Raw genomic sequence first — 50,433 nt, forward strand, 5'->3', positions numbered from 1 at the left:
CAGGTTGCCAAAATCGTCCCCGCCGAGCGGCACGCCGTAGATGGCGATCTTCATAAAGTTGGCGAGCAGGCCGATGCCCGAAAGCGCGGTAAAGACCAGCCCCATATAGAGGTTGAAGCCCGCCAGCGCGCAGAGGCTCCAGCCCAGCACCATGCTGCCCCAGGCGAGATAGTAGTGCTCCGGCCGAAAGCCTGACCAGAGCAGAAACTCCCCCAGCTTGAACACCACGAAGCCGTGCAGCAGCACGAAGGTGAGGTTGCCGAGCAGCAGGCTGCCGATGATCCGCCAGCGCAGGCTGCGGCGCAGCTTTGGCAGCACCGTTTTGAGCACGGCGGCGCTCAGGGCCAGCACCAGCGTCAGGCTCACCACCAGATAGGTGAGGTTGAAGCCCTGCTCCGGCAGGGTTTGCAGGATCTGGCTGAAGTCGCCGCTCTCGGGGCGATCTTTGAGCAGCAGACCGATGCGCAGCTGATAACGGCTGGCCAGCGCATCGTCCGGGGCGCGCAGGGTGCTGTTGAGATCCAGAGTACAGCGGTTATTGCGGCACACCTGACGCTTATCCACCGCTTGACTGAGCTGGTCGATCCGCTCCCCCTTGTCGTTGAGCAGCTCCACCCGCACCTTGTCCCCCGCTTGCAGCGGCCCTCGCAACTGCCATTGGCTCCGCACCACCAGATAGAGGCCGCGGCTGTCGCTTTTATAGAGCAGGGCGTGGCGGGTGAGGGTGGCCAGTGGATTGTCGGCGGGGCCCAGCACCAGCGGCTGGGCGCGGCCCAGCCAGCTGCCGGGATTGATCAGCGGCAACAACAGGGTCAGCAGCAGCAATCCGCCCAGCAGGGCAAGCAGCAGAGAGGGCAGACTCAGGACGCGGGGGCAGCCTGAGGAGGGGCGATTCATATAAGCTCATCCTTTGAGCGAGTGAGGGAGAGATCGTTCATCCGCATAGAGTTTGACCCGATGGTGCGGGCCTTGTTTCAGCTTGTCAATTTAATGACCACTTAATGAATATTTGGTTACAGCTCAACCTTGCAAATTGTGATCCCGATCGAGGGGTTGTTCGGAATATGTGATGAAAGCGTCATCATGGGGTTTTGCCACTGGCTTGGGAGGGATCTGCTGTTTAGTCTCTCGATAGCGACTGGAGGTACATGTATGAATCCCAAAGTGATGGCACGTCAGGCCAGATTGCTGCGCATGCTGGAGAGCAAGGAAGAGATCCGGATCGGACGCGAGCGCGACTGTCCGCTGCCGCTGGCCCAACTGGTCAAGCTGAAGGATAGCCATCCGGCTGTGGTCAAGGTCTATCGCCACGGTCTCACCGCCGAGGTGTTTCACCTCAAGGTGGAGGGGCATCACTGGTGCCTCAAGCGGCGCCGTCAGGATTCACTGGTGGCCAACCTCGATGGCAAGACCGCCTTTCTGACCGAGCTGGAGCGGCGGCGCGAAATCGAGGCGCTGCGCGAGCTGCATCCTACTGTCCTCTCCCACGTGGTCTGCACCAGCTTTGGCTCGGCGCGCGCCGGTGTGCTGGTTTCCCCCTGGTTGCGGGGCGTGCCGGTCCATCAGCTCAACGAGCGCAATCTGGCCCAGATACTGGAGGTGCAGGGGGAGCTGGCCCGCTGGGGCTGGTTTGACTGGGACCCGAGCCCGGGCAACCTGCTCGATGACGGCGAGCAGATCTGCGTGTTCGACTTTGGCTATATGTGGACCTTCGATCCCCGCTTTGAATACAACTCCAATGGTCTGGTCGACCCGCAGTTCCATGTGCCGGAGCGACTGGAGACCCGTACCCTCTCCGGACTCTGGCTCGATGAGGCCGATCCTCTGCCGCAATTTCGCTACTGGCGTGAACTCTGCCTGAAATGGGTGAAACGGGAGATCCATCACCTGATCCGTGAAGGGGCCAGCGCGCCCGTGCTGGCCCGCCTGCACGCCCTGCAAGGGGAGTGGAGCGCCGCGCTGGCGAGCGACGACGCGCTGGTCGCCAACTGGTGGCGGGACATGTATCGCAGCCACCGGCTCGATGTGGCCGATGATCTGAGCGGCCAGAGCTGCTGCCCGCTCACCCTGCGTCGCCTCGACTGGTTGATGCAGGCGGTGACGGATCACTATCCGCTGCTGGTGGACAATCTCTCGCCTCAGGAGACGGAGCTCGGCCAGACCGGGCTGCTGGCCCGCTTGCAGCAGCTGCGCCGCGAAGCCGTCGCCTGTCAGTTGCCAGCCACCAGCCTTGCCTGAGCCAACACATCTGCGAAATACAAATGAACAGGGCGCCTTGCAGGCGCCCTGTTGCATGGCCGGAATTGCCTCGGGTGAGGATCAGTCCAGCAGCTCCTGATGGAGGCGGTTGACGATATTGCCCGCCTCGCTCTCCTTGACCAGAAAGCAGAGGTTGTGGGCGCTGGCGCCGTAGCAGATCATCCGGATGTTGTGCTCGCGCAGGGCGTCAAAGACCTGACTGCCCACCCCGTTCACTTCGCTCATCCGGTTGCCGATGAGCGCCACCAGTGCCAGACCGGTTTCCACCTCCACTTTGCAGAGCTGGCCCAGCTCGGTCAGTACCTTGTCGCTCAGGATCGGTTCGCCGTTGCTCTGGCTGCCGGTGTGATCCAGGGTCAGCGACACGCTCACTTCCGAGGTAGTGATGAGATCGACCGAGATGCGGTGACGGGCCAGAATGCCGAACACTTCGGCCAGGAAGCCGTAGGCGTGGAACATGTTGAGGCTGTGCAGGGTCACCAGCACCTGCTGGCGGCGCAGGGCGACGGCGCGAAACAGCGGGCTTGAATCTGTGCTGGCGCGGATCCAGGTACCACCGGCGGCGGGGTCCTTGGCGGAGCCGACAAACACCGGAATATTCTGGCGCACCGCCGGTTGCAATGTGGCGGGGTGCAGCACCTTGGCGCCGAAAGTGGCCATCTCGGCTGCTTCGACAAAGCTGATTTCGGGAATGGGGCGGGCGCGGGTGACGAGGCGCGGATCTGTAGTGTAGATGCCGGGCACATCGGTCCAGATCTCGATACTGGCGGCATCGAGCGCTTCGGCGAGCAGGGCTGCGCTGTAGTCAGAGCCGCCGCGCCCCAGCGTGGTGGTGCGGCCATCGCCATCGGCACCGATAAAGCCCTGGGTGATGATAAGGCTGTCGCCAAGCTGCGGGCCCAGCGTCTGCTGGCAGAGAGTGCGGGTGGTGGCCAGATCGACGGTGGCCTTGCCAAAGCGGCTGTCGGTGCGCATCAGCTGGCGCACATCCTGCCAGTGGGCCTTGACGCCGCGCTGGCGCAGCAGCTCGGTAAAGAGGCGGGTAGACATCAGCTCGCCGCAGGCGATGAGGCGATCGGCCAGCTCCGCATCGGTATGCTGGTGGGCTTGCTGGGCCATGAGGCGGATCTCGTCCAGCTGGCCATGAATGAGGGCGCTCACATCAACAGGGTTGCCGAGATCGGCCAGAATGGCCTGCTGGATCCCGGCCAGTTTGGCCAGCTGCTCGTCGCGGCCCGCCTCGTCCAGCTCCCCTTGTGCCAGAGCGACCAGCAGGTTGGTGACACCGGCACTGGCGCTCAGTACCACCACCCGGGTGGCGGGATTGGCCAGCACGATGTCGGCGCAGTGATTCATGGCCGGGAAGTTGGCGACACTGGTTCCGCCAAACTTGGCGACATTGATCGGGCTCATTGCTTACTCCTGTCTTATTTTAAGATTCCGGTTCCATCGGGCAAAAAAGAGAGGAGGAGGCTGAAAATGGCAGGAATGAACGAAGCTATCCCGGCCAGAAGCACTCCACCTGCAGAGCCCATCCCGTACCGCCCCTTACAGGGCGCGGTGGGGGATGATCACTACCGATGACAACCCGGGGGATTCAGCCCCCGCAGCCGACGTTGAGGTTACCAGTCTCCTCACTCGTCTCGGCGCTGCTCCCCCTGACCCAAGTTCACCGGACGCTGGCGTCCTCCCTTGGGCTGCCTGGGCAGCGCTCCTCTTCTGGCTCCACCAGGGCGGTGGAGTGCATTTAGAAATAACCTGCGTTGGATTGCACTGTCAATCGAGTTTGTGAAAAAGTTCAAATTGTCGGCTAACTCAACACAGAATCAATGACTTAGGCAATGGTCTTTGACAAAACCTTGGAACGGCGCTGCCAGTTGTAGAGACGCTGGCGCGCCACCGGCAGATCTTCCACTTCCAGCGGATCGAAGCCCCGCTCCCGGAACCAGTGGATGGAGCGGGTGGTGAGCACGAACAGGCGGCGAATGCCGAGCCGCTTGGCCCGCTCGGCCACCTTGGCCACCAGCTGATCCCCCCGGTTGGAGTTGCGATAGTCGGGGTGGATGGCGACGCAGGCCATCTCCGCCATCGCCTCTTCCATAAAGCAGTAGAGGGCCGCGCAGCCGATGATGAGACCATCGCGCTCGATGATGGTGAACTTGTCGATCTCCATCTCCAGCTGCTCGCGGGAGCGGCGCACCAGAATCCCTTCCTCCTCCAGCGGGCGAATAAGATCCAGAATGCCACCGATATCTTCGATGGTGGCGGCGCGGGCCTGCTCGGCACTTTCCCGCACTATCTGGGTGCCGAGGCCGTCGCGACTGAACAGCTCCTGCAGCATGGCGCCATCATCCTGATAGCTTACCAGATGGGAGCGGGGCACCCCGCCACGGCAGGAGGCGATCGCTGCGCGCAGATAGCGGGCAGTGCCGGACATCTCTTCGCCCGCCTGCTCCAGCTCCACCAGCAGCTCTTCGGCCTGCTCGGGGAAGAGCTCGGAGATGGCCTCGCCGTGTCTGTCCATCACCCCCTGGGTGCTGCTGAAGCAGATAAGCTTGTCCGCTTTGAGATCGACCGCCACCCGGCGGGCCACCTCTTCCGAACTCAGGTTGAAGCTCTCGCCGGTGACCGAGCAGCCGATGGGGGAGATGAGCACCAGACTCTTCTGATCAAGCTGGCGGGTGATCCCCTCCACGTCGATGCGGCGCACCCGGCCGCTATGGCAAAAGTCGATGCCATCATCCACCCCCAGCGGCTGGGCGGTGACGAAGTTGCCGCTCACCACGCTGATCCGCGCCCCCTGCATCGGGGTGTTGGCGAGCCCCATGGAGAGTTGGGCGGTGATGTCATATTGCAGGCCACCACACACCTGCTTGATGATGGTGAAACTCTCGTCATCGGTGACCCGGATCCGCTTGTGATACTGGGCCTCGATACCGGCGCGGGCCAGCGCTTCATCGTTTTGCGGACGTGAACCAAACACCAGCACCAGGCGTATGCCCAGTGTCTGCAGCAGGGCGATATCGCTGACGATATTGGCGAAGTTGGGGTGGCAGATGGCTTCTCCCCCCATCATCAGCACAAAGGTGGCACCCCGATGCACATTGACATAGGGGGTGGATTGCCGGAAGGCATTGACCAGACTGGGTTCGCGTTCACGCACTTGATATTTCTTCCATAAAAAAACAGCGATTGGCTCAATATATGAAAATTAATTCACAAATCAAGACTAAATATTGATTTTGGCCGTTTCTGGTCTACGAGGGGCGGCTTGGCCGTGCGGATCGGGAAAGGGTGACGGACGGTGCAGATGGCCGTTGGGGCGAGCGGGGAGGGGCCCGCCGGTTGATCCGGCGCGATAAACTGCTATCTTCGATGCTCCTTTTCGTCAGCTGTGTGATTTCACAGGGTTTTATACAAGGACAGAATTCATGGAACAGATTATTTCACCGGCAGATGCCCTGCCGGGACGACGCGAAGCGATGGTGATTGGTCAGCAGCATGCGGTGAACGGCAACCCGACCCAGGGTCCCTGGCCCGAGAACATGGAGATCGCCTGGTTTGGCATGGGTTGCTTCTGGGGCGTGGAGCGCCTGTTCTGGCAGCAGCCGGGCGTCTACTCCACCGCGGCAGGTTATCAGGGCGGCGTGACCCAGAATCCCACCTACAAAGAGGTGTGCAGCGGGCTGACTGGTCATGCCGAGACGGTGCAGGTGGTGTTTGATCCGGCGGTGATCAGCTACGGCGACCTGCTCAGACTGTTCTGGGAGCAGCACGATCCGGCGCAGGGGATGCGTCAGGGCGGGGACATTGGCACCCAGTATCGCTCGGTGATCTTCTATGGCGACGAGAGCCAGCAGATCATTGCCCAGCAGAGCATGGCGGCCTATCAGCAGGCGATGGCGGCAAGCGGCGACAGCCGTGCCATCACCACCCGCATTTTGCCGCTGGCGCCCTTCTACTACGCCGAGGATTACCATCAGCAATATCTGGAGAAAAACCCGGATGGTTACTGCGGATTGGGTGGCATTGGAGTCTGTTTGCCGCCCAGCCTGAACCGCTGAACAGGTTTGTAGTCGATTTCTTAATAAAAGTGAAAATAAATGGTCGGAGGAGGGAACTTATTGCGACCAGTCGGGACTAACTAGGTAGCGTCCAGGGATCGGATGCAAAGTCCAGACACATTTCTTGCCTTGATAACCGCCTGATGAATGAACGCACTGGCGGGTTGAAAATGATAGCAAGCAGGGCTGCCCACCAAGGCGGCCCTTTTCCTTATCTGCTGTTTTGCAATCTTGCGTTGGGCGGGAGAGCCGGACGGCAGATCAGCCGATGGCGCTATCGAACAGGTTCTTGATGAGATCGATAAACTCGATGAGGAAGGTTTTCTGTTCCGGGGTCGGGGCGCGCAGCCAGACGGCAGAGAGCACCTCTTCCAGGTCGGCGACCACGGCGTCGGCCTCCTGCATGATGGCGAAACGCACCTTGGGATCGAGCTGGGGGTTTTGCTCGCAAATGGCCATCAGGTTGCTGGCAACACGGCCACTGACCAGATCTTCGATGGTCTCTTCACCATCGTTCTGCTGTTGGGATTCAAACAATCCCAAACTCTCCACCAGATACTCGATCAGCGAGATATAGCCTTCACTTTCTACCACCATGGTTGCTGCCTCAATACAGTAACAATACGAAAATTAAGCGTATTTTAGTGGCTTGCCCTAGCTTGGCAAGCAGCAGTGCAGGCGATGGCGAGTAAAACTGACTCCGCCCCGCTCCACGCACTCCAGCCCGGTCAACGTAAAGCCATGTCGTAAAAATAGCTCATAACTGAAGGCGCTGGCCTCGGTGGTGATGAGTGTCAGACCGAGCCCTCGGGCCCCCGCGAGCGCCGTGGTGAGCAGCAGATTGCCTAGTCCCTGGCGCTGATGGTCGGCGCTCACATAGAGCAGGCTGAGGTGGCCATCGGGGCTCAGGGTGACAAACCCGAGGGGCACATTTGCCAGCTCCGCTACCCAGCCGTGGTGTTCACGCAGCTGGCTGACAAAGCCCGGATGTTGTGAACCGAGGGCCCACTGCTCCACCTGCTCGGCGCTGTAGTGCTCGGGGCCGCAGCGTCGCACCGCCTGCTCAAACAGGCTCACGAGGGCGGGGATATGTGCCTCGCTAAGGGGGACAATGCAAAGTGCTGGACTAAGTGCTGGGGTCATAAGGTTGGGTCGTCAGTGGGGGAGAGGGGGCGCGGCGCCTGTGGCCGTTTGGCTTTAGGCAGACCCGCGACAACCCGCTCATAGGAGTGGTGCACCCAGCCCTGCCACAGATCATCCGGCAAGGTGCTGTTCAGGGTCACTGTGTTCCAGTGTTGCTTGTTCATATGCCAGCCCGGTTTGACCTCGGGGTGGATCTCGCGCAGCAGCAACGCCAGCTCGGGCTCGCACTTGAGGTTGATGGTGAGCGGCTCGGCCTGCCAATCCACCAGCGCGAACATCTTGCCCGCGATGCGGTAGACCAGGATCTCCGGGCCAAACGGGGTATCTTCGGTGGCGCCCGGCAGGGTCAGCAGAAAGTGGCGCAAACGGGTCAAATCCATGAAAAGTTCTCGCGCAAGGGGTGATCCGGGTCATGTCAGGCGCATATCTATCGGCGGGTCTGTTCTGTTAATATGCGCGCAGCCGAGTATACCCCCCATCACCAAGGGAGCCTATTGGATGTTGTATCACAAGACTTTCGAACTGGGTCCCGATCGGGATTGGGTGGTGTTTGTCCACGGCGCCGGTGGCAGCTCCTCCATCTGGTTCAAGCAGCTGCGCGCCTATCGCGAGCACTTCAACGTGCTGTTGCTGGACTTGCGTGGCCACGGCCAGTCCCACCAGCTGCAACAGGTGGTCAAGGGCCACTACAGCTTTCGGGAAGTGACCGAAGATATCGTTCGGCTGCTCGATCATCTCGATATCCGCCGCGCCCACTTTGTCGGCATCTCCCTTGGCACCATCCTTATTCGCCATCTGGCCGAGCTCTGCCCGGAGCGGGTGAAAAGCATGGTACTGGGGGGCGCTATCCTGAGGCTCGATATCCGCTCGCGGGTGCTGGTGCAGCTGGGCCGACTCGGCCAGCACTTCCTGCCCTATATGTGGCTCTACCGGCTGTTTGCCTTCATCATCATGCCGCGCCAGCACCATCAGGAGTCGCGCAACCTCTTTGTGCGCGAGGCCCGCAAGCTGTGCCAGAAAGAGTTCAAGCGCTGGTTCCGCCTCGCCACCGAGGTCAACCCGCTGATGCGTTATTTTCGCGAACGCTCCCTGCCCATTCCCACTCTCTATGTGATGGGGGAGGAGGATCATATGTTTCTGGCACCGGTACGCGAACAGGTGGCCCGCGATGCCAGCTCCTCGCTGGCGGTCATTGAACAGTGCGGCCATGTCTGCAATGTGGAGCAGCCGGAGCAGTTTAATCGCCGTACCCTGGCGTTTATTCAATCTTTGACCGGTGGGCAACAAAATAAATAAGTTCTGATTGAAAACTCCGCCACTTTTTCGGTTACCCTAAAATTCCATTTTTTAAAATGGGATTTCTGTCGTCAACGATTTTACGGCTTGGTGGATTTTTTGTTCATTTGAAATGGCAAACTCAATTCCATCTGATGTAACTTGGAAACCAACGTATTCGTTCCCATTATAATCACAGTCAATTTTTCTTTCTATTAGGTTAGCCTGTTCAAGCTTAATTAAACCAATATTCAAAGATAATTGCTTTGAGGAGGAGTTCTGATTCAGTATCTTTTGCATATATTCATTTTCTATCTGAAATTTAGTCATTGGTGAATCACCACTAGCTGTTGATAGTAAAAGGGAGAAGAGAAATAAGTTATCATCATTTGGTACATATCCTCTGTGTTCATGTCGTTCAGATTTTATAAAATCGTTGGTCTTTGTATTGAAAAAACCAAGTTTTTTCATCTGCGTTTGAAATGAGAAACATGCAGCATTGACTACGGAAACAAGATCATCGAGACGCTCATTGTTATATGTCTGAGTGTTTAAGTTGAGAATGTCGGTTGGAATATGTAAATCTTTTATGTTTCTAGGCTTCAAGATAAAACATCTTTCTTGGCCAATAGCACCAATAAACAACCCTAACTCAAACAGTATGTTATCTCTAATTGTTAGTTTACTTTCACCACGGATTCTTGTTAAATCGTCAGGGCTGAAAATAAATAATGCAAAATCAACATTGTTAGCTGTATTTGTGAGTGATGCTAGAGTGCTTCCACCAGGTTCAAATACGTTTGACCATACAGTCCCTTCTGCACATCTATCCAAGTTTTGATTACATGCACTGGCAAGATCATGGTTTTCTGAGGATGACGCGATGAAAATTCTCGGTAACTTATTCATGAATAGGCCTTGTCATTTTGTCTTATAAGTTAAAAGTTGCTTTGCAAAGAGCCTGATAGTTTATGTAGCTATTTTTCCATGCAAGAAGAGTTTGGCTTTATTTTAATTGCATTTATTTAAAATGTAATTTACATGGGCGTAAGGTTGTTGAATTTGTAATTATAGATATGGTCATTGCACATCTTTTTTTAAACCAAGTAACCAAGGTATTATGGTCAGAGTAAACAGTGCGATCAGGGTGGCGAGAACCCGGTGGACTATCGGCCCATACCAGAAAGGTAGGTTGGGCTGAGCTTGCGAAGCCCAACGTTTACCGAGACGTAAGGATAAAGAATTGGTCTATTCACCATGTCTTTAAAATAAGGTGATGCAATTCGCTTCGCTTATTGACACCCTACGATCGGGATGGCTACCGCACGGGGTTACAGCTCCCCGAGTACTGCTTTTAACCAGATTGAAAATGGGTAAATCATGGGCTTACCTCGGCTGCTTTTGGGGCTGTGAGGGCCAGATGAGCAAGGTATCAAACACCTACCAATAAAAGTGAGTAAAAAGTTAGTTATCGCTCGGATTTTGAAGGGTTTTTTGACAAGGATCAGACTTGAGCCAAGTTGGCTGCGGGTTGAGTGGGTGAGGGTGTTTGATAAATAAACAGATAAGACATCCTCGACGACTGGCGCCAAGTGACAGAAGTGGCTGGGCAATATCACGGTTATGCCCTGTTATAAGGGCGATTTGTTTTTAGGTCATCGATCAGACCGGCCACCTTTGTCGAGGGTGTTCAGTAGCCGGTCATCTCCAGATAGCCGACCCCCTTGGCATCCCCCGAGACAGAGACAGCTCCCTCCCAGTAGTCAAAGCGACCGGTCATGGCCTGATTGGGCTGACGGGCTTTGATGGTGAGGCTCATTCCGGCGGCCTTTAGCTGCCACTCGACGGGGTAATCCTGCCCCTTGGGGCCGCGCCAGGTGTTGCCCGGCGTAAGGCGAATCGCGTCGGGGGCGAGCACCCGGCTGCTGCCGTCGCGTTCAATCAAGATACCGTAACGGTTTTCTGGCTGGTTTTCGGGATTAGCGCGGCCCGATTTGGTGCGCAGGCGAAACAGCATCAGTTCGCGGCCATCGGCCAGTTGCAGCGAAAACCAGTCCCAGCCCGATTGCCACTCGGCCAATACTGAGCTGCTCCACTCGTGATCAAACCACCCTTGTCCAGTCACGGTGCGGGTCTCGCCATCGCGAGTCAGGGTGCCGCGAAGAGTGAGGCGCGGGTAGGAGTAGTAAAAGGAGGCGTTGCCCGGGCTCTTCTCGCTATAACCGGCCTTGCCTTGCAGCACCAGCGGCTTGGCGGCAGTGACGGTGAGGTTCAGCTCGCCAATCTTGCTCTGCACCTTGAGGGTGGCGGGGAAGAGCGCCGCCCCTTGCGAGGCAAGCCGCCACTCCCTGAGCCAATATTGACCGCCGCTGGCCCCCGCCAGCCCCGGCCCCTGCCGACTGGCCCGTTCATCTTGCTGGTGGCTGCCACGGTCGAGATCCGTGATGGCAAACTGGGCCAGCCAGAGCTGGGGGGTGAGCCAGGGGTTGCTGGTGCGGAGTTCTTGCTCGATACCCTGCCTAAACAGGGTCCACTGCATGCCATATTCGCGCCCCTGTTCATCCTTGAGGTTGCCGGTGAGATACCACCACTCGGAGCGGTAATCGGGGTGGGCCGCGTGATCCTCCGGCAGCTGGATGGTTTGTCCCGGCTGCACCTTTTTAAAACTGTCGTTGCCGCCGCCGAGCAGGGCGCCCAGATCGCTGGCAGCTATAGCCCCGCTATAGAGCGTCCAGAGCATACCCAGCGCCAGCGGCCACCCTTTGATCTGTTTCATACCACTCTCCTTGCCGCATACCAGGATGCCAATGCGCCACATACCGGTGCCAGCAACAGGGCGGTGACCGCATGAAGGGGGGCGGCCTCGAAGGCGAGGCGCCAACCAAAGGCGCGGGGATTGACCACCTCGATCAGCACCCAGGCGAGGCCATACCCCACCGGCAGGGCCAGCAGGGCGGTGAGCAGCCCCAATCCCGCCCCTTGCCACACCAGCAGCTGGCGGCAGTGGCGGGGGCTCAAGCCCAGACTCTGCAAGGTCTGCAACTCGCCACGGCGCGCCAGTCCCAGCACCATAAAGGCCGAGCCAATACCGACAAAGGCGATGCCGAGGATCAGCAGTTTCAATAGCTCGGTCACCACAAAGGTCTGGTCAAACACCTTGAGCGCCGCGCTGTGAATGGCGGGGGCGGAGAGCAGATTGAGCTGCTCGCCATAGCGCTCGCGCAGGCGGTCGGCCAGCTGCTCGGGGTCGTTGCTAAAGAGGGCGAGGGATTGCACCGCCCCCCCTTCGAAGGCGTGCAGAATTTGCCCCTTGTCGCTGCCGTAATCCTGATAGACACCGGTGACGGTGAACTGCCTTGGCCCCTGCTCGCCGCTGATCGCCAACGTCTGGCCCACCTTGACCCCGAGGCGCACCGTCAGCGGTTCGCTCGCCAGCACTTCGTCGGGACGGGTCGGCCAGCGTCCGGCCAGCAGCGGATAGGCCGCTTTAAGCTGGGGGATAAAGTCCATTTGCGCCCACTCGATGGGCTGCCCCTGCCAGCGGGCGCGGTACACCGAGCGGCGTGAGGCGGCCCTCACCAGCGGGTTGGCGAGCAGGGGCTCGAGGGTGGTGTCGCTCAAGGTGCCCTTGTTGCCCGCCACCCCCTTGGGGGCGGTGACATAGAGATCGGCGGCCAGACGCTGGCCGAGCCAGATCTCCACGCTGGAGCGAAAACTCGACACCATGACCCCGATGCCGATGGCCGCCGCGATGGCGAGCTGCAACGCCATTACCGCGATAGCGGTGCGATCGAGGTGATAGAGGGTCTCGGCCACCCCGAGCCGAGCGGTGAGGGGGCCGCCCGCGCGGCGTCGCAGCCAGCCAAGCAGGCCGCGCAGGGCATCGGGTAGCCAGAGCGACATGGCCAGCAGCCAGCCGCCGGCGATAAACAGGGCGCCGGTCAGACCCGTTTGCGGCAACCACAGGCACAGAGCGCACAGCAGCAAGATGGCGATGGCCAGCACGCGCCGTCGCCACGGGTGAGCGGGGGGGCGGCTGCTTTCCGCTCGCAGTTCGAGGGGGGATTGGCGCAGCAGCTGCCACCAGCCGGGCAGGTTGGCGGCCAGCGTACCGAACAGCCCGATCAACAGTGCCTTGAGCAGGCTCACAGGGGAAAGGCGCAACAGATCGATGGGGTTGGGCCCATAGAGATCGGCCAGCGCCTGGGTCAGTTGCCCCATCAGGGCGAGCGCCAACAGGCTGCCGAGCAGCACCCCGAGCAGGGTGCCGATGGTGGCAAGAATAAGCAGCTCCAGGATGAGCCAACGCAGCACCCGGCTCGGCCCCATCCCCAGAATGATCAACTGGGCCAGCTGGGGGCGACGTACGCTCTGCACAAATCGCTGGGCGTTGAACACCAGAAACAATCCCACCGCCATGGCGAGCAATGACAGCGCCGTCAGGTTGAGGGCCAGTGCATCGCCAAGCTGGCTGGCATCGAGCGCCGGGCTGATGGGTTCAAGCCACAAGGGCTGGTTCGGGTAACGGGTTTGCAGGGAGGCCTGCAGAGTGCGAGCCTCGGCGTCGCTTAGCTTGAAGACGATGCGATCGAGCCGACCCGCTTTGCCCAGCAGCGGTTGGGCGAGGCCGATGTCGGTTATCAGCAGTCGCTCCATGGGCACTGCGCCCGGTTCAAACGTGCCTGCCAGCGTCAGGGTCAGGGCGCTGGCGCTGGCGCCATCGCTGCCGCCCAGCACAAAGCGTCGGCTCTGGCCCGCTTGCCAGCCAAGGCGCTCTGCCTCGGGGGTAGCCAGCCAGATGCTGTCGGCGCGGTTGAGGGAAAAGGCGGGTTCGCTCGCGGGTCGGGCGCCAAACAACTGGCGCAGGGGGCCGGGGTTGAAGAGATCCATCCCAAGCAGTTGAAAGCTGCGCCCCTCTTCATCCTTGAGCCAGCCATGGAGCTGGGGCATGGCATCGAGGGCGGGCTGGCTGGTCACCAGTTGCACATAAAGCTGCTCATCCAGCCCGCCAGCGGGGGCCAGCCGGTAGTTGGCTTCCCCTGCCAGCTGGCTGCGGGCGGCGACAAAATTGGTGCGGGCACTGTGATTGAGCAGCTCGATGGCCACCACCAGCGACACTCCCAATACCAGCCCGGCCAGACTCATCAGCAGCAACCAGGGGTGGCTGCGATAGAGGCGCAGCAGCGCTTTAAGTGGCAGCATCAGCGTGACTCCGGCAGGCGCAGTCGCTGTTTAGTCATGACGGGGCCCTTTTAGTTCGATAAGTTGGCCCCCTTCGAGGCGAAGCACCCTGTCGGCCAGCGCAGCATAGGCGGGGTTGTGGCTCACCAGCAGCAAGCCTGCGCCGGTGTCCCGCACCGCCGCCACCATCAACGCCATCACCTGTTCGGCATTGTGCTCATCGAGGCTGCCGGTGGGTTCGTCGGCGAGCAGCCACTGGGGCTGATGGATAAGGGCGCGGGCCAGCGCCACCCGCTGTCGCTGACCGCCGGAGAGCTGCTCCGGCCAGGCATGGCGCTTGTGGCTCATATCGAGCCGCTGCAGCAACTGGTCAATCCTTGTCTCATCCGGTGGTAGAGCGTTGATGGCGAGCGGCAGGGCCAGATTCTCGGCCACGTTCAGGGTCGGCAGCAGGTTGAAATCCTGATAGACGATGCCGAAATGGCGGCCCCGCAGGCGCGCCCGCTCGTCGGGGGATCGGGTGTCGATCCGGGTCTCCCCCAGCCAGATCTCCCCTTCATCCGGTGCAATCAGCCCGGCGATCAGATTGAGCAGGGTGGACTTGCCACAGCCGCTTTGGCCCAGCAGCAGGGTGATCTCGCCAGCGGGGAGGGCGAGATCGAGATGGTGGAACAGCGGCAGTCGTTCACTGCCGTTATCGAAGCTCTTGCAGAGGTTGCGCAGGGTCAGCATGGGATAACCGTTTGATGGTCAATGGCTTTCATCATGCTTGGTACGCTAGCACGGCCAGCATTGATCAACACCCCTTACGGTTGATCAAGAGTGCCAGTTAGTGATCAAGGCGGCAAAAGAGCAGTGGATCCTCGCTGGATCCCGCTTGCCCGAGGTGGTTAGAATAGGGGCTTCCATGGGTCACAGGATGAGCAAGGATGTTACACAAGCAAGTCAGTTTTATCATCGATAGCAAGGGCAACAAGCAGGCTGCCGTCGTCCCCATCGAGATCTACAACGAGCTGATGACCCTGCAAAAGGCACTCTCCGACAACCGGCCGGGGGAGCGCGAGCTCTACCACTTCAACGGCAAGGGGGCCGAGGCCCACGGTTATCCGGTGGGCAAGCGGCAAAATCCGGGCTTTATGGTGCTGGCCGGTTCCACCGCCAATGGCGAGGATGCCGCCTCCCTGCGTGAAGCGGTGATCGAGCTGCGTCACGAACTGCTGGAGAAGGGGGTCATAGTGCCCCGCAGTCAGGGTGGCTTTGTCTTTACCGCCGATCAGCTGTTCAACAGTCCGAGTCTGGCCGCCAGTCTGGTGGCGGGCAATAACCGCAGCGGTCTGGATGCCTGGCAAAACAGCGCAGGCTATACCCTCAAGCAGTCGGGTTTCGGCAAGAAATAATCCCGCGTTTCGACAGCAAACCAATTAAGCGTTAATTGACCTGGATGAATTTTTCTTTTCATCCAGGTGCTAGCATCATTGCCAGACGGTTCTAAAAGGAAGAGACCATGTCTGCGCTCACCCCTGTTATTTTGCTGCTGTCCCTGTTTATCCCTCCCGCCCATGCCAGTAGTGGCCCTGTTCTGTTGACATCCTCCGCCATCGGACTTTTTTGTGTCGGATTGTTTGTGTTGGCCTACGCCCTGGTGATGGCTGAAGAGTATCTGCAACTGCGCAAGTCCAAACCCGTGCTGGTGGCCGCCGGGGTGATCTGGATCCTGATCGGTATCGCCTATGCACAGCAGGGGATGAGCCCTGTCGCCGAGCAGGCCTTCCGCCATACCCTGCTGGAATATGCCGAGCTGATGCTGTTCCTGCTGGTGGCGATGACCTATATCAACGCCATGGAGGATCGGCGGCTGTTCGATGCCCTGCGTGCCTGGCTGGTGCGATCCGGCTTTCACTTGCGCACCCTGTTCTGGTTGACCGGCGGGCTTGCCTTCTGTATTTCGCCGGTGGCAGACAACCTGACCACAGCGCTCTTGATGTGTGCTGTGGTGTTGAAGGTGGCCAACGGTGATCGGCGTTTTGTCAATCTTGCCTGCATCAACATAGTGATCGCCGCCAACGCCGGAGGGGCGTTCAGTCCCTTTGGCGATATCACCACCCTGATGGTGTGGCAGGCGGGCAAGGTGCAATTTGGCCAGTTCTTCACTCTGCTTATTCCCTCTCTGCTCAATTTTCTGGTCCCGGCCATCCTGATGAGCCTGATGGTGCCGCGCCATGTGCCGGAGGCTGATAACGAAGTGGTCGATCTCAAGCGGGGGGCCCGTCGCATCGTCGCGCTGTTCTTGCTGACAATCATCACGGCGGTGCTATGCCACAGTTTCCTCCACCTGCCACCCGTGCTGGGCATGATGCTGGGGCTCGGTTATCTGCAGTTTTTCGGCTTCTATTTGCGCAAGTCGCTGCCGCGATCCCTTGCCCGCAAGCGTGCGCTCTATGAACGCAATGGCGATGAGGTGCGGTTGCGCAGTCTGGGTTCTGTGGTGCCATTTGACGTGTTCAACAAGGTAGCCAAGGCGGAGTGGGATACCCTGCTCTTTTTCTACGGGGTGGTGATGTGTGTCGGTGGGCTGGGCTTTATGGGGTATCTGGAGCTGGTCTCACACTGGTTGTATGACGCTGGGGATCCCACCATGGCCAACATCTTCATTGGGGTCTTGTCCTCCGTCATCGACAACATTCCCGTGATGTTTGCCGTGCTCTCGATGAACCCGGATATGGCGCTGGGGCAGTGGCTGCTGGTGACCCTGACCGCCGGAGTGGGCGGCAGCCTGCTCTCCATCGGCTCTGCGGCCGGGGTGGCCCTGATGGGACAGGCCCACGGCATGTATACCTTCTTTGGCCACCTGAAGTGGCTGCCTGCCATCTTGCTCGGTTATCTGGTGAGCATAGGGGCGCACCTCTGGCTCAACAGTGCCCAGTTCTGAACGTCCGGGCGCCAGTACGAAAGAGGCTTCCGTTGACGGAAGCCTCTTTCGTTTTCCTGACAGGAGGGAGGGGGATCAATCGCCTCGCTTGCCGGTCAGCAGCCAGTAACTCAGGGTTGAACCCACGCCGCAGCAGGCGATGGCGATGGCCATGGGCAGCGGCGAGTGGGGCGGATTGAGGTTGACCAGAATACCGACCAGGGCGCCGATACCAAAGCGCAGGGTGCCTGCCAGTGCCGATGCGGTGCCCGCAGATTGGGGGAAGTGGCCCATCAGGCCGGTCATGGCGTTGGCGCCCACCAGACTGATATGGCCGACAAACAGCACCACCGGAATGACGATGCCCCACAGGCCGCCGGTCTGGCTCCAGGCGTTGTAGACCAGCAGAGCGCCCGCGCAGGGCAGCACCAGCAGACCGTATTGCAGCATCCGCTCGGCGCCCACCCCTTTCACCAGTCGGCTGTTGACGAAGGTGACCACCATCATCAGCAGAATATTGAGGCCAAACAGCCAGCCGTAGTGCTCGGTCGGCACCTTGAAGTACTCGATATAGACGTAAGGGGAGCCGCTTAAGAAAGCGAACATGCCGGAGCTGGAGAGGGAGCCGCACAGCACATAACCCATGGCGCCGCGATGGGAGAGCACCCCCCAGTAGTTCTTGAGGATCTGGCCCAGATTAAGCGGCTGACGGTGCTCCGGTTTCAGGGTCTCCTGAATTTTCCACTGCATCACCAGACAGATCAGCAGGCTGATCCCCACCAGCAGCCAGAAGATCACCCGCCAGTCGGCGTGGGCGCTGATATAGCCGCCCACCACAGGGGCCACCAGCGGCGCCAGGGTCATCACCAGAATGACGAACGACATGGCGCGAGAAAACGCATCCTTCTCGAACAGATCGCGCAGCAGGGCATTGACCACCACAGAGCCCGCCGCGCCGCCCGCCGCCTGCAACATCCGATAGGCCAGCAATTCAGGCAGGGAGTCCGCCATGGCACAGCCCACCGAGGCGATGGCAAACATCACCAGCCCCGCCAGGATCACCGGCTTGCGGCCATAGCTGTCGGCCAGCGGGCCGTAGAAGAGCTGGCCGATGGCAAAGCCGCCCAAAAAGGCGCTGATGGTGAGCTGGGCGCCGTCGATGCTGGTGGCCAGATCCCGGGCGATGGCCGGAATAGCGGGCAGATACATATCCACCGCCAGCGGGGTCAGACCCGCCAGAGCACCCAGCAGGATAAACAGGAAACGGGGGGAGAGGGCGGCAGCCTGAGCTGTTGGCGATTGGGGCATAGGGTGTCCAGTTGATGCGAAACGTCGGGTTGAAAAGCGCGAAAAAAGCAGTCTATCAGTTTTGTCGCGGCGATGGATCCGGTATGGCGAGCCAGAGTCCGGGCTCGGCGGCAAAGCGCGGGGCAAACCAGTGCTGGCGCACCGCAGTGGGCATTTCGCTTGCGGCAATGGGGCGGCGACTGAGGCGGCAGGCTCCCCGAGAGAGCGCCAGCGCCGCATCCCCCTTGTACCAGCCGTCCGTGACCGGCAGTGCCGTGGTCTCCCGCAGCAATTTTACCCCCCACTGGGTCACCAGCGCCGGGCACGTTGTTTCTGCCAGCCTTGCTGCCTGCACCATGGCGGGCGGACGGGGCAGGGTGAAGGTCGCGCCGAGCAGCAGCAATCCGGCCACCGCGGCCACCCACTCAGCACGGCGCGGCAGCCAACCCGCCAGCAGCACGAGACCGAGCAGGGTGATGGGGGCCAGATGGCGGGGATTGTCGGGGTTCTGGCCAAACAGGGTCCAGAGCAGCAGGGCGAGCCAGTAGAGTGTCCAGAGTGGGGAGAGGGCGGCAGGGTGGTTTTTTGCTCTTTGCCAAAGCGGCAGTACCAGCAAAGCCGCCATCAACAGCGGCCAGAGCGGGGTGAGCTGATCGTTGAAGGTGCTCGCCCAGCTCAGCAGCCGATCGCCATGGGCCGCCGCCGTGTTGCCCCACAGGGTAAAGTGGCCGTCGGTAAAGCGGCGCCCCTCGCTGAAGTAGGCCCAGCCATCGGCCTGCCAGACAAACAGCAGGCTGATAAGCCCCACCAGCAATATGGGGAGCACAAACCTGACGCGCGTGCCCTGCTGCGCCAGCCCGAGCCACAGGGGCAGCAGCGCCAACACGAAGTAGGAGGGGCGCAGTGCCAGCATAAGGCCTAGCAGCAGACCCGCCAGCGCAATTCTGCGCTGCTGCAAGGCCAGTAGCGTCCCGAGCCAGGCGGCGAGCGCCGGCCCATCCGAAAGGCCGGAGAGGGCGAGCGTCGGGGTGAGCGGCAGTGCCAGCACCAGCAGCCAGACTGTGGCGAGCAGGCTTGGCCGTTGCCACAATCTGACCGCCAGCAAGGCGGCGAGCGGCGCCAGCAAACTGCTACCGAGCAGACTTGCCCACTGCACCGCGCGGGCCGGATCGTCCACCGCCAGATTGATCAGCCGTGCCAGCCAGATAAAGGCGGGGTAGCCCGGAAAGTGGGGGGAGAACTCCAGCACGCTAAAGTGCGTCACCCCGTGGGCGAAATTGAGGGCATCATCGGAATCGAGGGCCACCGGGAAGGCCAGCAGCCAGCCGAGCCAGGCCAGTTGCAGCAGAATAAGCAGCCAAATGGTGGTGGAGCAGGGGGAAGGCCAACGCCGATACGTTGCCTTCCCCCTCATCTCCAGCCCTTCTCCCGCAAGGGGAGAAGGGGGCAAACCGGCGTCCGGGTGCATCTATCGGTAGGCCGTGCGTAGGGTGGGTAGAGCGCAGCGAAACCCACCGTTTGTCACAGCGAGATGGCGCAATGATTGGCAGGTTGCCATCAAAGCGGTGCCAGCACGGCCATCAGCGTTTTTTCTGCATCGCTAAAGGCGGCGGCATCGGCGGGCTTGGCGCCCACCCCGAATACCCCCGGGTTGCCGATGGCATCCAGCACCTTGGCCAGCGCCTGTTCGGCCGCCTTGCGATCCCCTTCACTGAGGGAGGGGAGGATCAAATCGAGGAAGCGCTTGCTCTTGACCACCAGCACCTTGGCGGTCTGGTAGTCGCCAAGATTCTGGCTGGCCCCTTCGAGGCGGCGCTCGATCTCCGCCTTGTAGGCGCGGTTGAGCAGGGCGGCGGTGGCTGCGGCATCTTGGGCCTTGATGGCGGCGGCCAGCGGCCCTTGCAGCTCCACCTTGTGGTGCTGCTCCAGATAGGTCAGTTCGTCGGCAATCTCGCTCAAGGTGGCGCTGGCATCCTTGCCGCCAGTGGCGGCGCCCAGCAGTGCCTCGCGGGCGTCGATCAGTGGCTCCTTGCCGGCGGCGGCGTAGGAGTAAGCTTGTGCCTGCCCGCTCAGGGTCAGCAGCAGGGTGAGGGCGAGTAAACCCGGGCGAATGGTCATCCTGTTCTCCTTACTTAATGCCAAGAGGTTGGCACTCAGGCCACGCTCTGGGTTTCAATCACGGTGTTTTCGTTGCGATGGTTAAAGATGGCGTGGCGTCTGTCTACCTGTTCGACACCGACAAGCCTCACGCCACGCTCTGGGTTTCGATCACGGTGTTTTCATTGCGATGGTTAAAGATGGCGTGGCGTCGGTCCACCCCGTCGATCACCATGTCGGCAGCCATCATCCCCATCTCCATGGCGGTGTCAGTGAAGATGTAGCGGAATGTCCCCTGACGGCCGGTCATGATGAGGTTGGTGATGGGCATCAGCGCCTTGATGGCTTCGTTGCGGCGTGTCTGATAGCCGAGATCCATCAGCGGATAGGCGTATTCACTGCGCGCTTCGAAGGTCTCATCGCCAAGCTTGGCGGTATCGACGCCGAGGCTCGCCAGATCGGCGGTGACCCGACCGCGCAGATCAGAGAGCGGCGCCTGCCAGGTGGCATCCCCCGGATTGCAGGGGATCTCCAGCATCACCGAGGTCTGGCCTTGGGGAGCCATAAAGGGGCTGCGGCGGCGCGGCTCCTGCAAGCGGGTGGCCAGAATATGGGGGTCGGAGAGGTACTGCCAGGTGTTGTCCGACAGGTTCTCCTGCTTGAGCGGCATATTGACGAAGCGAAGCGACCGGTAGTGCAGATCGCACGGCAAGCCAAGATGCTGGCAGGTGAGTGGCAGCGGCAGGGTGGAGATCACCTGATCGAAGGCGGCACTCTGATCAACGTCATCTTGTTTCCAATAAACCCGTTCAATGTGGCCATCGGCCTGCTCAAGGCGGGTGATGGTGGCGCCGGTTTTGAGCTCAACGCCCTCTGCCACCAGTCGCTCCCCCAGAGTAGTGAAAATTTGGCCGAAGCCATATTTCGGGTAGCGGTATTTGCGGGCATAGGTGCGCACCGAAATGCTGCCATTACGTCTTGGCAGCAGGCGGCGCGCCACATCTTTGAGATCGATCAGACTGATGCGCTGACCGGCCCAGTCGGCGGAGAGCTTGTCCGGGTTGATGCCCCACAGCTTGCTGGTGTAGCCCTCGAAAAACTGGCGGTAGAGGGTGCGACCAAAGTGGCTCTGGATCCACTCGGCAAAGCTCGCCTTGGCAAAATCATCCGGCTTCTTGGCAAAGGGCAACAGCAGCAAGTCTTTCACCGCACCGGCCATCAGGGCGAGCGGCGCCGTCTTGAGCAAGTTGGGCAGGTTCAATGGGTAGTCATAGGTGCGCCCACCAAAGCGGATCACGCTCTTGCGCTCGGCGTGGAGCAGGTCGTCCCCCATCAGCTCGTCGATAAAGGCGAGCAGCTCGGGGTTCTTGGTGATAAAGCGGTGGCCGCCGTAGTCGAAGCGATACTCCCCATCGCGTCCCTTGAAGGTCTGGGTGGCGCACATGCCGCCGACCACCGGCTCCTGCTCGAACAGGGTGACGGCAAAACCGGCGCGGCGCAGGCGCCAGGCCGCCATCAAACCGGCGGGGCCAGCGCCCAGCACTGCAATGCTTTTCTTGTTGTTATCGCTCATGACCTATTCCGAAACTGCTTGATAGATAAGGGAACCGCGCCAAGGCGCGGCTCCCGAATGATGTTGTTACCCCGTGCCCTTGTTGCTACAGGGCGTGCGGGCTCAGCCCTTGCTGGATGCGGCGCTCACCTGCGGGCGATAGCTGCGCTGCCAGAGGGTAACGAAGATCGCCAGATAGAGGGCCCAGGTCAGCAGCTGCAAGCCAGCGGGTGAGGCATTGTAGCCAAACAGGGCGCGCAGGAAGGTACCAAATATCCCCTGATCGTCGAGAATGTGGCTGATGTCGAACACCGGCGTGGTCCAGAAGGTGATGATCTCTGCCGCTTGCAACATGTTGACGGCGGACGACAGCAGACCTGCGGCGATGATGATGATAAGCAGGCCGGTCCAGCGGAAGAAAGGAGCCAGCGCCACCTTGCGGGTGGAGCGCAGTAGTCCCCACACCAGCGCGATGGAGACCAGCAACCCCGCCAGCGCGCCCATCAGGCCGGATTGCAGATCGACCCCTTGCCCGGAGTAGAGCAGGGCGGAGAAGAAGAGCACGGTTTCAAACCCTTCGCGCATCACCGCCAGAAAGGCGAGCAGCACCAGACCAAACAGGTTGCCGCCATCGATGGCCGCATCGATACGCGCCGTCATGGCCCCCACCTGGGATTTGGCCTGCTTTTGCATCCAGATCGCCATATAGGTGAGCACCAGAGTGGCGAAGATGAGGATCCCCGCCATCAAGAGGTGGTTGTAGCGCTCGCTCTCGAACTGGCTCACCACCACCTGGAACAGGAAGGCGACCACAAGGGAGGCGATAAGGCCAAGCCCCACCCCCAGATAGATGAATTTGTTGTAGCGGCTCGCCCCCAGCTTGGCGAGGTAGGAGAGGCAGATGCCGACCAGCAGGAAGGCTTCCAGCCCCTCGCGCAGGGTAATGAGAAAACTTGCAAACATCAGGATTGAGGCTCCGTAGCGGGCGTGACGGGGAGAGGCTGCAGGGTAAGTTGCAACCGATTTAGCTGCACTATGGGTGGCTCCGGCAAGCTCGGCTCGGCGGCGCGCACCGCATCATTGACCCACTTGGGGTAGGTGCGGAAATTGAGTTTGATATCGGCCTTGAATGGCCCTTGGGCATCTGCGGGTAGTGGCCAGGCTTCATCGCGCCAGCCATCGGCCGGAATGCGGGTATCTTCCAAGAGCTTGGCGTAACGCCAGAACTTGAGCCCCACCGGCTTGCCCTCGGCATCGCCGAATACTTTTCTGAACAGTCGCGCATCTTCTGGGACTGCGCCATCCACCGGCTGGCCGCTGGCAAGCACCACCTTGCCACTTGTGTCGGTGATGGTCAGCTCCAGCCAGAGTTCACGGAAATCGGCCACCCCGGTGGGCAGGGCATGGCCTGCGCCGGTATTGGCGACCCGCACCACCAGTTGCTGGTTCTTATCTGCAGCCTGTTCGATACGGGCGGAGAGGGTAGCGCTGGAGCGCAAGAGCGCCAGACTCTCCTGCTCAAGGTTGGGATTTCGCAGCCCCACCAGCTGGTGCTGGGCGCCGGTAAAGTTGTGGCGATAGAGCCGCGCCTTCATGGTGCCGTTTTCGGTGGACTGGCCCGCCACCGGCGCGCCGCCATTGCCCGGCTCCGGGTTCATATGGCAGTCGATGCAGGTGCGCCGTTTGGCGGGATCCTCGGCCTTGGCGAAGCTGGACTTTTCCCACTCGTCCCAGGTGTTGACGATATTGGCGCCGGTGCCCGGGGCAAACTCGTTGTGGCACGACTTGCACAGGGCCGCGTCGCGGTAGAAATCCTTCTGATAGGAGGCTTTGTGGGCCGCCGGACGGGCGTTGATCTGCCGCTCGGCCAGCCAGTGCTGGAGGCTGCCGCCCGCGGCATCCTCGAACACATAGCTCTCGCGGTCTTTCAAATTCACGGTAAAGGCGCTGTTGCCGCCCGCATCTTCCACTTTTGTGATGCGATGGCAGAGCACGCAGCCGGTCCCTTCCTCCACCACAGGTTCACCCGCTTTGTGGGCGGCAATCAGCGAGGCGCCACCCTGCTCGAACATGTGGGAGCCCTTGGGCAGATCCAGCTGGCCTGTCATCACCTGCTGGGGCATATGGCAGCCCTGGCACCACTGACCGAATGCTTCCCCTTCGGTTTCGCGGGCCAGCGCCTGCACCACCTTGTAGTAGGGGTGGGAGTTGCCCATCAGTCGGTGGTTGCTCTCGCTCCAATCCTTGAACGCCTGTTGGTGGCAGTTCTGGCAGGAAGCGGAGTTGAGCCACGCCTGCGGGTGAGTGGTCGGCGCCTTGGCGGGATCCGTGCGCGGGGCATCGAGTCGCAGCCAGTTGGCGAGATAGGGGAGGTTGCCATCGGCGGTGACGAAGGCGTGTAAGTCCTCCATCATCGCTTTCACTTCCGGTTGGGGCCTCGCGGGGTCAACTGCCTCGGCGCCATCGCGGGTGTCATGGCCCATGCCGCCCTGGGTCTGCTGGGTCATGCGCAGGTATTCGCCGACAAAATCCCCCGCCACCATGTTGGTGAGGTTGGCGTGGCCGTTGATGGCGTTGTCGCCGCTCTTCTGGCGATGGGCCGCCATCAGATAGCGGTTGGTGAAGTTGAACCCGTCCAGATGGCAGGAGTTGCAGCTCATCCAGTTGTCCCCCGCCATGGGGAAGCGTGAGTTGGCGCCGTTGTTGCCGAGCGTGTTACCAAGGTTGAACAGCCGCTCGCCACGCTGAAGCGGCTCGGGGCGCGGATCCGTCTCTACCAGCTTGGCTAAGTGGGGTACATCCACGGTGACCCGGGCAAACGGGCCGCTGCCGCCACTATTGAGGCGGGTGAGATCCTGCCCCATGGCGTTGTGCACCAGAATATGGTCGCCATCGATCAGCAGATCTCGCGGATTCTGGCCCGGCAGGTGACGCAAGAGCTGGGTCGCCTTGGCACCCCCCTGAAACTTCTTGCGGCGGTGACGGTTGTTGTTGGACTTGCCGCTGCGGGAGAGGTCAAACACCAGCAGATCTTCCGAGCCAGCCAGGGTCAGATAGACCCGCTTGCCGTCGGCGGCGAAGCGCGCCGCGAACGGGTTGGAGACGATCTGGCTGCGGTTGCCGACGCTGGGCAGATTGATCTGCAAAAAGAGCTGCTTTCTTTCATCAACCCGCTCTTTCTCCTCATCGAGATCGATGATGGAGACGGCCGGAAAGACGGTGCTTTGAAACTGGAAGGGGTGGCTGAAGCTCCACAGAACATGAGGCAGCCAGGCCTCGCTGCCATCGGGGGAGAGGGCGATGCCGTCGAGCAGGCGCGGCAATCCCTGGGAGTCGCTCGTCGTGTCGCTATAGGTCTCGGCCAGGGTGATGAGTTTGGGCTTGGGAAGCGAAGATCCCTTGGCGCCGTGGCCAAGCTTGGCTAGACCATAGATGGCGAGCTGGCCGGTCATGGCGTGGGTGAGCAGCAGGCGATCGTCGTCGGTCAGGGCCAGTCCACGGGGAGTCTCGGCGGTTTCTGCATCCAGCTGTAGGTTGCCGGCGGTGTCGTAGGCCTGCAGGCGAGCGGATTCGAACAGCGTGACCCAGAACCACTGCCGTTTGGCATCGAAGATGACCCCGTAGGGTCTATGGCCGGTGGGGATCGCCTTTTTCAGATCGAGATCATCATCCAGCAGCAACAGGCGATCGCCGCTGTAGTCGGTGACCAGCAGAGTGCCATCATCGGCGCGGGCCAGCTGGCGCAGATCGCCCCCCAGCGGCACCTCTTTTAGGCGTTTTCCGCTATCGCGCTCAAGCAGGGTGACCGAGCCAGCGCTCAGATTGGCGGTGACGAGGCGCGGGCTTTGCCCCTCCTCATAGGCGATCATCCCGGCGCCCATCTGCTGGGCAGTGGCAAAGTGGCTGGTCAGCAGCAGGAGGAGGGCCAGCAGGGGTGACAAATATGCAGAGAACGATGACTTCAACATGGGATCAGGAGCGCCATTTCAAGATGGTCCAGCGCCAGGCGTGGCGCAGCACCAGAGGAGTTAACGCCAATGCGCTCAGCCAGTGGGCCCAGCTGGCGAGGTTGCCCGTGGCATCGCCCGGAGTGCCGTGCAGCACTAGCAGCAGGCCGCTGGCCAGACAGATCAGCAGCAGGGCTTCAATAATCCGCCCCGTGGTGCGTAAAAAGGGTTTGTTGCTGCGGTTCAACAAGCTGCGGTGGGAGAGCCAGAAGGCGCCAAACAGCAGCGGGAACAGGGTGAGCGAGAGCATCACATGGAAAAACAGATTCCAGCGTGCCAGCGACCAGAGCGGGGTCAGCGGCTCCCACAACAGCAGACCGGAGAAGAACATCAGATAGAGGGTGCCCTCGGCGGCCTGATGGTGGTAGGCCAGCCACTGCCAGAATTGTCGGGGTGAGAGAGAAAGGCTTGTCATAAAGGCTCCAGCACCCGGGCGGGGCAGCCCGGGGGGAGCAAGTTTATAACGCAGTAAGAGTAATGAAAAGTGTTATCAATTGTATTGCTGGTGAATCAAGGCTGAACAAGCACAGTGATCAAACTCGACTATTTATGCTCTGCCATCCGCTCGGTCACCGCATAGATGAGCGCGGCCAGCGAGAAGGCGAGAAACACCACCACGGACCACTTCATATCGACTTCGTTGATGATGCCATCTTCGAGAAATGCCTTGAGCACCTCCACTCCGGCGATAGTCACCAGCGAGTTGATGACGATGAGCTTGAGGGAGGCAAAGTTGATCTTGCTAAGCCAGTTGCTGCTCAGGGAGGCGCGCTGCTCTTCCGTCTGGATAAATTGCACATAGCCACAGATAGCAACCAGGATCAGCATCTGGGCCACCAGTATAAAGTCCACCAGAGTCAGCACGCCGGTAATGAGATCCAGATAGGGGATCTCGAAAATGTTTACAGAAAGCTGATAGAGCTGCATGGCAAACTTCACCATCAGCAATACCACGCAGATGAGAATGCCAATGTAGAAGGGGAACATCATCAATCTGCTGCCATTGAGCATGAAATTGAATCGACGCATGAGAACTCCGATGTTGGGAACAGGGGTAAATAGAGTGAGTATGGCGCGAGCAGCCCGCAGCGTTGCAAGGCCGTGGGGACTGATTATGCCGGGTCGCCCCCTGCTTGCGCCTATAAAAAAATAAAAAGCCATCATAAAAAATAAAACCGCATCCCGCTGTCTTATTTGTGATTTTTCCCCGCCGTAACATGCCGCTTCTCGATACTGGGGGGCGACTGCCTCCCTCCTATTTATCAGGCTCGGCCCACTCTTGTGGCCGCTTGCCAGGAGTGTTGCGATGCGTATTGGTCTGCTGTTGAGTATGGGGATGCTGGTTGCAAGCGGGGTTCAGACACAAGAGCTGGGAGCCATTCCCGGGGAATCTGGTTTTTCCGGTAGTGTGCTGGCGGGGGCCAGCGTTGGCGAGACCAAGTCCAATTTTGCCACGGGGAGTGCAGGTAGCGAGCGTATTGACGCTTTGGGTGCTGCGGCGCAGCAGCGTCACCTTGATCCGGTGATCAACGGGGATCTGCGTTACACCTTTGCCTCCACCGGTAGCCAGTTGTTCCTGGGCAACCTCATTCAGGATGCCATTCGTGGCGACGGTACCCAGCAGTTCGGGCTGCGCCAGCAACTGGGGGACAAGGGGATCGTGGCCGGTTCGCTGGTGTTCAATGCCACCCCGGTCAAGGTCTGGCGCGATCCCTTTGCTGTGGGTGTGGAACGCGAGCAGAGTGACGAGCGATCCCACGGCGCCCGTCTGGCGTGGGACAACATCTGGGGCAGTGCGCTCAGTGGCAGCATCACCAGCCGCGACGTCAAGGTGGATGGGGAGTCCAGCGGCGAGCAATATGGTCGCGCTGTGATGGGGATGCTGGATCGCAATGGCCGGGTCAACTCCGCCGAGGTCTCCTACCAGTTCCGGCTAACAGACGATCAGTTCCTCGAGCCAGCATTGCGCTATGAGAAGGCTGATCTGGTGGGCAGTGCCGAGTCTTATGTGAGCAAGGGGTTGCAGCTCACGTACGCCAAAACCTCGCCCCGCTGGTCATTTGTCAGCAACCTCTATCTGGGCAAGCAGGACTATGACGAGGCCAACCCGCTGTTTGGCCAGCGTGCCGACAGTCGCGACATGGCCATCGATGCCACCCTCTTCTGGCACCAGCTGTTTGGCATTGCGCCGCTCTCTGCGCTCCTGAGCGCCAGCTACGCCACGGCAAACTCCGGGATCGACTTTTACGATATTCGCGCCACCAGCATCACCACGGGCCTGCTCTACCGTTTCTGATCCCGGCATCCGGCAGCGAGATGAGGTGCACACAAAGGGGCTGGTCAATCCAGCTCTTTGTTTATGGGATGGCGCTCAATAGACAATTCAAGCTGTATGCAGGTTGGTCATCACATGCAGACAAGAGACGTTTTGACAGTGTAGCGTTCATCTGGGGTAGAGAGGAGGTCATGACATACAGGTTGATTTGGGAAAAAACGGCAAGAAAATCTCAAGTGTAATGCTATTTGTGTTGAGGGAAATTTAGCCTAATAGCTGAATAAGTGGACTATGTGCCTGTATAAGATAAAAACAAATGTGAGTTCAGATTTGACGAACGTCAAGGATTCATACAAAGACTCATCCTTTCTTGTAGTCTCCCAATGATTCAATCAGTTAGTATCTGTCAGATATGAAATGATAGGGTTATACCGTGAGTACAATTTCCCTTCGCAAGGCCCTCGGGGTTTTGGCTAAATCTTCTTCCTTCTCGGTCAAGACGACAACACAACGTCAGAGAGATCTGTTTGATGACCTCAAGGATTATCTCTACGTTACACCCGAAATCGAGGATGATTTTGAGAAGTGCCTCCGTTCATTGCAGCCTGGTGAGTGTGTGTTTTTATGCGGCAGCAGTGGTGATGGCAAATCTGAAATATTGTCACGTAGCTATGACCAATATAAAAACAGATATACCTTCCATCTGGATGCAACCCATAGCTTTTCGCCTCATCAATCAGCAATAGATGCGCTAAACGAACTCTTTGATCGTGCGGGTGACGGGGCTCAACCCCTGGTGGTTGGTATCAATATCGGTATGCTGGCCAACTTTGCCAAAGAAGGGGCTGAGCGGCACAGTGTGTTGCGTGGCGTGATCGAGCGTTTTTTGGATAGTGGCGAGAGAATGCAAGGGGCATATCAGTTTCTGGATTTCGAGTCCTACCCAAAATTCCGTTTTAATGATGACGCTGGCAGCTATTCAAGCTTTATGCGTCAACTGCTCAAGCGGTTAACTCAGCCAACCGATGACAATCTGTTTCATGCTATTGCCCTTGCAGATGAGCAACGCCAACGCGACATGCGCCTCATCGCCAATTTCAGGCTGTTGGCCAATGAGCACGTGCAAGAGATTATCATTACCACGCTGTTCAAAACCCGTTTGATCAAGGATCAATTCATTACGACTCGCGCCTTGCTGGATCTGTTGCATCAGCTTCTGGCCGGGGAGCATTACCTCTTTGACAACCTGTTTCTGGCTAAAGACAGTGAGCTAAGCCTGCGTCTTGCTGACTTTGATCCTGCCTTGATTCATACCCAAGCGGTAGACCAGTTTGTGCTGCGTTATGAGCTGAATCTACCGGATGAGGCGCTGGATGCCTTTATGGTCGAGCTGGCAAAACTGGGGCTCATATTCAACGAGCCTCGTGATAAAGCGGGTCAAGCCGCATCCCTTCTGCGGCTTTTTTATCTGCTTAAGGACTGCGAGCTTGGCAATAACTACCATCACCAATTCAAAGTCGATTTTGAAGAGCAGGTACTTGAACACTATGCCACTGTCTGGCTGCAGCATAGTCAGTATCTTGGGGAGGGTGGAAGCCAGCTGGCCTTGCGCAATTTCTATGTGAAAGCGCTGATCCCGGCCATTTTTGTTTATGCCAACCGCAATGCCCCTGAGTTGTCAAAGCGAGAGCTTTCTCTTGGTCAATTTGGCCAGTGTCATGTCGCGGCACCTGTCGATCTGAAAGCTGATTACAGCGCAATTCAGCGTCAGCATGTCGAGAAACACGATCATTTCAGCGCCTATCTGAAGATTGATGATCAGCCCTTGGCACCGATGGCAATCAACCTCAATCTGTTTGAGCTGATCTGCAAGCTCAACCATGGCTATCGGCCAAATAAGTACGACAAGAATGCCATCGTGTTGCTTGATGAGATGGTTGAGCAAATCCGCGCTGTCGCTAAAAAGAGCCCTGTTCTTCACTATTACGAAGGTGATCAGCATTACCGTCTTGGTTTGGATGAAGGCATGATCACTGTAGAAGGAACCAGATAGTCATGTCTCTGTATCCAATTCCTGCCGGATTAGCTCCGGTTGATAAAAACAAGCTCACCAACTACTGGCCCATTCGCAACAAAGGCAATGAGTTTGACTGGGATACCGTGACAGGTGTCGTGCTGGGGCTGTCCTTGCGCAAGCAGGTGACTGCCTATGAATTCGAGCAGTTTAAGGAGGAGTGCAAAGCCCGGTTTGCAGGCAAGCTCGACGATCCTGATTTTTGGCAGGTGCTTGAGCGAGCCTATTTTTCAAATGATGCACTCTTTCATATTTCACCGCTGTTCCTGTTGTTTAAGGCCAAAGGTAAGAAGAGTGGACAAGCCGATCTCAGCGCACCAGATACGCGGTTGTGCAAATTGTTTGCAGGTCTGTTGGGGAATTTCTTCCTGGAAGATGCGCTCGATGACAAGCTCAACTTTGTCGAGCAAGAACTGCTGTCCGTTTTGCAAGGCAGGCTGCAAAGCGGCAACCTGGTAAAAAATGAGGATGAGCAACCTTATCTACCTTTTTTGAATGCCGTATTTCGTGAAGATATTCGCTTTTTGGCTGCGCATCCCCAGTATCTGCTGCAAGCCTTGCCTGGCACACTCAAGCTGTATGCCTTTGCTTACTGTGCTCAGCTGGCACTGAATGTGACCGATTGGCAACATGAGCCCCAAAGCAAGCCTCTCTACTTTATTCTCGATTCGGAAAAGGCCAGCTCTGAACGTACATCGGTAAAGCGTTCTGGCTACAAGCTGCTGGCGGCTGCCAGCGAGCGGGTTTTCCCGCTGCTTTCCGCCCTTGACGTGCTGCAGTTGCCAGGGGATGCCAAGAAAAGACCGCTCTGGCAGGTTTATCGCGATGCCACGGCATATGCTGACCAGACTCAGTTGCTGGAAGATTTGAACAACTATCTACAGGCCTTTAGAGAGAAGCGCGGGTTACGGCCTGAGCGTCCTCTCACAAACAGCGTGGCAGAAGCCTTCGAGCAGCTCAAAGAGTTTGCACTTGAGCAATTCCGTGATGCCAATACCTCCCGTGGCGGCGTGAACAAGAAATATGTCAAAGAGCTGGAAGAGAAGCTGCTCAGTGATTTTATTCAGGCCCGGGGGGCCGCTGGCCGCACCCTGGTACTGAATCAGGATCAGCTGTTGCTGTTGACCAATCTCACCATCGGCAAGGCCGACAAGCTGCGCCTGCACGATCTGCGCAAAGGCTTCGAACAGCGCGGTTTTTATCTTGATAACCAGTCATTGCAGCAACTGGTCAGCTTCTATGAGCGCATGGGCAATGTAGAACGAATGAGTGATAGTGGAGACGCCGTATATGTCCGCAAGACCCTTTGAGCATTTTCTGGCCGAACGTTTTATCGAGTGGGTCAGTGCCGACATTGAGCCGGGCTCTCGTTACCAGTTCAAATCCCCCAGCGCAGAAAACGGTCTGGTGCTCTATCAGTCACTGGTGACCTTTGCTGCCACAAATACGCTGGCTACGGCCGATGGCATTGACCTGCCGTATATAGAGTGCAATGGCGTGCGGGTTTTACCTGTGTTGCATGGTGAGGCTCCGGGATTTACCGAAAACTACATCTCCCGTTTACGTGATCTGGTCGCAGGGCGCAGTGCAGAATTTGAAAAAGCAGCCCTGCTCATTATCCACAACAGCATGCTGGATACCCTGATCAACAGTGCGCTTGATTTGGGGGCGCCCGGTGCTGTCTGGCATCCGGATAGTCTCTCGCAGCAGCTTGGCGCGCTGATAGATGTTGGCAGCAGTAACAAGGAGCTGTCAGCCTGCCTGCTTGAAGAGCAACTGGCCCTCATCACCGAAGAGGGGGCGACCGTGTTTGGTTTTGCTCCTCTGTTCAGTGCACTTGATCAAGATGGGGAACTGAAGTTTGATGAGCTTCAGCTATTCAATGACCCGGTCATTCGGAGCTGGAGCGGCAAGAAGGCCCAGATCAGCAAGCGGCTCCAAGCAAACCGCAAGCTGCGACGCGAGATTGAAGATGCGGTTGAGCATTATGATCTCGATCAGCTCGAGAGTGTCCTGAAAGAGTTCAGCGCCAAGTTTATCCGCCAGCATTTCCAGGATGAGAGCTGGCGTGAGCTGGAATTCGAGGCCTACCTCAAAGAGATTGAAGCCAACAAAGCGCAAAAGTTGCTATTAGAAGAGGTGGCTGTTGACAGTGGTTCGCTGCAACAAAGAGCCAAAAGCCAGAGCAAGGCGGGGCAGCGCGACCTGAGCCTGCTAATCCAGCTCCCGCCGGGAGAGAAAACCCTCAACCTCTCTTTTACCTTCATCGGCAATGATCTGGACGAGAGCCAGTTCAAACTGATGCACAATGGGCCGCTAAAAAATGCGGTCACTTACTCTGTCAGCCGTGTCGGAGGTAAACGCTGCTGGGCGACGGTGACCTTGCCCGTCACAGGAGAACCCACCTTTTTTAGCCTTGAGCTTAAACGCGATAACCGCTCCGAAGAGTACAAGTTCCGCTGTCTGGTGGTAGAGCAGGGAGATTTCTATTTCGATGAGTTGCTGCACTGCTTCCGAGTGGATGCGGGCAAGAAGTGGCTGACCCTGCTGCTGGAAGAGAACAAGTTCAAGGTCAACCCAGAGCAAGACGCCATCATGCATCTGGTTGACGATGAGGGGGAAGTGGACTGCGGCACCTGTGGCTGGGTGAACTTTGATACGCTGGCCGAGCAGAGCGAACAGATCCAGTTTGAGCTGGTCAATGGCGAGCGTCGCTTACCCATCAATATTGAAGGCCCGGCCGCCGACGAGAGTATTTGCGTTCCGCTGCTGTTTGACAGAGATCGTTTCGCCAAGCTGCTCAGAGATGACCGTAATGCCGAGTATCTGCGGGCCAAAGGCAAGATCATTTTCGATAACAGCGAAAGTGGTGTGGCCGGGATCCGCCAGCAGCTGCTGAATCTCGAAGCACGGATGGTTGATGAGCGGGCCTTGTATATCGGTCTGACTGCCGATCCAATGCCACTTGCGGCGATTAGTGCCAGGTTCCCTGATTTACATGGCGCTTATGCCGCCCTGTTTGACTATCTGCAACACAAGAAAACATTGCCGAGCCTGGTGGCCTGGGGCGACAGCTATTGCGCCCTGGTGCAGCGGGTGCTGGATGCCTACGAAGTGGCATTGAGCGAGATACCGACCAATGCGGTGTTGGCGCTCGAGCACAAACAGTTGATGCGCATCGGTCTGTGCCGTCAGGATGAGTGGCAACGCCTTAGTCCGCTGCACCCCTTGGTACTTGCCTATCACCTGCAATTGGTGGCCGAAATAAAAGCCGATCGCGATGAAGATGGCGTCAGTTCTTTTGCCGAATTGCCGGAGGTTACCCGCGAGCGCCTGGTTGCATCTGGCTTGCTGCCTTTCGTCTATGACAATGACTCTGGCTACGCTCATCTGCTGCCGGTGCGGGAGAACAGCTTCTGGCTCGACGTGGTGCCACAAAAGCAGGAGAGCTACAGCTACATCAAGCGTCTGGTGCGCGACAAACTGGCCGAGTTTACCCAGGCCTATTCTCGTCTGTTCAGTGCCGGGGCCAAGAGCACCCTGATCGTCAATGCTATCAATCAGGCGAGTGCGGCAGAGCTCTTCCTCGGTTTGATCGAGCACTTCAAGCTGCACAAAGAGCAGGCGATCGCCATTCATGTGAACTTCTACGATGAGCGGTTGCAATTCAATGACTTCGACCGCTTTGCCGAAACGGCCGCTTATGACGAGCTGAAAGCCTGGCTTGGCTTGAACACCACTGCGCTGCGCGCTGAGGCCGATATGCTGATCGACCTGATCCGCTGCCGCCTGACCTACAGCAAGTTCACCCTGCCCAACGAGCGCGAGCAGTTTGCATATGCCCATCTGGCGTTCTTCCGTAACCAGGAGCCGGTAGAGTGCCATCCCATCAATACCGATGAAGCTCTGAGTGGTGTGCTGTGTGATGGCTTGATCGCCGGGGAAGCGGCCGAAACGAAAGGGGCGGCCTATTTCACCGCCTTTGGTTTGCGTGGCGTGCCCTATCAAGGGGTGCAGTCGCTGCGGGTGGCTCGCCTGCTGGGCAACCTGTGGCAACCGGCCAGCCAGAGCAATGCCCAGTATCTAGCAACCAGCCTGGGGCTGGCGGTCAGTGCTGATTTCAAGGCACTGCTGACCCGCTCTTATGACAGCGCACTGTGGACCACCATCATCGATCCCAAGGTGACTCTCGATTTCTTCACCAGTCAGCAGGATGTGGTGCTGATCCACTACTCGGATCAATACACCAGTGCGGCCGGTTATGACGCCATCACGGTGACCAAGCAGGTAGACCTCTTTAAACGCTTGCTGCAAAAAGAGGGTCATGGACAAGGGGAGACGTTGCTCTCCGAATTCAATGCCTTCAACGGCGAATGGCTGCTCAAGATGCTCACGGCCAACGACAAGGAGCGCAAAGAGAAGAACGGCATCATCGGAGCCTACAAGTTTGTCTCGGCCTTGTTGCGTCAATCCGATATCTGCTGGGTCCCCCTCTCCGTGGCCGAGATGATCCGCGTCTCCGGCAATGTTGGCCTCAAAATGAGCGACAGCGAGTTCTCCCGTCAGGTGCATGGGTATCGCAAAGGGGCCATTTCCGATGACGTGCTCTTTGTCGGCTTCAAGGGCAAGCAACTCTATTTGTTGCCTCTGGAGGTCAAGACCGGTGTCAGACCTGACTTTGCCTATGCCGGGCAACAGGCGCTGGAGCTTAAACGTTACCTGATGGAAGAAGTACTTGGCCCCAACACTCTGGCCGCACGGCTCTACCGTGGTCTCTTTATTCGCCAGGTTCTGATGCAGGTCGACAAGCTTTGCCTCTATCAGGTGATGCAGCCGGCGCAGCTTGCACCGCTGTTGACCGAGCGGGAGTGGTGGCTCAAAGGGGAATATACCCTGGCCTGCGTGCCCGACTACCCCGAAGGCTTTGTGGTCGCCCATATCGAAAACGACAGCTTCTTTGTACCTCACTACCAGATGACCGAGCGGGGCGTATTGCAGGTTGAACTGCCCTACGCCTTGCTGGGTAGCCTTATTCAGGCCTGTAGCGCCCCTGCGCTTGATGAGCTGGTGACCCTGTGCCATGTAGACAAACAATATCTGCTGGGGCCCAGAGAAGAGGTGGCGGAGCCTGAGTCTGGCTCTCAACCGCAGCCAAAAGAAGGGGGCAATCAGGCGGTGGATATGGCGCCAGTGGCACTGGCCACTGATACCCAAAACACCTATCCGGTTACCCCAGTAGCGGTGGATACCGGGCTGAGCAGCGAGCCGACAGAGCCCATGCGTATCCTGTTTGGCCACGAGGCGCTGCGGCAAACGCCGCTCTATTGGGAGCCCACCAATACCGCCCGCTTTATGAATACCAATACCGGCATCATAGGCACCATGGGCACCGGCAAAACCCAGTTTACCAAGTCGCTGATCACCCAGCTGATGCGCCAGCAAGACAACAATGTCGAGGGAGCACGGATCGGCCTGCTGATCTTCGATTACAAATCTGACTATGTGGATGATGCTTTTAGCGAGGCAAACCAGAGCAAGCGGCTGCGGTTGTATCGCCTGCCGTACAATCCGCTCTCGCTCTATGGCGATATGCCGATGCTGCCGGTGCATACCGCGACCGGGTTTGCCGAGACCCTGGCCAAAGCCTTTGGCCTCGGGCCCAAGCAGCAGCTGCGGCTGCGCAAGTTGATCCTCGATGCGTATGAGCTGGCGGGGATCAGCAGGTCTGACGCCAGCACCTGGTCAAGGCCTGCGCCAACCTTGGCCCAGGTATGGGATCTCTATCTTGAACAGGAGAAGGTAGAAGAAGACTCTCTCTATGCAGCGCTCGACTCGCTGGTCACTTACGAGATCTTTGAAACCATGCCGGATAAGGTGAGCTCCCTGTATGAGCTGCTCGATGGGGTGACGGTGATCGAGCTGGCGGGCTACTCACCCCAGATCCAGAACCTGGTGGTAGCCCTGACGCTGGATCTCTTCTATTCGCAGATGCAAAAGCGCGGCAAACCGCAAGTCAACGGCGATTATCGCCAGATCACCAAGATGATCCTGGTCGACGAGGCCGACAACTTTATGTCGCAGGACTTCCCCAGCCTGCGCAAGATCCTGAAAGAGGGGCGCGAGTATGGGGTAGGGGTGATCCTCTCAACCCAGGACTTGAGCCACTTTAAAACCGGGGAAAACAACTACGGCTCTTATATTTTGACCTGGGTGGTGCATCGCGTCGCCGAGATCAAGAATGCCGATATCAAGGCCATCTTTAATAAAGATGATAAGACCGAGCAAGAACAATTAATGGAAACCATCCGCAAACTGGATAAGCATTTTAGTCTCTATATTAATGGGGACAAGCGTATTGCTAAGATACGAGATATAGCATTTTGGGAATTGTGATTATGAATCTAATTAAAAATAAAAACAATTTAACTAAAGAAGAAGTTTTTGCTTATAAAACGTACGTCGAGAGTGTAAAGATAAATGAGGAAATCGTTACGTTGCGTGAGTGGTATGATTCTTCACCAGAGAAAAGTGTGGAGCTTGAACAATATATGCTTGAGTATAAAAATCTCGGCAGACTAGGTAAAGAATTACACAATAGGAATGTTCCTCGTGTAACAGAAAGATTTGGTGACAAGATCAGAACTCATGTTGAGGCAACATATAAACGAGGAGTTCTGGACTATGCAGCACCACTATGTGCTATAGCTTGTTGTATCAACAGGTCGAGATGTAAGTAGCATATTAATTAATGTTGTGATATGGCGGAATTTAAAGGGGGCATTATGTTGCAGTTAAATCCAATTTACTTTCCTAATGAGGTAAACATATCAAATGAATTGTTTTTGCCGATAGCTAAAGTAGCGAAATCATTTGACTGCATGTCTGGTTATTTTTCATCCAGCATGTTAAGGGAGCTTGCTAGACCACTAGCTATAATTTTCAAAAGCAATATAAAATGTAGAATGATTATTAGCCCTTATCTTTCAGATGATGATAGGAGAGCAATAATAGAAACTTATGAAAACAAAGAGAGTTTATTGAGGTATTTAATCAATGTTGTAGATTGTGATATTTCAGATTTTGAGTTGAAAACCATTTATATGCTGCAATATCTCTTACTTACTAATAAATTAGAGATAAAGTTTGCAGTGTTAAGAAGTGGCTTATTTCACACAAAGGCTTGGATTTTTCAGACTGACGATGGTCCGATAGCTCTGCATGGATCTTCAAATGCAACACTGTCTGGTTTGAGTATGAATTTTGAGCAAATCTGTGTGAGTCAGTCTGTCTCTGATGCCAATTCAAAAGTTGTTTGTGTTGAGTTGCAAGACCGTTTTGATACTTATTGGTCTGGTAATATAGAAAATACTATTGTGTTTGGATTAAATCAAAAAACTATTGATTCAATTAAAAATATAAAATCTGACAATAGTATAAAGTCAATGTCCTATGAAGAAATAGAACAAGCATTTTCAAACAAATGCAAAAATGATGATTTTTTAACCAATGTAGATGATTTTTTAACCAATGCAGATGATAGATTAATAATTCCAGATTGGTATGAATATGAAAGTGGTAATTATTCTCACCAAGGGGAGGCTCTAAATGCTTGGTTGAATTCTCCAAACCGAGGCATTCTGTCTATAGCTACAGGAGGGGGAAAAACACTAACATCCTTACTCTGCGCATCAATTAGTTTGAAAGATAGCCCTGCGTTAGTTGTTATCGCTGTTCCAACGTCACCACTGATAGAGCAATGGGCGCTAGATGTACGAAAATTCAAAATTGAACCTTTTGTAGCTAATGGTATCGGTAATCGAGCTATTTCAGTTGAGCTAAAAAGTATCGCAAGAGAGGTTAGATTATCTAATAAAGTCAAAGTGGTCATCATAACTCATGATGCATTAACAAATACCGGCGTTTTCGACGCGCTTAAAAATATAAAATGTCGTAAGTTTTTAATCGCAGATGAAGTTCATAATCTTGGGGCTGAATCATTTGTTAATACCCCCCCTACTTTTTTTGATTATGCTTTAGGATTGTCTGCAACACCTATAAGGCAATATGATGAGACTGGGAGTGAGAAATTATTAAGTTATTTTGGAGGGGTGATATATGATTTTCCTTTAGAGCGTGCTATTGGAACATGTTTAACTCCATATGAATATTATATTCACCCAGTTTATTTAAATAGTAATGAGACTGAGGAGTGGCTTGCTTTATCCGATAAAATAAAGAAAAATTATTGGAAGGCTGAGTCTGGAGATGATTCCTATACTAATCTGATGTTGATAAAGCGTAAGGCAATAATTGAATCCGCTGAAAACAAAATACTAGCACTGAAAAGCGTTATTGAAACTTACGGCATAGAATCAAAGACACTAATTTTTACCACTGATAAAAATCCAACTCAGCTAGATAATGTTAATGCTTTGATGAGAGAGCTGAATGTTAGATATCATCAAATAACTGCTGAAGAAACGCGAGATAAAAAAAATATCGCCTCTATAATTTATGATTTTTCTCAAGGTAAAACTCAAGTTATTACGTCCAAGAGAGTTCTTGATGAAGGATTCAATATCCCAGATGTTTCTATTGCATATTTTATTGCTAGTAGCAGTGTAAAGCGTCAATGGATTCAACGGATGGGACGTGTTCTTAGAAAGTCTGAAGGAAAAAGCAAGGCGATAATTCATGACTTCGTTGTTATTCCACCTGCTGGCGTTATCGATAAAACTATTATATCTATAATTGATGGTGAAATATCTAGAGTTGAAGAAATGAGTCGTTTATCACTTAATCAATTATCTGAAAAAGAAAGCTATAATGTGATCTCTGAATTGTTAAAAATTAAGGAGGCTTTATGAGTATATCCTATAAAAACATCTCTGGCATGCTTAAGGATGTCATTGATGAAAGCCCTGAAATAGATCAAAAATCGAAAGATATGCTCTATGGACTATGCCAGCAACTTTTCTTTATTGAGTCATCAGGAATTAATGATTCTGAAAAAAAGAATCAAATTAAAAACAAAATCATACATGTAAGTAGTAATATACGAAACGGGGGGGTAATAGAATGAAATTAATTAGAGCTGTTTTCAAAAACTTTAGATTATTACAGGACGTTGTATTTGACTTCTCTGTGGATAAGGAGAAGAAGCTAACAGTAATTAGAGCTGCCAATGAGTCTGGAAAAACCACGGCCGAGACAGCTTTGATATGGTGTTTATACGGCTCTGAGGTAATAGATCCTAAAAACCAATATCCTCTGCATCCAGCACAAGAAAAAAACAAGGGGATAAAGGAATTCAAAATCTCAGTGGAAGTGGAGTTCGAGACAGAAGAAATCGTTGAAAAGAAAGGGATTACGGCTGTTTTTAAACAACGATATAAGTTGGTTAGAACTTGTGTAGAAAAAATTGATCCATCTAATATTAATATCTTTAAAAGAGTGCATGAGTCTATTGATATGTACCAATGTTCGGATGGTGGTGAAAGTCGAGTGTTAGATACACAGGCTAAATTGGTAATTGAGCGAGCGTTACCAAACAATCTCCGAAGCATATACTTTACAGATGGCGATAGTGCGATGTCATTTATTGACTCATCAGCTGCACAGCAACAGAAAAAAACAAGAGTTAGGAGTGCGATAGAATCGTTGCTTGCGTTGAATAATTTGAATGAATTACATCGTATATTGAATTCAATTGTTATTGATTTCTCAAAGCAGATTGATAAAAACAATTATGGTCAGTTATTGGCGGAGGCTGAAACTGAGTGTCAACAGTGCCAAGATTGGTTGAGTGAAAATGAAGAAGAAATCAAGATGTTAGATCAGGAGATTGAATCTTTTGAGAAAGATTTATTGAAAAAAAGAAAAGAAATAGATGACCTTATATCATTAGGTGATAAAGAAAAAATCGTTCGTGATTTGGCTAGATTAACAGCTGATAAAACACGAGAAAGAAATAGTAGCGACACTGCGCTAAAATTACTGTGCTCTAGTGTTGCAAATGATAAGTTTGCTGCTGCTATGTTGGCAGGCAATGTTGATTTTGCAAATAATGCACTACTTAAAATGAAAGAAGAAAAGAGACTTCCACGTCAAAGTATTCCTGTTCTTGAAGAACTCTTAGAACGAGAAATGTGTGTTTGTGGACTACCTCTTGATCCCACTAGTCATGATTGTGCATCAAGAATTAAAACAATTAATGATACTATTACGAATAGTCAGAACAGCGATAAATTACAGAGACGTGCCACTGAGTTAATGTACTCAATTAAAAGTATAGACTTTAACTCATCAGCTAAAGCTTGGATTGATGAATATGCTAGCAATTTTACACTATATGGAAACTCTAGCTCAGCAATAAATCATATATCTGAGCAAATAAAGGAAAAGGAGAAGGAAAAAGACCTAATAGATGACTCGACGATCAAGGAACTTCGATTGTTGGAGGCATCCATAAGAGCCAACATTAAGAAAAAAAGTGAGGAGCTTGGAGGCTTGAATAAAGAGACTGAAATCAAGACATCAAGAATGAAAGACTTAAAACGAGATATAGATCTTTATTCAAAAAAGAAAACGAAAGATGATACATCTTCAGATAATTATAATTTAGCATCTTCAGTTAGAACGATATTCGAAGAGGTATTATCCAGAATCAAAGAGCAAGAGATAAAGAAAGTCAGTTTTGAAATGAATAGAATATTTCTTAAGATGATCGGTGCTTCCTCTGCTGATCCTGAATTCTATTTCATTGAATCGGCGGAGCTAACAGATGATTTTGAAATAAGAGTATATGGAAAAGGTAGACATTTATTAGACCCTGACAAGGACTTGAATGGTGCTTCAAGGCGTGCTATTACACTAGCTTTTATACTTGCATTAACAAAAGTTAGCAAAGTTGAAGCTACTAATGTAATTGATACTCCTCTTGGCATGATGTCTGGTTATGTGAAGAGGGCTGTACTAGAAAGTCTTATTAGTGAGGGGTCGCAGATTGTTCTCTTTCTTACGCACTCAGAAATACTTGGTGTTGAGGATATCATTGATAAATATGCAGGAAAAGTATTTACATTGACTAACCCAGCTCATTATCCAACTCAATTGAAATATAGACCAACAGCTGATTCCGTTCATATCATTCGCTGTGATTGCTCACACAGAGTGGTTTGCAGTGTTTGTGAAAGAAACTATGTCTGATATATTTCGAGGTGTAAAATGAGTAATATCTTTTCAAGATTCTCAATATGTCTTCCATTGGTCTATCAAGATAGAATTAAACAATTTTGCTCAACTGCAGGGAATACAACCACAAGAGATTTTGTTCCATTTAATAGACAGGTTGATTTCTGGTTTTTTTGTTTATGCTTTGGGTTCAAACGAGGCATTTCACAATCCAATGTAAAGTTTGAAACGTACGAAGCAATAAGTGCAGATATTCTAGATGAAAATAGAGTTAACTTTATGCAGTTAATTGCTATTTCGTGTGAAAACGACATAAATATTATTATTGATGAAAAAAGAATGTTTGATATTTGCGTCAGCATTGTCAATAGTTCAATACCCATAGTGCTTGATATTCTTTCGGATATTGAAGGGAAACCTTTACTTAATGTTTGTGATGCAATCGAAGATCTGATTGGGTCTTGAGTTTTGGTTGGTAAATCATTGAAAATGAGGCCGCTCGCCAAAAAAGTGAGTGGCACTCATTAAATATAAATTTTTGTTGTGGATAATAATTATATCCGCAAGGCTAACACTAGATCACGTAGGCTTCTATGATTTCTCAGTGCTGAAATACCATCCTCAACATGGGCCGCCCAGGCTTTTATCCACTCTTTATTATCCAGGTCAGGATAAATCATCTGGAGGGTGAGCTCGGTCACAGCCAGTGTTTCTCCCAGCCAGGTGATTTTGTCGAGCACTAGGTTGCCATCCAGCTTTTTATGGTCCGGGCGGTAACGAAAATCAGTTTCCACTGAACGAAAAAAAGCCAGGCGAGCTGCCACATTGGGAGTGATCCCGGTATTGGCTTTTAATCGTTTAAGCTGCTCTTCCGTTTGGCGGGTGAGCTGCATGCGATTCGGGAGCATTAACAAACCTCCTTGGCTTGCACTTGGGCAAGACTCTCTTTCCAGAAGTAGCCCTTGGTCAGCTTTGATGATTTAGTCAGCGCATCAAAGCGGATCTGATAGGCATGTGAGATATCATCAGCAAGGGTACTGGCAAAATAGCGTTCATCCACTTCTGTATCAGTCGACAGCAATATCACCTGATGACTGGCAAAGGGGAAGTAGTGGTGAATCAGCTTGTCTCTATGGTGTGAGTCAAGACGCCCCAGCGGGGTATCAATAATGACCGGCAGTTGTCGACCTGATGTTTTGGCCAACGCTTCCAGGATTGCGATGGCATAAATTTGCTTCTCACCGGCAGAGAGCGCCTTTCTATTGATGGCAATCCCCGCTTCGTCTACCAGCTCCACATCAAAGGTGTGAGGATTGATCCTGGCTTTAATCTGCAGGTCTTCTTTTCTGGCCAATTTTCGGTAGGCTACTTCAAAATTCTGCTCCAGCGTTTTAACCCGAGCTTGGGTCAATACATCGCTGTATTCATCCAGCAAACTGATGGTGTCATTGGCATATTGTACAGCACTCACAGAACTATATTGCTCTCTGGCTTTATCGTGTAATTTCTGGATCTGGCGTGCGCAATCCAGTTGGCTCATTACCGCTTGCTTGGCTTGTTCCAGCAGTGCCTTGTATTTGTGGCGCTCTTCTTGCCGTTGACTGTCCATCTCTCGCAGGGTTTGGAAGATATCCATCAGCTGCTCATCATCCGGCGCCCTTTCAATATTGCTGGCTGCTTGCTCCAGTTGATGTTCAACCTCGGCCAATTCACGACGCTGTGCATCAAATTTGCTCCAAGCCCGTTGGCAATCCTCACTGATTGCCGCGATGATGACGTGAGTCTCGCGCTCAGAGATATCAAAGAGGACTTCACCTTGCGGCTTGTTGGCCATAAAGCTGTCAAGCTGCTCTTCGATCGCCTGGGTTGTGATGGCCAGCGTCTCTTTACCTTTAAAGCCGATATTGGCTTTAAGCTGTTCGAGAAAAAGATTGAGCTCTTGGGAAAAGCTGCGAGCCCTTTTTATCTCTATTTCTCTGGCCAGCTGTTGCTGCAGTTTGGCCATGGTGTTGGGGGCCAGTGCAAAGGGGAGGGATCCATCACATTCATGGCGCAGACTCTTTTCAAGCTGTTCTTTTTCTTTTACCAGTTCAGCTACTTTCTGCTGCTCCTGATTTTTTGTCCGCGCAAATGCACCACCTTGTGCTGCCAGCATGGCTTCATATTTCTGAATATCCTGGGTAATCAGGCCAATCCTTGCCATCACCAAGTCAGCTTCAAATCGATTATGTTCGGCCTGTTTGGCAAACTGTTTTTTATTCTGCTCCAGCTCGGCCAACTTGTGCTGTTGTTGGGTGCCCAGCTCTTTGGCTCCTTGCTGCTTTAAATAGATGCCAAGGTCGGTGCGCAGTTTGGAAATTAGATCAAGGCCGAGCAGGCGGCGTACCGCGGTCTGCAGAATCTTGCCCGATTCATCTTCTGCCAATGAGGCGATTTTTTCGCCATCAAAAAAGAAGAGATCAGCAATACCGTGCGGGATTAACTCATTGAGAAAACCCTGGCACTGCTCATAGTTAAGCTCGTCCAGCTCGACCCCATTTTGCAGCAGCTTGAGTCTATCTTTTTTATTGCGACTCCAGCTGCGAATAACGGTAAATTCAGACTCAGTGCCCCCTTGATTATAGGTAAACACCAGCTCGACAGAGGCATCGCGCGGTTGTAGTGCTTTGCTGACGCCGTTATGGATCAGTGCAGTAAGTTGGTCAATATAGTCCTGATTGTGGAGCAGGTTATCAAAGGCCAGACGTCCATATAGCGCTAAACGGATGGCTGACAAAATCGACGTTTTGCCTGCGCCGTTGAGGCCACCAAACAGCACGATAGGCCTATCAACGTTCTCATTTCCACGTTTTTGTGGGGTCAGCTCTATTTCGTGGTGACCACGAAATACACGAAAGTTATGCAAGACCAACTTCTTAATGATCATTTTTTACTGCCTCACTAAACAGTGCTGCTATATCGTCGGCTTGCGCCAATTGTTTTTGCAATTCAGTAAGCGACTGTTCAATTTGTTCAACTTCTTCTTGATAGAGATCGCGCTCATTGCGCTTTTGCAATTGTGCCTGTTTCTGCTCTATGGCTTCGAGGCTGCCCCAATCTTGTTTCAGGATGGTTCCTATTTTGGCGAAGACGCCTTGGCGGCGGCTAAGCCCTTCAAGGGATATTTCGAGCTCTATCAGCTTCATCACCATCTCGGGCTCGACATCATAGCCCTGGCTTAGTTGTGCCAGCAGCTCGGCATCGCTGGCGTTGAAGCGTGACTGATCGTCGATTAGCCAGTCGAGGTCTTCGCCATACACTTCCCGATATATAGCTGGCAGTGAGTCATTCCAATCCGGTTCGTTAGGGTCAGTTAACCACTCCTGGCGAATCGCATGCAGCTCCGGTTTGGTGATCAGAGTAATGGTGTGGCCACGCAGGTTGAGGTCACGCTCCATCTCGAGCAGCTCTTTGAGCCACTCTTGGCGGTATCTCAGCCAATAAGGGCCGGGGACGTGCTTGCGCTCTGCGCTAAGCTCTTCACCCTCTTTGGCGTATTGGTAGCTCACCTTGCCGGTACGGCGCTTGTAGTTACGGTAGGTATCTTTTTGCGCAGGGTCTGTGGTCAGAGCTAGCTGATTACGAAACTTGAGCAGGGGTAGCATCCAGTCTTCGCCGTTTTGGATCAGGCTCTCCATGGCCCGGTCTTTGGTGACCACGGTACAGGTCCAGCAACCAAAGCGTGAATTACCACAAGAGGGGGTGCTGTCATCAATGACCAATGGGCACTCACCCTGACCCGAGGAGTCCATATAAAGAGTCCAGAGCGGGCGGTTATTGCCACCCCAGGGATTTTCCCATTCCTCCACATCATCCGGCGCATATTTGAAGGCGCCGCGCAGCAGTTTCCAGACATCCTCAACATCCCAAGTGTCGATAGGGGTGTAAATGAAGGCATTCGCCAGCGTGGTATGGCGGGCAAGTCGGGTTCCATCAATCTTGTGCTTGGCAATGACCTGGGCACGGGAAGCACTCTCGCTGCTGCGAGAGCCGAGCACAACGATCACCTCTTCAAACTGGCTGACCTTGTCTTTGATAAAGTCACTGACCGGGTTGATCTTCATTCGCTCGGTACACCAGCGGAAGCTGCGAGTCGGGGCAGGGTAGCCTTTGCCGAGCAGGTTTACCCAAAACGTCTCATGGGTTTTGGGTACTACAGGGTGAGAGGTAATGGGTAACGCATCGCGTTTGGCGCCCTTTTCGATTTGATCCATGGTCCGAATGATCAAATCGACGACAACAGGGGTCTCGACCAGGGTGTCAGATGAAACGACAAAGACATCTTTGTGGCGCATTGCAGGCGGTAACCCCAGCAGTGCCAGATAGACCAGCGTCAGCACAGCAGAAGAGTCTTTACCTCCGCTATAACCAATGACCCAGGGACGTTTGTCTGCGCAATAGATTCGTTGTACTTCAGCTACGTATTCTGCCAGCGGACGGCCAGCAAAGGGTTCGGTATTGATGAAATCTTCGTAATCGGCCAGATCATGGGCCTGAATCAAGGGGTTCATTGAGAGACAACCTGAGCTTCAAGTACCTTCTCCTCAGGGGTGAGGGGGAGGTTTAGTGAGGTTTTAAGGGCGTTACAGGTAAGCTGGAGCGCTGTGGTGGATTTGCTTAGCTTGCCATGCGACATGGTTCTGCGAATCCATTCCGGGTTGGTTTTGCGCCAATCAATGGTCTTGAGCTTACCAAGGTCTGCTTGCCAGGTATCAGGATGCTCGCTTATCAAAAAGCGGCCGAGCATACCGAGAGCTTGCAGGCCGACGCCGTGAGCATGGACATACTCCTGCCGGAGTTGGGCAGGTGATACTTCTTTGCGACTGGCCATCTGCCAATCCGGCATCTGGTCGTAGACCGCTTTCCAATAGAGTGCCGCCAGCTTGGCCTCTTCATCTGTGCAGCCCTCTTTAGGTCCCTTGCCCAGTAGGGCTCGGGTTGCCTGCTTGATACTACTTAAGGTGAAGAGCTTGCTGGAGAGCTGGGAGATGCTCGACTTTTCCATCTCAGTAAGCCCGACGAAGGGCTCCATGCTGGTAGCCAGATGGCGAGCAAGCTCAGAGCCTTGATCTCTATGGTCATAGAGCGTTGACAGTGACGGACTGGGTTTGACCGCGTACTTGTTGAGATCAGCAAACATTTGCTGGCTTCGGGTTAACCCTTCATCGACAAAGAACAAGACAGGGATGTTGTCCTGACCCAGTTCGGGGCGCTCTACCAACGCCTCTTCGATAGCTTTACGGCGGTGCTGACCATCGTTGATCAGGATCTGTGCATCCATGGGCACTCGTAAAGTGCCCAGGTTGTTGGAGCCGGGGTGTTCAGCAAACTCGACGTCAACAGCAATTGACGCAGTCAAGGCAGAGAATACGTAATCCTTGGGATTCTCCAAGAGGTATCGCACCATTTCCGGGATCCGGGATTTGTTCAATGTGCGTTGCGCCCGCAATTCAGGGGGGACTTCGCTCTCATCGAAGTTGAAAATTTTGGGGATGATGCGCATCGGGCAGGTCGCGATATAGAAGGGGCGACCGGCTTGTATCCCACGCACTGCGGGGAATGAGTAGCAGTAGTCAGCGTCGAAGTGGTTCATGATGATGCTCCTGGCTAGTCCTGCTTCAAGTCTAGATTTACGTCAAAATTAACGTAATCACATGTTGTTATAAGACTGTGGATTAGGTTTTAGCGAGGAATAAGTGGTTTTTACGTTATTTTGGGGCGCTGATTTTACTCTTTTACGCTACAAATACGAAAGCCTGAAATTCGCCTTTTTTGCTCTTTGAGAGCTGATTCATATTGTTGGCGACTCAAGTGATGCTCTGTTTCCAGGTCCATCCCAAGCAGTTTGCTCAATCTTTGCTCCAGTGCTCGTTGTGCCTTGAAGCTCGGATCATCCGGTGCCATCAGATAGCTTTTGTTGAGCAGCGGTGGCCGGGTCTGCTCATTGATGTAGTCAAAGAAGTCGACCTCCTGCTCGGCCATCTTGATCTTGACCCGCTCCACCAGATGGGGGATGGGGTTGCTGAAGTCGTCATACCCCATCAGGCTCACCTTGCCGGAGCGGATGTGCAGCTTGATCACGTCGATATCGGTCAAGTCACCGTAGAGCTGGCAAGCCGCGCCGAGGTAGACACGCAGCAGAGGCGGTAATTGCGCAACAAAGCATTTGTGAAGCAGCAGTGAATGGCTGGGATAGAGCAGGCTGTTAGGTAGCTGTTGATGGGCCAGCTCGCAGGCCTGGTTGATGAGGGCGATATCCGCAATCTGGTAGAGCAGTGCTTTGGCTGCCTGTTGTGCTTGCGGGTTGCCCCCGAAAAAGGCTTTGATATCCCGCTGCAGCTCGCTGGGGTACTGGGTATAGGCTTGGCGTTTGCCAAACAGGTTGAGTGCCAGGTAAACCAGCAAATCTTGCTGCCGCTCCAGCTCGGCCTGCTTTAACTGGGCAAGGTCAAAATGCTGGCCAAGCAGGGTCATGGCTTTGCGATGGCTGCCTGCTATCTCTTTTAACTCGTCGCTTTGTTCAAATTCGTCATTGGCCGGGATTCGGCCAAGGGTCAGCGCCCGCTGCCAGAAGGCTTCAAACAGCGGTTGATGGCGAGTGATCAACAGTGCTGCTGCGGCCTGATGGTTGGGGGTGGGCGAGGTCAGCTGCTGCCAGCTGTGGCTTCGGCGTTGACGCTGTGCCAAAAATCGTTGCTCTTCGAGCTTGTCTTTGAACACGTAAAAGATGCCGGGCCCAACGGCGATGGCATTTTCATCCAGTGTTTTGTCTATGTAGTGCTTGAGCTCGCTTTGGTTGTAGTAGTGCTGAAAGGTGTTGCGCGAGGTGATGACGCCATCTTTATAAGGGGTGAACTGGGCAATAAAGCTGTCGTTGGCCAGCATGGCCGAGACGACCAGCAGGGTTTGGGTCAGCTCCCAGGCGCCGAGCAGTGCCTCCATTCGCTCATCTTGATCCTCAATCACGTTGATCACAAAACCGAGATTGACCAGATGGGAGACCACCTTCTCGCCATCCGGGCGAAAGTTCGGGTCCCAGCCCAGCGCATCAATACCGTGTGCTTCCAGTTCCCGCAGGTCATCCCCTCGGCCGCAACCGTAATCAAACAGCGCATAGTCGCCGTTGAGATAACCATGGCGTGCCAGCATCTTCATGGGGGCCGAGAGTTCATGGCGAACCAACGCGGTTTTATGGCGATCAATTTGTGGGCCCCCCTCTTCGGGCGGCAGGGCGGAGATGCGAAACAGGCGCCCATCAACCAGTTGGTAGCCATGTCTTGCAATAAGCCGCTCCCACGATGCTTTGAAGCCAATCATGCGGGGATGATCGTAAAGTCCCGCCAACTCCCCCTCTTCGGTGATCTGGCGACAGATCTCTGCCTGTGGGTGATCGGGGGTCAGCATGCACTCTTTGCGATGCAGAATGGGGGGATTGTCTTGGCTGTCGTAGCAGGTAACGGTATGGCTCAGTTTGGCCAGGTCAACGGTCACGCTTTGCTTGATACTGGGGTAGGCCTCTTCGAAGAAGGTGGGGTAGCTGAGCAGGGAGAGCCGAAAATCCTGCTTTGCCAACTTGACCAGATCCCATTCACACTCCGGCAGTTTGAGCGCTTGTGCCACCGCACAGACAAAACGGTAGAGCTGTGGGCTAGTCGTGGCCAGGGTTTCTTTGTGCAGATAGACCACGTCGGGCAGCACTTTTTTGTATGGCAGGGCAGCGACCAGTTGCGTGAAGCGCTCGGGGGTCAGCATCAGCACATTCCTTTGAGTTGGGTGAGTGTCAGCCGCTTGGGCATTCGTCTTCCATGGTGAGTGGTGAGTTCGACCAAGGCGCGGTTTTGTTCGGGCCCATAGCTGATGTGCAGTGGCCGGTCCGGGCCATAGAGATAGAGACGATCAAAGGGGGTGTGTTGTGCCAGCCAAAGGGCTACTTGATAGCTGTTTTTCCCTGGGTATATCAGATCCACCGCGGCCCCTTGCCGAGGACAGACAAGTCTTCCTCGCTGATTGAGTTCACAGGCCGCATGTTGATCCAGTGTGGGGGCTATACCGGGGGAGGCGTTGGAAAGAATAGCTTTGCGCAGTGTTACCCCACAAAACCCATAGGTCAGCAATGGGTGACCAAATGTTTCTACCAGCGGATCGAGAATATGCGTTGCCAGTTCACGGTAGGCCAGCCAGCTCTCGCTTTGTTCAGGCAAGTTTGGGCATTGGATGCGTTGCCAAGTTTCACCACAGTGAAACAGCATCTCGAAGGTGAAATGTTGGCTGCAGGATTCCTTTATATCTATGGAGATGCCCCCTAACAGCTATCACAAATGGAAATGAACATGCCACGTTAGGCTGGGAAACCACATTCTGCCTTGACGGTATTATCTGCGGGGTTCCTAGCCAGAAAGCAAAAATTAGCACGCGGTGAGCTTTTCCTGCTATGCCCTTTTGTTGGTGGAAGCATTGGAACTGTGAGTGTGCGTGTGATTCATGCATCTGTGGATGAGGACTTGCGCTGGTTCAAAGGTGGTGCGCTATAATGACTGTATATAAATACAGGTATTTTGCCATGAAGCTGTTAACCCCAGACCCATCACCCGCCGAGGTGACCATCCCGCTGTTCTTGCACCGCGCCTCTTGCGGCTTTCCCAGCCCAGCCAGCGACTATCTGGAAGGGAAGTTGGACCTCAACACCCACTGCGTGGCCCACCCTGCAGCAACCTTCTATCTGCGTGCCGAGGGGGAGAGCATGACCGGGGTCGGCATCTTTCCCGGTGACTTGCTGGTGGTCGATAAGAGCCTCACCCCGCGCCATGGTGATGTGGTGATTGCACTACTCGATGGCGGCTTCACGGTAAAGACCTTACAGCTCAAGCCGAGGTTGCGGCTGTTGCCAGCCAATCCGGCGTTCGCGCCTATCGACCCTTGTATGAGCCTCTCCCTGGAACTGTTCGGAGTGGTCACCCATGTGATTGGCAATCTGAGGCAGCGTGATGGCTATAGCGCTCGTTGATGTAAACAACTTCTACGCCAGCTGTGAGCGGTTGTTTCGCCCTGAGCTGCGTGGCCGCCCGATCGTGGTGCTCTC

40 protein-coding genes and 1 riboswitch (1 of these 41 cut by a window edge) are annotated in these 50,433 nt (G+C 55.0%); of the genes, 16 read left to right on the top strand and 24 right to left on the bottom strand.

The window, feature by feature from the left end; all coding sequences use genetic code 11:
* A protein-coding gene (locus tag AB5Y67_RS02065; RefSeq protein WP_201941685.1) for an LTA synthase family protein crosses the window boundary here: on the bottom strand, nucleotides 1-897 show its 5' portion. Its footprint begins 1,359 nt before the window's first position; the window shows 897 of its 2,256 coding nt (coding positions 1-897); its start codon is at nucleotides 895-897; its stop codon lies beyond the left edge, outside the window.
* Between the two features lie 255 nt (nucleotides 898-1,152).
* Here AB5Y67_RS02065 and AB5Y67_RS02070 point away from each other — a divergent pair, with 255 nt between their 5' ends.
* Nucleotides 1,153-2,238, top strand: coding sequence for a hypothetical protein (locus AB5Y67_RS02070; protein ID WP_270819044.1), 1,086 nt, complete (start codon nucleotides 1,153-1,155; stop codon nucleotides 2,236-2,238).
* An 81-nt stretch (nucleotides 2,239-2,319) separates the two neighbouring features.
* On the opposite strand, the gene lysC is transcribed toward AB5Y67_RS02070, so the two are convergent.
* A complete protein-coding gene (gene lysC / locus AB5Y67_RS02075) occupies nucleotides 2,320-3,672 on the bottom strand; it encodes a lysine-sensitive aspartokinase 3 (RefSeq protein ID WP_201941681.1) in 1,353 nt (450 codons plus the stop codon).
* A gap of 90 nt (nucleotides 3,673-3,762) precedes the next feature.
* Nucleotides 3,763-3,986, bottom strand: a riboswitch (Lysine riboswitch).
* A gap of 107 nt (nucleotides 3,987-4,093) precedes the next feature.
* Nucleotides 4,094-5,422: an amino-acid N-acetyltransferase gene (gene argA / locus AB5Y67_RS02080; RefSeq protein ID WP_042055633.1), complete on the bottom strand. Its 1,329-nt coding sequence runs from the start codon at nucleotides 5,420-5,422 to the stop codon at nucleotides 4,094-4,096.
* Nucleotides 5,423-5,690: 268 nt separating this feature from the next.
* On the opposite strand from argA, the gene msrA reads away from it, so the two are divergent.
* Nucleotides 5,691-6,323, top strand: coding sequence for a peptide-methionine (S)-S-oxide reductase MsrA (gene msrA / locus AB5Y67_RS02085; protein WP_005352745.1), 633 nt, complete (start codon nucleotides 5,691-5,693; stop codon nucleotides 6,321-6,323).
* 261 nt (nucleotides 6,324-6,584) lie between these two features.
* Here msrA and AB5Y67_RS02090 read toward each other — a convergent pair whose 3' ends face one another.
* From AB5Y67_RS02090 to AB5Y67_RS02100, 3 genes are read right to left on the bottom strand one after another with little or no spacing between them, the layout of a single operon-like run.
* A complete protein-coding gene (locus AB5Y67_RS02090) occupies nucleotides 6,585-6,920 on the bottom strand; it encodes a DUF3802 family protein (RefSeq protein WP_005333735.1) in 336 nt (111 codons plus the stop codon).
* Between the two features lie 57 nt (nucleotides 6,921-6,977).
* Entirely contained in the window at nucleotides 6,978-7,466 is a 489-nt protein-coding gene (locus tag AB5Y67_RS02095) for a GNAT family N-acetyltransferase (RefSeq protein ID WP_201941679.1), read from the bottom strand.
* Nucleotides 7,463-7,846: an MmcQ/YjbR family DNA-binding protein gene (locus AB5Y67_RS02100; protein ID WP_005333730.1), complete on the bottom strand. Its 384-nt coding sequence runs from the start codon at nucleotides 7,844-7,846 to the stop codon at nucleotides 7,463-7,465. Before AB5Y67_RS02100 ends, AB5Y67_RS02095 begins: the two co-directional genes overlap by 4 nt.
* 118 nt (nucleotides 7,847-7,964) lie before the next feature.
* Here AB5Y67_RS02100 and AB5Y67_RS02105 point away from each other — a divergent pair, with 118 nt between their 5' ends.
* Nucleotides 7,965-8,762, top strand: coding sequence for an alpha/beta fold hydrolase (locus tag AB5Y67_RS02105; RefSeq protein WP_201941677.1), 798 nt, complete (start codon nucleotides 7,965-7,967; stop codon nucleotides 8,760-8,762).
* Between the two features lie 51 nt (nucleotides 8,763-8,813).
* Here AB5Y67_RS02105 and AB5Y67_RS02110 read toward each other — a convergent pair whose 3' ends face one another.
* The 4 genes from AB5Y67_RS02110 to AB5Y67_RS02125 form a co-directional block, all read right to left on the bottom strand.
* Nucleotides 8,814-9,650 (bottom strand): TIR domain-containing protein, encoded by an 837-nt coding sequence (locus AB5Y67_RS02110; RefSeq protein ID WP_201941675.1) that lies wholly within the window; start codon nucleotides 9,648-9,650, stop codon nucleotides 8,814-8,816.
* A 781-nt stretch (nucleotides 9,651-10,431) separates the two neighbouring features.
* Nucleotides 10,432-11,481 (bottom strand): lipocalin-like domain-containing protein, encoded by a 1,050-nt coding sequence (locus AB5Y67_RS02115; RefSeq protein WP_234915221.1) that lies wholly within the window; start codon nucleotides 11,479-11,481, stop codon nucleotides 10,432-10,434.
* Nucleotides 11,482-11,513: 32 nt separating this feature from the next.
* Nucleotides 11,514-13,943, bottom strand: a complete 2,430-nt coding sequence (locus AB5Y67_RS02120; protein ID WP_368207564.1) for an FtsX-like permease family protein — start codon at nucleotides 13,941-13,943, stop codon at nucleotides 11,514-11,516.
* A gap of 30 nt (nucleotides 13,944-13,973) precedes the next feature.
* Entirely contained in the window at nucleotides 13,974-14,654 is a 681-nt protein-coding gene (locus AB5Y67_RS02125; protein ID WP_199428659.1) for an ABC transporter ATP-binding protein, read from the bottom strand.
* 197 nt (nucleotides 14,655-14,851) lie between these two features.
* Here AB5Y67_RS02125 and AB5Y67_RS02130 point away from each other — a divergent pair, with 197 nt between their 5' ends.
* Together AB5Y67_RS02130 and nhaD are read left to right on the top strand one after the other, a co-directional pair.
* Nucleotides 14,852-15,319: a DUF4357 domain-containing protein gene (locus tag AB5Y67_RS02130; RefSeq protein ID WP_005333716.1), complete on the top strand. Its 468-nt coding sequence runs from the start codon at nucleotides 14,852-14,854 to the stop codon at nucleotides 15,317-15,319.
* Nucleotides 15,320-15,426: 107 nt separating this feature from the next.
* Nucleotides 15,427-16,851, top strand: a complete 1,425-nt coding sequence (nhaD, locus tag AB5Y67_RS02135) for a sodium:proton antiporter NhaD (RefSeq protein ID WP_005361260.1) — start codon at nucleotides 15,427-15,429, stop codon at nucleotides 16,849-16,851.
* 75 nt (nucleotides 16,852-16,926) lie between these two features.
* On the opposite strand, the gene AB5Y67_RS02140 is transcribed toward nhaD, so the two are convergent.
* The 8 genes from AB5Y67_RS02140 to AB5Y67_RS02175 all read right to left on the bottom strand — a co-directional run bounded on the left by AB5Y67_RS02140 (nucleotide 16,927) and on the right by AB5Y67_RS02175 (nucleotide 26,802).
* Nucleotides 16,927-18,138 carry a Bcr/CflA family multidrug efflux MFS transporter gene (locus AB5Y67_RS02140; RefSeq protein WP_042055658.1) on the bottom strand — a complete coding sequence of 404 codons (1,212 nt, stop codon included), beginning with the start codon at nucleotides 18,136-18,138 and terminating at the stop codon, nucleotides 16,927-16,929.
* 55 nt (nucleotides 18,139-18,193) lie between these two features.
* Complete coding sequence (locus AB5Y67_RS02145; protein ID WP_199428662.1) at nucleotides 18,194-19,474, bottom strand: hypothetical protein; 1,281 nt, start codon at nucleotides 19,472-19,474, stop codon at nucleotides 18,194-18,196.
* A gap of 200 nt (nucleotides 19,475-19,674) precedes the next feature.
* On the bottom strand, nucleotides 19,675-20,235 hold the full coding sequence (locus tag AB5Y67_RS02150) for a hypothetical protein (RefSeq protein WP_199428658.1): 561 nt from the start codon (nucleotides 20,233-20,235) through the stop codon (nucleotides 19,675-19,677).
* Nucleotides 20,236-20,362: 127 nt separating this feature from the next.
* Complete coding sequence (locus AB5Y67_RS02155) at nucleotides 20,363-21,787, bottom strand: NAD(P)/FAD-dependent oxidoreductase (RefSeq protein ID WP_368207565.1); 1,425 nt, start codon at nucleotides 21,785-21,787, stop codon at nucleotides 20,363-20,365.
* 102 nt (nucleotides 21,788-21,889) lie between these two features.
* Nucleotides 21,890-22,729 (bottom strand): FTR1 family protein, encoded by an 840-nt coding sequence (locus AB5Y67_RS02160; RefSeq protein WP_042080421.1) that lies wholly within the window; start codon nucleotides 22,727-22,729, stop codon nucleotides 21,890-21,892.
* Nucleotides 22,729-25,734 carry a YncE family protein gene (locus AB5Y67_RS02165; RefSeq protein WP_199428656.1) on the bottom strand — a complete coding sequence of 1,002 codons (3,006 nt, stop codon included), beginning with the start codon at nucleotides 25,732-25,734 and terminating at the stop codon, nucleotides 22,729-22,731. The genes AB5Y67_RS02160 and AB5Y67_RS02165 overlap by 1 nt, the downstream gene beginning before the upstream one ends.
* Before the next feature lie 4 nt (nucleotides 25,735-25,738).
* A complete protein-coding gene (locus AB5Y67_RS02170) occupies nucleotides 25,739-26,188 on the bottom strand; it encodes a hypothetical protein (RefSeq protein WP_100653541.1) in 450 nt (149 codons plus the stop codon).
* A 128-nt stretch (nucleotides 26,189-26,316) separates the two neighbouring features.
* Nucleotides 26,317-26,802, bottom strand: a complete 486-nt coding sequence (locus AB5Y67_RS02175) for a YqhA family protein (RefSeq protein ID WP_005333692.1) — start codon at nucleotides 26,800-26,802, stop codon at nucleotides 26,317-26,319.
* Between the two features lie 277 nt (nucleotides 26,803-27,079).
* Here AB5Y67_RS02175 and AB5Y67_RS02180 point away from each other — a divergent pair, with 277 nt between their 5' ends.
* The 9 genes from AB5Y67_RS02180 to AB5Y67_RS02220 all read left to right on the top strand — a co-directional run bounded on the left by AB5Y67_RS02180 (nucleotide 27,080) and on the right by AB5Y67_RS02220 (nucleotide 41,780).
* A complete protein-coding gene (locus AB5Y67_RS02180) occupies nucleotides 27,080-28,069 on the top strand; it encodes a DUF2860 family protein (protein ID WP_199428655.1) in 990 nt (329 codons plus the stop codon).
* Nucleotides 28,070-28,481: 412 nt separating this feature from the next.
* Complete coding sequence (gene dptF / locus AB5Y67_RS02185) at nucleotides 28,482-30,101, top strand: DNA phosphorothioation-dependent restriction protein DptF (protein WP_368207566.1); 1,620 nt, start codon at nucleotides 28,482-28,484, stop codon at nucleotides 30,099-30,101.
* Between the two features lie 2 nt (nucleotides 30,102-30,103).
* A complete protein-coding gene (gene dptG, locus AB5Y67_RS02190) occupies nucleotides 30,104-31,432 on the top strand; it encodes a DNA phosphorothioation-dependent restriction protein DptG (RefSeq protein ID WP_201941668.1) in 1,329 nt (442 codons plus the stop codon).
* Nucleotides 31,413-36,515, top strand: coding sequence for a DNA phosphorothioation-dependent restriction protein DptH (dptH, locus tag AB5Y67_RS02195; protein ID WP_199428762.1), 5,103 nt, complete (start codon nucleotides 31,413-31,415; stop codon nucleotides 36,513-36,515). Before dptG ends, dptH begins: the two co-directional genes overlap by 20 nt.
* Before the next feature lie 2 nt (nucleotides 36,516-36,517).
* Complete coding sequence (locus tag AB5Y67_RS02200; RefSeq protein WP_082187515.1) at nucleotides 36,518-36,859, top strand: hypothetical protein; 342 nt, start codon at nucleotides 36,518-36,520, stop codon at nucleotides 36,857-36,859.
* 21 nt (nucleotides 36,860-36,880) lie between these two features.
* Nucleotides 36,881-38,989, top strand: coding sequence for a DEAD/DEAH box helicase family protein (locus AB5Y67_RS02205; protein ID WP_201941667.1), 2,109 nt, complete (start codon nucleotides 36,881-36,883; stop codon nucleotides 38,987-38,989).
* Nucleotides 38,986-39,204 (top strand): hypothetical protein, encoded by a 219-nt coding sequence (locus tag AB5Y67_RS02210; RefSeq protein ID WP_005361238.1) that lies wholly within the window; start codon nucleotides 38,986-38,988, stop codon nucleotides 39,202-39,204. Before AB5Y67_RS02205 ends, AB5Y67_RS02210 begins: the two co-directional genes overlap by 4 nt.
* Nucleotides 39,201-41,330 carry an AAA family ATPase gene (locus AB5Y67_RS02215; RefSeq protein WP_199428759.1) on the top strand — a complete coding sequence of 710 codons (2,130 nt, stop codon included), beginning with the start codon at nucleotides 39,201-39,203 and terminating at the stop codon, nucleotides 41,328-41,330. The genes AB5Y67_RS02210 and AB5Y67_RS02215 overlap by 4 nt, the downstream gene beginning before the upstream one ends.
* A gap of 18 nt (nucleotides 41,331-41,348) precedes the next feature.
* Nucleotides 41,349-41,780: a hypothetical protein gene (locus AB5Y67_RS02220; protein WP_199428758.1), complete on the top strand. Its 432-nt coding sequence runs from the start codon at nucleotides 41,349-41,351 to the stop codon at nucleotides 41,778-41,780.
* 89 nt (nucleotides 41,781-41,869) lie between these two features.
* On the opposite strand, the gene dndE is transcribed toward AB5Y67_RS02220, so the two are convergent.
* The 6 genes from dndE to AB5Y67_RS02250 all read right to left on the bottom strand — a co-directional run bounded on the left by dndE (nucleotide 41,870) and on the right by AB5Y67_RS02250 (nucleotide 49,603).
* Nucleotides 41,870-42,223 (bottom strand): DNA sulfur modification protein DndE, encoded by a 354-nt coding sequence (dndE, locus tag AB5Y67_RS02225; protein WP_005361235.1) that lies wholly within the window; start codon nucleotides 42,221-42,223, stop codon nucleotides 41,870-41,872.
* Nucleotides 42,223-44,241, bottom strand: a complete 2,019-nt coding sequence (gene dndD / locus AB5Y67_RS02230) for a DNA sulfur modification protein DndD (RefSeq protein ID WP_368207567.1) — start codon at nucleotides 44,239-44,241, stop codon at nucleotides 42,223-42,225. The genes dndE and dndD overlap by 1 nt, the downstream gene beginning before the upstream one ends.
* The gene (gene dndC, locus AB5Y67_RS02235; RefSeq protein ID WP_199428080.1) at nucleotides 44,231-45,865 is read right to left on the bottom strand and encodes a DNA phosphorothioation system sulfurtransferase DndC; all 1,635 of its coding nucleotides are present in this window, start codon (nucleotides 45,863-45,865) and stop codon (nucleotides 44,231-44,233) included. Before dndC ends, dndD begins: the two co-directional genes overlap by 11 nt.
* Nucleotides 45,862-46,947, bottom strand: a complete 1,086-nt coding sequence (dndB, locus tag AB5Y67_RS02240) for a DNA sulfur modification protein DndB (protein ID WP_041209432.1) — start codon at nucleotides 46,945-46,947, stop codon at nucleotides 45,862-45,864. Before dndB ends, dndC begins: the two co-directional genes overlap by 4 nt.
* Nucleotides 46,948-47,081: 134 nt before the next feature.
* Nucleotides 47,082-49,106: a DNA phosphorothioation-associated putative methyltransferase gene (locus AB5Y67_RS02245; RefSeq protein WP_199428079.1), complete on the bottom strand. Its 2,025-nt coding sequence runs from the start codon at nucleotides 49,104-49,106 to the stop codon at nucleotides 47,082-47,084.
* Nucleotides 49,106-49,603 carry a hypothetical protein gene (locus AB5Y67_RS02250; RefSeq protein ID WP_201941662.1) on the bottom strand — a complete coding sequence of 166 codons (498 nt, stop codon included), beginning with the start codon at nucleotides 49,601-49,603 and terminating at the stop codon, nucleotides 49,106-49,108. The genes AB5Y67_RS02245 and AB5Y67_RS02250 overlap by 1 nt, the downstream gene beginning before the upstream one ends.
* 311 nt (nucleotides 49,604-49,914) lie before the next feature.
* On the opposite strand from AB5Y67_RS02250, the gene umuD reads away from it, so the two are divergent.
* The gene (gene umuD, locus AB5Y67_RS02255) at nucleotides 49,915-50,358 is read left to right on the top strand and encodes a translesion error-prone DNA polymerase V autoproteolytic subunit (RefSeq protein ID WP_025327594.1); all 444 of its coding nucleotides are present in this window, start codon (nucleotides 49,915-49,917) and stop codon (nucleotides 50,356-50,358) included.
* Nucleotides 50,339-50,433 (top strand): hypothetical protein (locus AB5Y67_RS02260; RefSeq protein WP_368207568.1); only part of this gene is annotated, 95 nt, incomplete at its 3' end. The genes umuD and AB5Y67_RS02260, both read left to right, overlap by 20 nt.

This window comes from Aeromonas sp. s12, from assembly GCF_040907925.1.
Lineage (GTDB): Bacteria > Pseudomonadota > Gammaproteobacteria > Enterobacterales > Aeromonadaceae > Aeromonas > Aeromonas veronii.

Excerpts from the sequence above, each read along its gene's own strand:
- AB5Y67_RS02070 (WP_270819044.1), top strand. The coding sequence starts at position 1,153 with ATGAATCCCAAAGTGATGGCACGTCAGGCCAGATTGCTGCGCATGCTG.
- lysC (WP_201941681.1), bottom strand. The coding sequence starts at position 3,672 with ATGAGCCCGATCAATGTCGCCAAGTTTGGCGGAACCAGTGTCGCCAAC.
- msrA (WP_005352745.1), top strand. The coding sequence starts at position 5,691 with ATGGAACAGATTATTTCACCGGCAGATGCCCTGCCGGGACGACGCGAA.
- AB5Y67_RS02090 (WP_005333735.1), bottom strand. The coding sequence starts at position 6,920 with ATGGTGGTAGAAAGTGAAGGCTATATCTCGCTGATCGAGTATCTGGTG.
- AB5Y67_RS02095 (WP_201941679.1), bottom strand. The coding sequence starts at position 7,466 with ATGACCCCAGCACTTAGTCCAGCACTTTGCATTGTCCCCCTTAGCGAG.
- AB5Y67_RS02100 (WP_005333730.1), bottom strand. The coding sequence starts at position 7,846 with ATGGATTTGACCCGTTTGCGCCACTTTCTGCTGACCCTGCCGGGCGCC.
- AB5Y67_RS02105 (WP_201941677.1), top strand. The coding sequence starts at position 7,965 with ATGTTGTATCACAAGACTTTCGAACTGGGTCCCGATCGGGATTGGGTG.
- AB5Y67_RS02110 (WP_201941675.1), bottom strand. The coding sequence starts at position 9,650 with ATGAATAAGTTACCGAGAATTTTCATCGCGTCATCCTCAGAAAACCAT.
- AB5Y67_RS02115 (WP_234915221.1), bottom strand. The coding sequence starts at position 11,481 with ATGCTCTGGACGCTCTATAGCGGGGCTATAGCTGCCAGCGATCTGGGC.
- AB5Y67_RS02120 (WP_368207564.1), bottom strand. The coding sequence starts at position 13,943 with ATGCTGCCACTTAAAGCGCTGCTGCGCCTCTATCGCAGCCACCCCTGG.
- AB5Y67_RS02125 (WP_199428659.1), bottom strand. The coding sequence starts at position 14,654 with ATGCTGACCCTGCGCAACCTCTGCAAGAGCTTCGATAACGGCAGTGAA.
- AB5Y67_RS02130 (WP_005333716.1), top strand. The coding sequence starts at position 14,852 with ATGTTACACAAGCAAGTCAGTTTTATCATCGATAGCAAGGGCAACAAG.
- nhaD (WP_005361260.1), top strand. The coding sequence starts at position 15,427 with ATGTCTGCGCTCACCCCTGTTATTTTGCTGCTGTCCCTGTTTATCCCT.
- AB5Y67_RS02140 (WP_042055658.1), bottom strand. The coding sequence starts at position 18,138 with ATGCCCCAATCGCCAACAGCTCAGGCTGCCGCCCTCTCCCCCCGTTTC.
- AB5Y67_RS02150 (WP_199428658.1), bottom strand. The coding sequence starts at position 20,235 with ATGACCATTCGCCCGGGTTTACTCGCCCTCACCCTGCTGCTGACCCTG.
- AB5Y67_RS02155 (WP_368207565.1), bottom strand. The coding sequence starts at position 21,787 with ATGAGCGATAACAACAAGAAAAGCATTGCAGTGCTGGGCGCTGGCCCC.
- AB5Y67_RS02160 (WP_042080421.1), bottom strand. The coding sequence starts at position 22,729 with ATGTTTGCAAGTTTTCTCATTACCCTGCGCGAGGGGCTGGAAGCCTTC.
- AB5Y67_RS02165 (WP_199428656.1), bottom strand. The coding sequence starts at position 25,734 with ATGTTGAAGTCATCGTTCTCTGCATATTTGTCACCCCTGCTGGCCCTC.
- AB5Y67_RS02170 (WP_100653541.1), bottom strand. The coding sequence starts at position 26,188 with ATGACAAGCCTTTCTCTCTCACCCCGACAATTCTGGCAGTGGCTGGCC.
- AB5Y67_RS02175 (WP_005333692.1), bottom strand. The coding sequence starts at position 26,802 with ATGCGTCGATTCAATTTCATGCTCAATGGCAGCAGATTGATGATGTTC.
- AB5Y67_RS02180 (WP_199428655.1), top strand. The coding sequence starts at position 27,080 with ATGCGTATTGGTCTGCTGTTGAGTATGGGGATGCTGGTTGCAAGCGGG.
- dptG (WP_201941668.1), top strand. The coding sequence starts at position 30,104 with ATGTCTCTGTATCCAATTCCTGCCGGATTAGCTCCGGTTGATAAAAAC.
- dptH (WP_199428762.1), top strand. The coding sequence starts at position 31,413 with ATGTCCGCAAGACCCTTTGAGCATTTTCTGGCCGAACGTTTTATCGAG.
- AB5Y67_RS02200 (WP_082187515.1), top strand. The coding sequence starts at position 36,518 with ATGAATCTAATTAAAAATAAAAACAATTTAACTAAAGAAGAAGTTTTT.
- AB5Y67_RS02205 (WP_201941667.1), top strand. The coding sequence starts at position 36,881 with ATGGCGGAATTTAAAGGGGGCATTATGTTGCAGTTAAATCCAATTTAC.
- AB5Y67_RS02210 (WP_005361238.1), top strand. The coding sequence starts at position 38,986 with ATGAGTATATCCTATAAAAACATCTCTGGCATGCTTAAGGATGTCATT.
- AB5Y67_RS02215 (WP_199428759.1), top strand. The coding sequence starts at position 39,201 with ATGAAATTAATTAGAGCTGTTTTCAAAAACTTTAGATTATTACAGGAC.
- AB5Y67_RS02220 (WP_199428758.1), top strand. The coding sequence starts at position 41,349 with ATGAGTAATATCTTTTCAAGATTCTCAATATGTCTTCCATTGGTCTAT.
- dndE (WP_005361235.1), bottom strand. The coding sequence starts at position 42,223 with ATGCTCCCGAATCGCATGCAGCTCACCCGCCAAACGGAAGAGCAGCTT.
- dndD (WP_368207567.1), bottom strand. The coding sequence starts at position 44,241 with ATGATCATTAAGAAGTTGGTCTTGCATAACTTTCGTGTATTTCGTGGT.
- dndC (WP_199428080.1), bottom strand. The coding sequence starts at position 45,865 with ATGAACCCCTTGATTCAGGCCCATGATCTGGCCGATTACGAAGATTTC.
- dndB (WP_041209432.1), bottom strand. The coding sequence starts at position 46,947 with ATGAACCACTTCGACGCTGACTACTGCTACTCATTCCCCGCAGTGCGT.
- AB5Y67_RS02245 (WP_199428079.1), bottom strand. The coding sequence starts at position 49,106 with ATGCTGACCCCCGAGCGCTTCACGCAACTGGTCGCTGCCCTGCCATAC.
- AB5Y67_RS02250 (WP_201941662.1), bottom strand. The coding sequence starts at position 49,603 with ATGCTGTTTCACTGTGGTGAAACTTGGCAACGCATCCAATGCCCAAAC.
- umuD (WP_025327594.1), top strand. The coding sequence starts at position 49,915 with ATGAAGCTGTTAACCCCAGACCCATCACCCGCCGAGGTGACCATCCCG.